The sequence below is a fragment of the Psychrobacter sp. Ps4 genome, from assembly GCF_022129285.1.
Classification (GTDB): domain Bacteria; phylum Pseudomonadota; class Gammaproteobacteria; order Pseudomonadales; family Moraxellaceae; genus Psychrobacter; species Psychrobacter immobilis_A.
On record NZ_JADQAK010000003.1, the window covers coordinates 115,343 to 173,013 of the forward strand.

49 protein-coding genes (2 of these 49 running past the window's edge) are annotated in these 57,671 nt (G+C 43.6%); 23 read left to right on the top strand and 26 right to left on the bottom strand.

The window, feature by feature from the left end; all coding sequences use genetic code 11:
• The 3 genes from I3252_RS03125 to I3252_RS03135 all read right to left on the bottom strand — a co-directional run.
• Positions 1 to 323, bottom strand: partial view of a GtrA family protein gene (locus tag I3252_RS03125; RefSeq protein WP_238034181.1) — the 5' portion only. Its footprint begins 313 nt before the window's first position; only the first 323 of its 636 coding nucleotides appear in the window; it begins with the start codon at positions 321 to 323; the stop codon falls past the left edge of the window.
• Positions 316 to 1,392, bottom strand: coding sequence for a glycosyltransferase family 2 protein (locus tag I3252_RS03130; protein ID WP_238034182.1), 1,077 nt, complete (start codon positions 1,390 to 1,392; stop codon positions 316 to 318). The genes I3252_RS03125 and I3252_RS03130 overlap by 8 nt, the downstream gene beginning before the upstream one ends.
• Before the next feature lie 100 nt (positions 1,393 to 1,492).
• Positions 1,493 to 3,067 carry a glycosyltransferase family 39 protein gene (locus I3252_RS03135; protein WP_238034183.1) on the bottom strand — a complete coding sequence of 525 codons (1,575 nt, stop codon included), beginning with the start codon at positions 3,065 to 3,067 and terminating at the stop codon, positions 1,493 to 1,495.
• A gap of 197 nt (positions 3,068 to 3,264) precedes the next feature.
• On the opposite strand from I3252_RS03135, the gene I3252_RS03140 reads away from it, so the two are divergent.
• The 3 genes from I3252_RS03140 (at position 3,265) to I3252_RS03150 (ending at position 6,146) form a co-directional block, all read left to right on the top strand.
• Positions 3,265 to 4,128 carry a glycosyltransferase gene (locus I3252_RS03140; protein ID WP_238034184.1) on the top strand — a complete coding sequence of 288 codons (864 nt, stop codon included), beginning with the start codon at positions 3,265 to 3,267 and terminating at the stop codon, positions 4,126 to 4,128.
• 38 nt (positions 4,129 to 4,166) lie between these two features.
• A complete protein-coding gene (locus I3252_RS03145; RefSeq protein WP_238034185.1) occupies positions 4,167 to 5,267 on the top strand; it encodes a glycosyltransferase in 1,101 nt (366 codons plus the stop codon).
• Between the two features lie 69 nt (positions 5,268 to 5,336).
• Entirely contained in the window at positions 5,337 to 6,146 is an 810-nt protein-coding gene (locus I3252_RS03150) for a glycosyltransferase family 25 protein (protein ID WP_238034186.1), read from the top strand.
• Between the two features lies 1 nt (position 6,147).
• Here the strand turns inward: I3252_RS03150 and I3252_RS03155 are convergent, their stop codons facing one another.
• The 5 genes from I3252_RS03155 to aspS all read right to left on the bottom strand — a co-directional run bounded on the left by I3252_RS03155 (position 6,148) and on the right by aspS (position 12,094).
• Positions 6,148 to 7,245, bottom strand: coding sequence for a glycosyltransferase (locus I3252_RS03155; RefSeq protein WP_238034187.1), 1,098 nt, complete (start codon positions 7,243 to 7,245; stop codon positions 6,148 to 6,150).
• A 201-nt stretch (positions 7,246 to 7,446) separates the two neighbouring features.
• Entirely contained in the window at positions 7,447 to 8,355 is a 909-nt protein-coding gene (locus tag I3252_RS03160) for a hypothetical protein (protein WP_238034188.1), read from the bottom strand.
• Between the two features lie 44 nt (positions 8,356 to 8,399).
• Positions 8,400 to 9,185: a glycosyltransferase gene (locus I3252_RS03165; protein WP_238034189.1), complete on the bottom strand. Its 786-nt coding sequence runs from the start codon at positions 9,183 to 9,185 to the stop codon at positions 8,400 to 8,402.
• Between the two features lie 70 nt (positions 9,186 to 9,255).
• Positions 9,256 to 10,200: a lysophospholipid acyltransferase family protein gene (locus I3252_RS03170; RefSeq protein WP_238034190.1), complete on the bottom strand. Its 945-nt coding sequence runs from the start codon at positions 10,198 to 10,200 to the stop codon at positions 9,256 to 9,258.
• 67 nt (positions 10,201 to 10,267) lie between these two features.
• On the bottom strand, positions 10,268 to 12,094 hold the full coding sequence (aspS, locus tag I3252_RS03175) for an aspartate--tRNA ligase (protein WP_198332046.1): 1,827 nt from the start codon (positions 12,092 to 12,094) through the stop codon (positions 10,268 to 10,270).
• A gap of 368 nt (positions 12,095 to 12,462) precedes the next feature.
• Between aspS and sohB the strand changes: the two genes are divergently transcribed.
• The 5 genes from sohB (at position 12,463) to I3252_RS03200 (ending at position 18,325) form a co-directional block, all read left to right on the top strand.
• The gene (gene sohB, locus I3252_RS03180) at positions 12,463 to 13,443 is read left to right on the top strand and encodes a protease SohB (protein ID WP_198331921.1); all 981 of its coding nucleotides are present in this window, start codon (positions 12,463 to 12,465) and stop codon (positions 13,441 to 13,443) included.
• A gap of 283 nt (positions 13,444 to 13,726) precedes the next feature.
• Complete coding sequence (locus tag I3252_RS03185; protein ID WP_238034235.1) at positions 13,727 to 14,977, top strand: acyl-CoA dehydrogenase family protein; 1,251 nt, start codon at positions 13,727 to 13,729, stop codon at positions 14,975 to 14,977.
• Between the two features lie 152 nt (positions 14,978 to 15,129).
• Entirely contained in the window at positions 15,130 to 16,407 is a 1,278-nt protein-coding gene (locus I3252_RS03190; protein ID WP_238034191.1) for a phosphotransferase family protein, read from the top strand.
• 68 nt (positions 16,408 to 16,475) lie between these two features.
• A complete protein-coding gene (locus I3252_RS03195) occupies positions 16,476 to 17,228 on the top strand; it encodes a histidine phosphatase family protein (RefSeq protein WP_238034192.1) in 753 nt (250 codons plus the stop codon).
• Positions 17,229 to 17,455: 227 nt separating this feature from the next.
• Positions 17,456 to 18,325, top strand: coding sequence for an SDR family oxidoreductase (locus I3252_RS03200; RefSeq protein WP_269129599.1), 870 nt, complete (start codon positions 17,456 to 17,458; stop codon positions 18,323 to 18,325).
• 126 nt (positions 18,326 to 18,451) lie between these two features.
• Here the strand turns inward: I3252_RS03200 and I3252_RS03205 are convergent, their stop codons facing one another.
• The 5 genes from I3252_RS03205 to I3252_RS03225 form a co-directional block, all read right to left on the bottom strand.
• Positions 18,452 to 20,152, bottom strand: coding sequence for an AMP-binding protein (locus tag I3252_RS03205; protein WP_238034193.1), 1,701 nt, complete (start codon positions 20,150 to 20,152; stop codon positions 18,452 to 18,454).
• A gap of 637 nt (positions 20,153 to 20,789) precedes the next feature.
• Positions 20,790 to 22,487: an AMP-binding protein gene (locus I3252_RS03210; RefSeq protein ID WP_238034194.1), complete on the bottom strand. Its 1,698-nt coding sequence runs from the start codon at positions 22,485 to 22,487 to the stop codon at positions 20,790 to 20,792.
• Positions 22,488 to 23,027: 540 nt separating this feature from the next.
• On the bottom strand, positions 23,028 to 23,822 hold the full coding sequence (gene fetB, locus I3252_RS03215) for an iron export ABC transporter permease subunit FetB (protein WP_238034195.1): 795 nt from the start codon (positions 23,820 to 23,822) through the stop codon (positions 23,028 to 23,030).
• Between the two features lie 100 nt (positions 23,823 to 23,922).
• Positions 23,923 to 24,801: an ATP-binding cassette domain-containing protein gene (locus I3252_RS03220; protein WP_193008984.1), complete on the bottom strand. Its 879-nt coding sequence runs from the start codon at positions 24,799 to 24,801 to the stop codon at positions 23,923 to 23,925.
• Positions 24,802 to 24,918: 117 nt separating this feature from the next.
• The gene (locus tag I3252_RS03225; RefSeq protein WP_193008985.1) at positions 24,919 to 25,506 is read right to left on the bottom strand and encodes an acyl-CoA thioesterase; all 588 of its coding nucleotides are present in this window, start codon (positions 25,504 to 25,506) and stop codon (positions 24,919 to 24,921) included.
• Positions 25,507 to 25,727: 221 nt separating this feature from the next.
• Here I3252_RS03225 and xthA point away from each other — a divergent pair, with 221 nt between their 5' ends.
• The 3 genes from xthA to I3252_RS03240 all read left to right on the top strand — a co-directional run bounded on the left by xthA (position 25,728) and on the right by I3252_RS03240 (position 28,729).
• Positions 25,728 to 26,552 carry an exodeoxyribonuclease III gene (gene xthA / locus I3252_RS03230; RefSeq protein ID WP_238034196.1) on the top strand — a complete coding sequence of 275 codons (825 nt, stop codon included), beginning with the start codon at positions 25,728 to 25,730 and terminating at the stop codon, positions 26,550 to 26,552.
• A gap of 126 nt (positions 26,553 to 26,678) precedes the next feature.
• Entirely contained in the window at positions 26,679 to 27,902 is a 1,224-nt protein-coding gene (gene argJ, locus I3252_RS03235; protein WP_238034197.1) for a bifunctional glutamate N-acetyltransferase/amino-acid acetyltransferase ArgJ, read from the top strand.
• 428 nt (positions 27,903 to 28,330) lie between these two features.
• A complete protein-coding gene (locus tag I3252_RS03240; protein ID WP_055124114.1) occupies positions 28,331 to 28,729 on the top strand; it encodes a DUF4377 domain-containing protein in 399 nt (132 codons plus the stop codon).
• 147 nt (positions 28,730 to 28,876) lie between these two features.
• Here the strand turns inward: I3252_RS03240 and I3252_RS03245 are convergent, their stop codons facing one another.
• The gene (locus tag I3252_RS03245) at positions 28,877 to 30,310 is read right to left on the bottom strand and encodes an L-serine ammonia-lyase (RefSeq protein ID WP_060490972.1); all 1,434 of its coding nucleotides are present in this window, start codon (positions 30,308 to 30,310) and stop codon (positions 28,877 to 28,879) included.
• Between the two features lie 539 nt (positions 30,311 to 30,849).
• Here I3252_RS03245 and I3252_RS03250 point away from each other — a divergent pair.
• Positions 30,850 to 32,283 carry a solute carrier family 23 protein gene (locus I3252_RS03250; protein ID WP_238034198.1) on the top strand — a complete coding sequence of 478 codons (1,434 nt, stop codon included), beginning with the start codon at positions 30,850 to 30,852 and terminating at the stop codon, positions 32,281 to 32,283.
• 133 nt (positions 32,284 to 32,416) lie between these two features.
• Here the strand turns inward: I3252_RS03250 and I3252_RS03255 are convergent, their stop codons facing one another.
• The gene (locus I3252_RS03255; protein WP_238034199.1) at positions 32,417 to 33,349 is read right to left on the bottom strand and encodes a DMT family transporter; all 933 of its coding nucleotides are present in this window, start codon (positions 33,347 to 33,349) and stop codon (positions 32,417 to 32,419) included.
• Between the two features lie 404 nt (positions 33,350 to 33,753).
• Here I3252_RS03255 and I3252_RS03260 point away from each other — a divergent pair, with 404 nt between their 5' ends.
• Positions 33,754 to 34,755 carry a WG repeat-containing protein gene (locus I3252_RS03260; protein WP_238034200.1) on the top strand — a complete coding sequence of 334 codons (1,002 nt, stop codon included), beginning with the start codon at positions 33,754 to 33,756 and terminating at the stop codon, positions 34,753 to 34,755.
• Between the two features lie 124 nt (positions 34,756 to 34,879).
• Here I3252_RS03260 and I3252_RS03265 read toward each other — a convergent pair whose 3' ends face one another.
• Both I3252_RS03265 and I3252_RS03270 read right to left on the bottom strand, forming a co-directional pair.
• A complete protein-coding gene (locus I3252_RS03265) occupies positions 34,880 to 35,908 on the bottom strand; it encodes an alpha/beta hydrolase (RefSeq protein ID WP_238034201.1) in 1,029 nt (342 codons plus the stop codon).
• A gap of 27 nt (positions 35,909 to 35,935) precedes the next feature.
• Positions 35,936 to 36,100, bottom strand: coding sequence for a rubredoxin (locus I3252_RS03270; protein WP_011280463.1), 165 nt, complete (start codon positions 36,098 to 36,100; stop codon positions 35,936 to 35,938).
• Positions 36,101 to 36,455: 355 nt separating this feature from the next.
• Between I3252_RS03270 and I3252_RS03275 the strand changes: the two genes are divergently transcribed.
• Positions 36,456 to 37,025, top strand: coding sequence for an adenine phosphoribosyltransferase (locus I3252_RS03275; protein WP_238034202.1), 570 nt, complete (start codon positions 36,456 to 36,458; stop codon positions 37,023 to 37,025).
• 98 nt (positions 37,026 to 37,123) lie between these two features.
• Here the strand turns inward: I3252_RS03275 and I3252_RS03280 are convergent, their stop codons facing one another.
• A complete protein-coding gene (locus I3252_RS03280) occupies positions 37,124 to 37,600 on the bottom strand; it encodes a hypothetical protein (RefSeq protein ID WP_238034203.1) in 477 nt (158 codons plus the stop codon).
• 142 nt (positions 37,601 to 37,742) lie between these two features.
• On the bottom strand, positions 37,743 to 38,684 hold the full coding sequence (locus I3252_RS03285) for a transaldolase (protein WP_055124105.1): 942 nt from the start codon (positions 38,682 to 38,684) through the stop codon (positions 37,743 to 37,745).
• A gap of 519 nt (positions 38,685 to 39,203) precedes the next feature.
• On the opposite strand from I3252_RS03285, the gene pheA reads away from it, so the two are divergent.
• The 6 genes from pheA to I3252_RS03315 all read left to right on the top strand — a co-directional run bounded on the left by pheA (position 39,204) and on the right by I3252_RS03315 (position 46,471).
• Complete coding sequence (pheA, locus tag I3252_RS03290) at positions 39,204 to 40,385, top strand: prephenate dehydratase (protein ID WP_045455471.1); 1,182 nt, start codon at positions 39,204 to 39,206, stop codon at positions 40,383 to 40,385.
• A gap of 163 nt (positions 40,386 to 40,548) precedes the next feature.
• Positions 40,549 to 41,691 (top strand): histidinol-phosphate transaminase, encoded by a 1,143-nt coding sequence (hisC, locus tag I3252_RS03295; RefSeq protein WP_238034204.1) that lies wholly within the window; start codon positions 40,549 to 40,551, stop codon positions 41,689 to 41,691.
• Positions 41,692 to 41,871: 180 nt separating this feature from the next.
• Complete coding sequence (locus I3252_RS03300; RefSeq protein WP_238034237.1) at positions 41,872 to 44,184, top strand: bifunctional prephenate dehydrogenase/3-phosphoshikimate 1-carboxyvinyltransferase; 2,313 nt, start codon at positions 41,872 to 41,874, stop codon at positions 44,182 to 44,184.
• 307 nt (positions 44,185 to 44,491) lie between these two features.
• Positions 44,492 to 45,454, top strand: a complete 963-nt coding sequence (rarD, locus tag I3252_RS03305) for an EamA family transporter RarD (protein WP_055124102.1) — start codon at positions 44,492 to 44,494, stop codon at positions 45,452 to 45,454.
• 50 nt (positions 45,455 to 45,504) lie between these two features.
• A complete protein-coding gene (folB, locus tag I3252_RS03310; RefSeq protein WP_238034205.1) occupies positions 45,505 to 45,915 on the top strand; it encodes a dihydroneopterin aldolase in 411 nt (136 codons plus the stop codon).
• 1 nt (position 45,916) lies between these two features.
• The gene (locus tag I3252_RS03315) at positions 45,917 to 46,471 is read left to right on the top strand and encodes a 2-amino-4-hydroxy-6-hydroxymethyldihydropteridine diphosphokinase (protein WP_238034206.1); all 555 of its coding nucleotides are present in this window, start codon (positions 45,917 to 45,919) and stop codon (positions 46,469 to 46,471) included.
• A 138-nt stretch (positions 46,472 to 46,609) separates the two neighbouring features.
• On the opposite strand, the gene I3252_RS03320 is transcribed toward I3252_RS03315, so the two are convergent.
• A complete protein-coding gene (locus tag I3252_RS03320) occupies positions 46,610 to 47,344 on the bottom strand; it encodes a glucose 1-dehydrogenase (protein ID WP_238034207.1) in 735 nt (244 codons plus the stop codon).
• A gap of 173 nt (positions 47,345 to 47,517) precedes the next feature.
• Here I3252_RS03320 and I3252_RS03325 point away from each other — a divergent pair, with 173 nt between their 5' ends.
• Positions 47,518 to 48,063: a DUF924 family protein gene (locus I3252_RS03325; RefSeq protein ID WP_238034208.1), complete on the top strand. Its 546-nt coding sequence runs from the start codon at positions 47,518 to 47,520 to the stop codon at positions 48,061 to 48,063.
• A gap of 110 nt (positions 48,064 to 48,173) precedes the next feature.
• Here the strand turns inward: I3252_RS03325 and cysE are convergent, their stop codons facing one another.
• From cysE to dnaE, 5 genes are all read right to left on the bottom strand, one after another.
• The gene (gene cysE, locus I3252_RS03330; protein ID WP_238034209.1) at positions 48,174 to 49,115 is read right to left on the bottom strand and encodes a serine O-acetyltransferase; all 942 of its coding nucleotides are present in this window, start codon (positions 49,113 to 49,115) and stop codon (positions 48,174 to 48,176) included.
• A 149-nt stretch (positions 49,116 to 49,264) separates the two neighbouring features.
• Positions 49,265 to 49,708 carry a YtoQ family protein gene (locus I3252_RS03335; protein WP_109592688.1) on the bottom strand — a complete coding sequence of 148 codons (444 nt, stop codon included), beginning with the start codon at positions 49,706 to 49,708 and terminating at the stop codon, positions 49,265 to 49,267.
• A 115-nt stretch (positions 49,709 to 49,823) separates the two neighbouring features.
• Positions 49,824 to 50,717, bottom strand: coding sequence for an RNA methyltransferase (locus tag I3252_RS03340; RefSeq protein ID WP_238034210.1), 894 nt, complete (start codon positions 50,715 to 50,717; stop codon positions 49,824 to 49,826).
• Positions 50,717 to 51,094 carry an Hpt domain-containing protein gene (locus I3252_RS03345; RefSeq protein ID WP_045455494.1) on the bottom strand — a complete coding sequence of 126 codons (378 nt, stop codon included), beginning with the start codon at positions 51,092 to 51,094 and terminating at the stop codon, positions 50,717 to 50,719. The genes I3252_RS03340 and I3252_RS03345 overlap by 1 nt, the downstream gene beginning before the upstream one ends.
• A 243-nt stretch (positions 51,095 to 51,337) precedes the next feature.
• On the bottom strand, positions 51,338 to 55,048 hold the full coding sequence (dnaE, locus tag I3252_RS03350; protein WP_238034211.1) for a DNA polymerase III subunit alpha: 3,711 nt from the start codon (positions 55,046 to 55,048) through the stop codon (positions 51,338 to 51,340).
• A 457-nt stretch (positions 55,049 to 55,505) separates the two neighbouring features.
• On the opposite strand from dnaE, the gene I3252_RS03355 reads away from it, so the two are divergent.
• Both I3252_RS03355 and I3252_RS03360 read left to right on the top strand, forming a co-directional pair.
• Positions 55,506 to 56,366 (top strand): hypothetical protein, encoded by an 861-nt coding sequence (locus I3252_RS03355; RefSeq protein WP_238034212.1) that lies wholly within the window; start codon positions 55,506 to 55,508, stop codon positions 56,364 to 56,366.
• A 161-nt stretch (positions 56,367 to 56,527) separates the two neighbouring features.
• Entirely contained in the window at positions 56,528 to 57,049 is a 522-nt protein-coding gene (locus tag I3252_RS03360) for a deaminase (protein ID WP_238034213.1), read from the top strand.
• Positions 57,050 to 57,178: 129 nt separating this feature from the next.
• Here the strand turns inward: I3252_RS03360 and ggt are convergent, their stop codons facing one another.
• Positions 57,179 to 57,671: the end of a gamma-glutamyltransferase gene (gene ggt, locus I3252_RS03365; RefSeq protein WP_238034214.1), read on the bottom strand. 1,454 nt of this gene lie beyond the right edge of the window; 493 of the gene's 1,947 nt are visible here — the last part of the coding sequence; its start codon lies off the right edge, out of view; it ends in the stop codon at positions 57,179 to 57,181.

The following is a 57,671-nucleotide window of genomic DNA, read 5'->3' on the forward strand; positions in this document are numbered from 1 at the left end:
GCCTTCATGTCTTCTGTACAGACAGCCGTCTTGAGTGTGTCTTTGGTGTTCGCGTCACTTGCACTCGTATTGTTATTATTATTGACGGCGCTGTCAATAGCCTGAGCGTTTTGCTTAAAGGTTAAATGATAGTGACCCAAAAAACTGACTACAAAAGCAACCAAAAACGCCAGCACATTGGCCCACACTGGCGTGACCGTCGTCGTGCTGACGATCGCAACCAATACGACAAAGTGTACGCCTGCGGCCAGCGCGCCCACGACCAAAAACCATAGCGCTTGCCGAGAGGCGGCAGCTGATGACACTGTATTGGTATCAGTCATGCGAGAGGCTTTTTGGGCTGCTGCTGTGGCTCGTTTGATCCAAGCCATGATGGTCTGTGTCATTACTGCGATCTAAGTCACTACTACGATCTAAGTCACTACTGATGGTCTCATCGATCAGATAGAGTGGGCGCTGCTTGACCTCCTCATAGAGCCGGCCGACATACTCTCCAATGACCCCAATACATACCAGCTGAATACCCGTTGAAAACATAATACCCGCCGCAACCGTCGCCCAGCCTGCCACATCACTACCGAATAGCAGCGTCTCAATGACGATATACAACCCATATAAAAAGGCAAGTAGGGAGACGATAAAGCCCATGCGAGAGATGAGGCGCAGCGGTTTTTGTGAAAAAGAGGTGATGCCAACCAGCGCCAACTCAAACAGACTGCCGTAGTTAAACTTGCTCTCACCACTCCCTCGATTGTCCGCCGTAAACGGCAAATACACGGTATTAAAACCCACCCATGCATACAGACCTTTCATAAAGCGTTGACGCTCAGGCAAGGCGCGTAGAGCTTGCAGTACCTTTTGATTCATCACCCGAAAGTCGCCAGCATTGGGGCGGATCTCATAGCGCTGACGGTCTTGGATAAAGTGATAAAAACTGCTTTTTAAGGTCTTGGCAAGGCGGCTCTCTGATGGACGGTTGGCCTGAATCCCTGCCACCATATCGATGTTAGAACCCGCTATCATCTGAACCATTTGTGCCAGCACGGGAATGGGATGCTGACCATCAGCATCAATCATCGCCACCATATCGCCTTGTGCATGAGTAAGTCCGGCACTAAGCGCAGGCTCTTTACCAAAATTACGCGACAAGCGTATCAGATGTAGCGCCGTATTGGAGGGGCGCGTGCCCATCGCCGCATCAATGACATCTGTGAGATGATCGCGGCTGCCATCATCAACGATGATGATCTCACAATCTGCCTGTAATGAGGGATCATCGCTTCGCGTGAGCGCCTCAGTAAACGCAAAAACGTGCGGCAAAAATGACTGTAGTGCCACAGCATCGTTATAAGCGGGCATGATAATGGACAGATAAGGTGTGGATTGCGTCATAACTCACTTATTATAAAAATGGGAGTAGTACTCACTAAAAAACCATCAAAAACTCAACACTAGCCACAAGGGAGGGCATCCGCTCATAAAACCCTAGCCGCTATTTAGAAGTAGGGACACAAGATTTTGGCACATACGTCATCCAATTGACGGTCAGTGGCTCAATACTATCATCACGCCAGTTCAGTTGCCATTGTCCTTGATGAATGGCGAATGACTCATGCGCCTGTCCGGTTTGATTCAGCTCATCAAGCAGCGGTAGCATCAGTGGATCTTCCTCTTGCCAAAGAACCAGCGTACCATGCGCTTTTAAGCGTGCTATGTTCATCCACGATGAATGGCTGGCAGGGCCTGAGATCATTTGTGAGGGGTGATCATTATTTATCGCCACCAACGCTGTAAGCCAACGATCACTTGATACGCTATCGATGGGGCACGCGCTTAATGAGCGCCACGTATCATGTGCTTGCATCGCAAGGGCTTGCTCAGGCCACTGCATGCGTGAAGGCTTGTGTCTGATTTTATCGCCAAGTCCCACATAGACCAGTGACAAAACAGTCGCCAATATCAGCCAAATTATCACCGCTTTTTTTACTTTGCAGGCAGCCATTGCCTGCAGTGAGGGGACAATAAAAGAGGCAGCCAATAGGCCTGACAACGCCCACATCGGCATCCCCCACATATCGCGCAGCCCAATGCCAAACACTAAGCTGAGCACCACCAAAAGCGCGATAGGTGCGGCCCATAAATACCATAATAAAGCGTGATGAGCAGATAGGTTTTGCTGATAAGTGCGAACGCCTAGCAATCGCTTACGATTGAGCGCCAGTATGAAAATGAGCGGAATATGAGCGATGAGCTGCGCGATGATAAAGCCCACCCACGTAAAGTGACGCGCCACCGTATTCGCTGTCTCCTCTACATCATGCGCGCGCCCGCTAGCATAAGTCAGTGGCAGCCACTCATGTGTGATCAGCCAATACAGGTGTGGCGCAAATATCGCCAGCATCACCGCCGCTGCAACCCATGGTTTTGGGGTCTTTAACAGTGGCCATTGCCTTGGTAATAAAAGATAAATAGCCATTGGTAACAGTAAAAATATCACCGTATATTTGGTAAGCATACCTATGCCGCCGACCACCCCAACGAGCAACCAAGCACGCAGCTGATTGCGTGTAATGGCGTGATAAAACGCCAAATATAGCCCAGCCCAAATCGGGAATTGTGCCACATTGTGGTTAAACTCCAAACTCGGATAGCTGTAATACACCACCGCAAGCGTCAAGACGCTCCCTAGTAGTGCCGTTTGAGTGTCCCACACTTGCCTGCCAAGCTTATAAACCAAAACCAGCGTCAGCAGCACACACAATTGACTGAGCAAATAAGGGCCAATATGCCCAAAACCTTCATAAAAGCTATATAATACCCATGATGATAGTGGGGGGTGTTTATAATACCCCCATTGCCACTCGCTACCCCAACTGATACCCTCACTCACATCGAGTGGTACACTTGTCGCCAAAAACGCAGGCGCGATCGACCAGATGATGAAGTAGGCGGCTAAAAATAAAAACAAGCCTTGCCATGTTTTTTTATCATACTCATGACTGTCCGCGTTCTCATGAGTGTTTTTAGCAGAGTTGGCAAAAACAGGTTTCTGGTTCAGTTGGTTCATTGTTGGCTTCTTTTGATCACGTGATGGGTATCATAATCAGGATTGAGCGCCGCTGCGCTGGTTGAAAATGGTCGACATTATAAGGGTTATTGACACGCGAGCATAGTTAAAAGTCTGGGAGTGTTTATATCACCTAACGTATTAAGATATAATGTCAGCGCGCGATCTTCTGTATTATCAATGTAGGAACATGCTTTATGAGTAATGACGTTATCAAAGTTTTTGTTGGCTGCGATCCTAACAACTGTGATCTAGAGCAGATGATGGTGCTCGATTATAGCATCCATAAGCACACAAGCTTGCCTGTTGAGATCGTTTGGATGCAGTTGTCACATGATCCTGAGAGTTTTTGGTATTCAGACCCCAAGTTAGGTAAAGGCTGGGATACGGCTAAATGGGCAACGCCATTTTCTGGGTTTCGCTGGGCGATTCCTGAGTATTGTGATTACTCTGGGCGTGCCATTTATATGGATGCTGATATGGTCGTATTAGATGACTTAGCGGCATTATGGCAGCATCCCATTGAAGGTCAAACCATCGTCGCTGCGAAGTCTCATACCGACATGACGCGACTGTGCACCTGTGTTTGGGACTGCCAAAAAGCAAAATCTGTCATTCCTGATATTCAAAAGCTCAGAAAAGATGCCAACGCTCATCGCAAAATGATGAAATTCATCAGAAAAAATCCCCAGCTGATTGAGCCTTATCAAGACAGTTATAACTGCGTTGATGGCGAGGATTTGGACATCAAAGACATCAAAATCTTGCACTATTCAGATATGGGTAGTCAGTTTAGTCATCAATACTCCCTGCCGCGTTTAAAACAAGAGGGCGCAAGCCACTGGTTTGATGGCGACATCATGCAGCACCCCAGAACCGACTTGGTACAGTTATTTGATACCTACTATCATGAAGCCTTAGACAATGGCTATCAGTTAGAGGATTATCGCGTCACGCCCTTTGGTGATTTTGGTCAAAAAACTCATCGCCGCTATACCGGCAATAAAATCACGCGCCCAAATGAAACCAAGTCATTTTTTGCCAAAATGTTTAAACGCTAAAAAGCACGTGTTTTATATCCATTAACAGGCCGTTATCTATGAGTCAGCAACCCAAAATCGCCGTACTGGTCATTAATTGTCTACAAGGTGGCGGCGCTGAGCGCTCAGTGCTCACATTAGGTCAAGGGTTTCACAAGCTTGGCTACACAGTACATGTGCTTAGGTTCAAGCCACTCGTTGAGTATGAGCTAAGCCCTGATCTGAACTATCACCTGCTTAGGTTTAAGCCCTATAAGCTCATTTTAGGAGAGACGCGCCGCCATAAAATTTTTGCGCGCGCGCTTGATCGGTATATTGTCAATAACATAGGGCAACCGGATATTATTTTATCCAACCTAGAGCGTCCCAATAATGTCATGGCGTACAGTCAGTTGCCAAACATCGTCAATGTGATTCACAGCACCTTATCGCTGTACTATAAGTTTGACCAAGTCCACGACTTGAATCAGCTCAAACAAAAGCTGACAACCATGTATGCCGCTCATCCCTGCGTGTGCGTGAGCGATGGGGTCAAAGCCGATTTTGTGCATCACCTTGGGGACATCACACCTGTGAGCACCATCCATAACCCCATAGACCAAGAGGCCATCCAGCGCTTAGCGACCGCTTTTGTTCCTGATATCCCAACCATCCCTCAGCATCAAGACTATATCGTCCATGTCGGCAGTTTTAAAGCCGCCAAGCGCCACGACATTTTGTTAAAGGCTTATGCAAAAACAGATCAGTCGCTGCCTTTGTTGCTATTAGGACAAGGCAAGCTCAAAGACGAGATAGAGCAGTTGATCGCAAAGCTTGAGTTGACGGATAAAGTGACGTTGTTGGGGTTTCAAGAAAACGCCTATCCTTATGTCAAGCACGCCGCGTTTGAGGTGTTGACCTCGAACCGAGAAGGGTTTCCTATGGTGTTGGCAGAAGCCTTAGCGATGGGCACGCCTGTTATCAGCACCGACTGTCAGTCAGGCCCTAAAGAGATGCTACCAGAGCATAACTTGATGCCAGTGGATGACATCGATGCCATCTCGAAAAAGATGTCACAAGCGATGCAAAACCCAAAACAATTTGTCGCGCCATTTGATGAGAATTTGCTACCTGAACGCATTGCTCAGCAATATATTGATTTTATGCAAGCAATCGCTTAAGTCATATTGATGCTTGTATATCCTCAACCCAACTTATAAGTTTATATCAAATAAAAGGATGTATTTACTATGAAGCCCATAGCCGTGGTCAGTTTGGTTGAGGAATATACGCGCCGAGAGCATATTGACCATCTGTTTGCGCAGCAGGTACTCGATTTTGACTATTTTAATGCGATCAATAAACAACAAATCGACGCGACGCTACAAAAACATGAGTTAAACGTAAACACAGATAAGGTGTCATTGGGAGAGACGGCTTGCTACTTGAGCCACTACTGTCTATGGCAACAAGTGATTGACAACGACATGCCCTATCTAATGGTTTTTGAAGATGACATCTACTTTTCTAAACATGCCAAAGTGTTATTGAGTGATTTTGATTGGTTGCCGCCTAACTTTGATGTGGTTAAACTTGAAACCATGTATGGTCGGGTGATGATTGATAAAGGTGTGCCTTTGTTGGCTGAGCATAAATTATGCCGAATGAAAAGCCGACACATGGGAATGGCAGGCTACATCATCAGTCAAGTGGGTGCCAAAAAGCTAGTGGCGCTCACAAAGTCGCTCGGCATAGATAGGCCTGTCGATCATATTATGTTTGACGATCTGATCGATCAGAAAAAAAGTGCGATGTATCAGGTTGTCCCCGCCATCTGTATTCAAGATAAAATACTAGACATGCAGTCTGAACGCTTTGCCAGCTGTCTTGAGCATGAAAGACAGTCTCGACCTGTCAAAAAAATCAAGTTGACCCAAGCGCAAAAAGTGAATAGAGAACTTGCAAGGCTATGGAAACAGCTTGGGGTGGTTGCGCTGTCGCACTCACTACGCCTCACCATAAAAGGCTATAAAAAACAAAAAATCACCTACCCTGAATAATTCAGTCAGCAGTACAAGCGGTGTGCTCCAACAATTCTAAATAACGCATGGCGGCATAATCAGGATAAAACTTATCCTCTAATACCATTGTGAAGGCCGCTGGGTCATTTGTTGCCTGTTGCATTTTTTGTGCGAGAGCGTCTGTATCGCCCACCGGCACCAGGTGGTGATCGGGCAGCACTTCAGGCGGTCCTGATGGACAAGCGGTACTGATAACAGGGGTATTGAGCGCGAGGGCTTCTAGCATCGCGATGTTTAAGCCCTCAAAGTCTGATGAGATGACCATGGCCGTTGCATGTTTAATATAAGGGTAGGGGTTGTCCGTCATGCCGATAAAGTGTACCCGATCAGCGATGCCTAGCTTGTCAACCATCTGCTCGCATACTGTGCGCTCAGTGCCATCACCTACCAAGACAAGTGGGCAGTCAAGTTTACTTTTGACATACGCTTCAATCAAGATGTCATGCCGTTTTGCCATTTTAAAGGTACTGACGTTGACCAAGTAGTTCTGGTAAGGAGGTACAAACTCATCAGCCAAACGTTGCGCTTTTTCAATATCAACAGGGTCATAGATCGTGGTGATATCTAAGGAATGCTCAAGTAAAATCGGCAAATCTAGAGTGACGCCATGACTGACACCAATGCAAGGTTTGGCCAAATAAATCTCTTTTAGCTGCTTTAAGGAGCGTGACGAGAGGCTATGCAGCTTAGATAGGGTGTTATGAACCACCAAGTAAACGGCGGCGAGCTGGCTGTATGCCAAAAACTGATCTATAGATTTTAAATTAGAAAGCACCAAATCTGGCGTGCCCATGTGCTTTAACATAAAGTTATCGAGTGCTTTTGCAATGAGCCTTTTGCGCATGAATCTTGGGATTTTTCGATAAGTGTCGTAGGGGAATACATGAACTGGTATATCCGCAGGTATGGGCAGTTCGATCTCTGGATGTAGTAGCAAAATGTGTACATTATGGCCTAAGTGCTTGAAGCTTTTTGCAAGTGTAATGACAAACTGCTCAGCGCCGCCAATGCGTAGGGAAGAAATCGCCAACACAATGGTCTTGCTGGAGGGGTTAGAGGAATTTGAAACTAAAGTCATAGGGTGAGTCTATTAAGAGTATTGATCATCGTCCGATTTTAGCATAATTGAGATATTCTGATTCGAATTTTATTATTCGGTAGTATCAAGTGTTTAGAGGTGATGGGCAGCGTGGTTGATTGTAAATACCTTGGCAAATGTGTGGCCGTGCGCGGCGATCATTGTTGGGTCGCAACAGGATGTGGCTTTGCCAGTCGCTACTTAGATTTGATCGGTCGCTTGGTATACTAAGTTGTGAAAAAGATCCTTCGACACCTCTGAGTGGTTATAAACCATCACGCCGCGCGCTTTATATACCTGCGCCAACAAATCAAATGAGGGCACGATCCGATCAGTGATAGCTTTGTCGAGTTTACAAGGCGCGCTGTTGTTTAAATTTTCATAAAATCTCGGCTGATTAGTATTTAACAAATCAATGCCATATAAATGAATCTCGGACGTCTGCCGCGAAAAAGCCAACTGCGCGGCCACATAAGCGACTGTGCCTGCCTCCACAAACCCATCCGTGACATCCAGTGATACACCAATGGCGGGTCTATGGTTACTGTCGATCACAAGGTTTGGGTGGTCTGAAAAGTCGGATAGGGGTCTTTTTTTATTAAGCCTGCGCCGTTTAAAGGTCAGTTTGCTCAACCACGATCGGTTTGACTGCACGCCCCAATGACGATCGACAGGACAGATGACCCGCATCGCTTTATGGTGCGTGAGCAGGATATCAGAATGAGCGATCGCCAGCGCCTCAAATACTGCCAATGTGGCATAAAGCGGCTGACCGTTATAATGGTCTTTAAAAATCTCAGGTCGATGGCGAATAAAGCGTGCATCGCTAATCACATAACCTGCGACTTTGTCAAAGGCATGCTCAGCCAGCAAGCTGATACTACCGTTGACAAAAATAGTCGCCCTATCTTGAATCGCCGCAAACGCCAAATCAGCAATAGAAGGCCCTGAGGCGATGACTTGTATCGTCTGATGTGCAAGGCTCTCTCTTGATTCACTGGCATCAAATGCACATATGGTAACGGTCTGCTGATCGATCTCAATGTGGTTTGCGCGTGGTAATATCTCTGTGGTTTTCACTATGGTCGCGTCCAATAAGTTGGTCTTCATCACTGATTACTAAATATAACAGTGATGAGGTGAGACAGCCATCATTACTGCCAATGCGCTTCAAGCCAAGGACTGGGCTTCACATAACGATACCATTTACCACTGCCGCCTTTAATGGCATCTGGTGGGTTGATCTCGCCATGAAAGATGACGATTTTGGCACCATCAGGCAGTTTTGGGGCGCGAATCATATTAAAAGGAATGGGCGTGATACACTGGTACTTAAAGCTTACGCACCACGTTTTATCCCAATACTCTAGGTGATGATGCTCGCGCAGATAGTTGGATAAATAGGCCTGCTCATGGCGCACTTGGGTGCGAATGGTGGCAAAGTTTTGTTCAAAGTTGGACAAAAGGTTGGGGTAGGTATTCATACCCACCTTAAAGCGATAAACGGAGCTGTTACCAATCATACGCCACGGTTTTTTCCAGTCGCGGATGATGACCACGCTGTCGTCATGCTGGGCGTCATAAGTAAAAAAGCCATCAATATTATCGACGATCACAATATCGATGTCTAAAAATAATGCCATGCCTTTTAAGTCATAAAGCTCAGGCTTAAAGGAGGTGAGTTTTTTCCAGCCGCGTTCAGGGCCTGCGGGCAGATCCATCTCTGGTATTGGATAGCAGTTGATGGCCGGATCAATACCGCTGCTGTCATCAGTCAGACAGACCATCTGAAAGTCTAAGGTTAAGTGCCGGCTGACCATACTATAGAGGCGATTGACGTACTCGCTACCGTATTTATCGCCCCATTTCATACAGATGATGTAGCGCTGCTCGTGCGCTTGATGATCGGCATGGGTAGCGTTTGGTTTGTCTGTCGTCATGATGCACTCGTATGGATATATGAATAAAAATAAAAAAACTAACTATCAATACTAGCATATTTGGTATAGTTTATTGTGGCTTTACTTTTACGTTCGTATCGCGCTTTGCTTGGTTGTGCTGGACAAAGTCGGCCAGTACTGCAGGGTCTGCTCGATAAGGGTTGCCAAGATTGGGGATGTGCTTAAAGCGCCGATAGCCCCACATATAGTGGGCGCAGTGCGGTGTGATCATTTGCGCCAGCACAGTATTTAGCGCCGTTGTGGAAATACTGGCATCACGACTATATAAGTTAGGGTCATCAAGCTTGTAGCAGTAGATATCAAACCCGCGCCCATCATCACGGCGAATGCAAGACAGCCCAACCAGCGCACACTTGGTTTTGCTTGCAAGCTTAGAAGCTAAGGTGCTGGTTAAGGTTTCGATACCAAAAAATGGTACGATCACACCGCCTGATGGCTCAGGGACGTGGTCTGGCAACACGATACTAAAGCCGCCTTGTTTGAGTGTCTTAAACACTGCTTTCACACCGCTACCATCGGTAGGCACCAAAGTTGCATTGAGACGCGCACGCCCTTGAAGAATAAACTCGTTAGTAAAGTTACCATCAACTGGTTTGTACATAATGGTTGGGGAACCAAATTGATTGAGCCAGGCATTCATCATCTCCCACGTACCGAGATGCGGAACGATAGCTAGCATGCCGTTGGAATTAGCAAGTCCTTCTAATAAAATGTCTTTATTATGGACGTCGCGAATCTGAGCGATACTCCACTCAGGTGGCATGGCCCAGCTTTTGATAGATTCAATACTGGTCAAACACTGGTGATAAATAATCTCTTTGGTTAAGACTTGTTTTTGTACATCGGTCAGCTTAGGAGCAATTAACGCCATATTGATACTGACCGTACGCATGATACTTAAACTGGGTATCTTGATAATCACCCACGCAACAAAACGTGCCAGTATCTGCAAGACAGACAATGGCACGATTTTAAAAATATGATACGGATTCATAACCATTCACACAGTGATGAATCACGTAATAAGCGTTGAAAAAAATATCCGGACATCGTTAGACCATTTATTGAGCAGGTTTGTTGGTGTCAGCCTGTGCTTTTTCGCGCACACGGATACCAAGATCACGTAGCTGCTTGCTATCGACTTCAGCAGGTGCTTGAGTTAGTGGGCATTCAGCAGTTTTGGTTTTTGGGAAGGCGATGACATCACGGATAGAATCCGCGCCTACCATAAGCATAATCAGACGATCCAAACCAAAGGCCAAGCCACCATGCGGAGGTGCACCGAATTTTAGGGCGTCAAGTAAGAAGCCAAACTTGTCTTGAGCCTCTTGCTCGCCAATACCTAAAGCATCAAGTACGGCTTGCTGCATATCAAAGGTATTGATACGTAAGCTACCACCGCCAACTTCTGTACCATTTAACACCATGTCATAAGCAATAGAAAGTGCAGCTTCAGGATTGGTTTTTAGTTCTTCAACAGAACCTTTAGGCTTAGTGAACGGATGGTGCATTGAGGTCCAGCGACCATCGTCAGTTTCTTCAAACATTGGGAAGTCAGTCACCCAAAGTGGCGCCCACTCACACGTTGTCATCTCAAGGTCTAGACCAATCTTTTGACGTAGTGCACCGATTGCATCGTTTACTACACTGGCTTTATCCGCACCAAAGAAGATAATATCATTGCTTTCTGCACCAGTACGCTCAATCAAGCTTACCAATACATCGTCGGTCATATTTTTGATGATAGGAGACTGTAAACCAGATTCTTGGTCAACGCCGTTGTTGATATTGCTCGCATCATTGACTTTGATATAAGCCAAACCACGTGCACCATAAATACCGACAAATTTAGTATAGGCATCGATTTGCTTACGGCTTAATGAAGCACCACCAGGGATACGTAGGGCAGCAACGCGACCTTTAGGATCGTTAGCAGGACCTGCAAATACTTTAAAATCAACGTCTTTCATTAAATCGGCAACGTCGATAAGTTTTAATGGAATACGTAAGTCAGGCTTGTCTGAGGCATAGTCACGCATCGCTTCAGCGTAAGTCATGCGTGGGAATTGCTCAAACTCAACATCCATCATGGTTTTGAATAAATGCTTAATCAGACCTTCGTTGATATTCATGATTTCTTCTTCGTTTAAGAAAGAAGTTTCAATATCCACCTGTGTAAATTCAGGCTGACGGTCAGCACGTAAGTCTTCGTCACGGAAACATTTTGCGATTTGATAATAACGATCAAAACCTGACACCATCAACAACTGTTTGAATAACTGTGGTGATTGCGGCAATGCGAAAAAGTTGCCTGGGCGTGTGCGTGAAGGCACGAGATAATCACGTGCGCCCTCTGGTGTTGCACGAGTCAAGATAGGAGTCTCAACGTCTAAGAAACCATGGTCATCTAGATAGCGACGAATCGCTGATGTGGCTTTAGCACGGAAAACCATACGCTCTTGCATTTGCGGGCGACGCATATCAAGGTAGCGGTATTTTAAACGCAAGTCTTCTGAGACCGTGGTTTTCTCATCATTCAATGGAAAAGGCGGTGTTTCAGATTTCGCCAATACTTCGATTTCTTTGCCCAGAAGCTCAATCTGACCACTGGTCATATTATTGTTTTCAGTACCTTCATAACGGCGACGTACGCGACCAGTGATTTTTAGCACATATTCAGGACGTACCGCATCAGCAGTAGCAAAGGCTTCTGGGGTATCAGGATCAACGACTACCTGCAAGATACCAGCGCGGTCACGCATGTCTAAAAAAATCACGCCACCGTGATCGCGACGACGATGTACCCAGCCCACGATACTAATGGTTTGATCAATGAAGCTTTCGGTTACGGCTCCGCAATATTCGTCTCGATATTCGCTATGCGTCATAGTGCTTTGCGTCATAATATAATTATCCAGTTGTCAGCCCAATTCGAAATACAATAATGCAGCCATTGCTGTGCGATTCAAGCTATCTGCTAAAAACGCACAAATAACGCGATTAAGACAAATGGTCATCACGTTGGCTACAGAAAATTTGGTGTAAACGCATATTATGCCTAATCTGCCCTTGTTATACAACCAGTGGCGTCCAATCAAAGCGTAGGAAAGTATCAGTAATGGGCGTATTTATTCAGTAACATTTGCATTGGGTTAAATATTGTCATTTTGCTTGAAAATATCAGCCACTGCGCACATATCAGGATCACTTATAAAATCCTATTAAAATTATCTTAATCATGTAAGGAATGCTACTCATGCTTTTTCACCCTGCTAAAAACCCTGTTGAGTTACGAGTTGTCCATCTAAATAAAAACCAAGAACAACGCCGTGAAGACTTAATGGAGGCCACTCAAGGTAAAGCCGCGCTTAAGCAATTCAAAAAAGTAATGGCTAAAAAAGCCAAGCAAGCATTGAAGGCAAAAAGCAAAAATAAGAAAAAAAACAGTGACAATAAATCCCAAATTTTCGTTCTCGACTTTGACGGTGATATCAAAGCCACGGCAGTTAAACATTTACGCGAAGAAATCAGCACATTAATCAGTACGGCAAATAAAGGCGATGAAGTCGTGGTGCGTCTTGAATCAGGCGGTGGTTTGGTGCATGGTTATGGATTGGCAGCAGCGCAATTGGCACGTCTAAAAGATGCTGGTTTAAAACTGACTGTCTGTGTTGATAAAGTCGCCGCTAGTGGCGGTTATATGATGGCGTGTGTGGCGGATAATATCGTGGCAGCGCCATTTGCTATTATTGGCTCGATTGGTGTGGTCTCACAGTTGCCAAACTTTCATAAATGGCTGAAAAATCATGACGTCGATTATGAGATGTTTACCGCTGGTGATTATAAACGTACCGTAACCGTATTTGGTGAGAATGACGACGAAGATCGTGCTAAATACCAAGAAGAGCTAGAGCAAACGCATGAGTTGTTTAAGCACTTCGTCAATCGCTATCGTGGTATGCTTGATGTAGATAAAGTCGCGACAGGCGAGCATTGGTACGGTGAAGATGCATTGCATTTAAATTTGGTAGATAAATTACAGACATCAGACAGTTATCTATTAGAGCGTATGGAAAACAATGAAGTGTATGCATTGCATTCACGCCAAAAGCCAACATTGGCAGAAAAATTAGGGCTGTCACAAGCCGCAGAAGCGACCATCAGCATGGCCGTTGATAAGCTGCCAGATGCATTGGCACGTTTTGATTTAAACAGTCGTTTGAATATCCTAAAATAAGTTTAAATATCATTGTATTATTTGGTTGCTAGTATCTTAGTCTTGCAACACTGAACTGAATCGTGCATTGTTTGTATTTTGTAAAAGGCGTGTCCTAACGGGTCGCGCCTTTTTGCTGTTTATTCATAAATGCTGTGTTATAAATGTGGCATACAGAACAGAGTATACGCACGTACACTATAAAATTAATATTGGGCTTTTTATAAAAGCTTTATGTGAACGTGATGAAAATAATTAACCATCAGCAAGGAAAAGGATGCCAGCTATGTCTGAAAATACATTGATGTTTACCGCCACCGAACATGGTCAAACCATGTACGCCAAAGTCAAAGCATTTATCGAAACTCATATTGAACCAATAGAAGCACAGTTTTGGGCGGATTGTCATGCGCAAAACCCAGACGGCAATTGGAAAAATTGGCAATGGCCAGAAAAATACGAGAGTTTGCGTAAACAAGCACGCGAAGCCGGTCTATGGAATTTGTTTTTGCCAGATGACACGCTAGGGGCAGGGCTGTCGGTGACCGATTATGCACCGATTGCCGAGCTCACTGGACGCAGTTTATTAGCGCCTTATGTCTTTAACTGTAATGCCCCTGATAGCGGCAATATGGAGCTTTTATGGCGCTATGGTTCAGAGGAGCAGCAAGACAAATGGCTAACGCCTATTTTGGAAGGTAAAACGCGTTCGGTATTTTGTATGACTGAGCCTGATGTCGCCTCCAGTGATGCGACCAATATGCAAGCGACGGCTGTCGTCGATGGCGATGAGATTATTATCAATGGCAGTAAATGGTGGTCATCGGGTCTTGGCGACCCTGCGGTCGATATTTTGATAGTCATGGCGTACACGCCTGATGAGAATAAAGACCGTCATCATCAGCATTCGATGGTATTGGTCCCAGCAAAGACAGCGGGTGTTAACATCGAGCGCATGCTCAAAGTCTTTGGCGATTATGATGCGCCGCATGGCCATGGTGAAGTCAGCTTTGATAATGTACGTGTGCCCGTCAGTCACTTTATCGGTGGTGCAGGTATGGGGTTTGAGATTGCACAAGGTCGCCTAGGACCAGGTCGTATTCACCATTGCATGCGCTGTATTGGCGCTGCCGAAAAGTCGCTAGAGCTGGCGGTTAAGCGCGGCATGGAGCGTACCGCTTTTGGTAAGCCATTATTACAACTGGGTGGTAACTTTGAGCGTATCGCTGAGGCGCGTATTAAGATTGACCAAGCGCGTTTATTGACACTATATGCAGCGCAAAAAATGGATGCGCAAGGCACAAAGGCAGCATTGACTGAAATCTCTGCTATTAAAGTGGTTGCGCCAACTGTGCTACAAGAAGTGGTCGATATGGCGATTCAGATTCATGGTGGCATGGGCGTTTGCCAAGATACGATGCTACCTGCATTCTTTGCCCAAGCACGAGCGCTGCGCTTAGCCGATGGTCCTGATGAAGTGCATAAAACGATGATTGCTAAGTTAGAATTAAAGCGTCAAGGTTTTATTCGCCCTTCTAAATCTGGTAAATCCTAAGTTTAGTTATTCATAAATTTATAGAAATTGATTTAAATGAGCATTTGCTTGAATTAATTTCTCATTGAAATTCACTATTACACCGTTAATAGTGAATTTTAAGCCCTATATTCATTTATAAATATAATTGACCACACGATAAGGAATGTCTTATGGCAACTGCTAATCAAAGCAACACTACCGTCAAAGAAGTAGCTAATAAAATCTTAGATAAAGGCGGCGAGGTTCGTGATGGCGAAGAGCTTGATGCCAAAGCGGTCAGCTCATGGCTACGTGCTCAAGGCGTCGATATAGAAGGCGAGCCTACCGTTACTCAATTTTCAGGTGGCGCATCAAACTGGACCTATCGTTTGCAATATGAAGGCGAAGGTAAAAGCCAAGATTTAATTTTACGCCGTCCACCAAAAGGCACCAAAGCAAAATCAGCACACGACATGGTGCGTGAATATACGGTGCAAAAATCCTTAAAAGATGCTTATCCTTATGTGCCTAAAATGGTCGCGCTATGTACGGATGAGTCCGTCATCGGTGCAGACTTTTATGTCATGGAGCGTATGGAAGGTATCGTTCCTCGTGCCAATTTGCCAAAAGGCATCGATTTAAATGAAGAGCAAACGCGTGCATTATGTACCAATGTTATTGATGCTTTGATTGAATTGCATCAAGTCGATTATAAAGCGCATCCTGATTTGGTCAGTCTTGGACGCGGTGAAGGTTATTGCGAGCGTCAAGTAACTGGCTGGGACAAGCGTTATGTCAAAGCCAAAACACCTAACGTCCCAAGTTTTGCCTTAGTACGTCAATGGCTCGGTAAGCATACGCCTGCTGACAGTAAGACTTGCCTCATTCATAACGATTGGCGCTTTGATAATGTGATTTTGGATGCGGCAGATCCGACCAAGGTGATCGGCGTACTCGACTGGGAAATGGCGACCTTAGGCGATTCTTTAATGGATTTGGGCAGCGCATTGGCGTATTGGATTGAAGAAGATGACAACATCATTATGCAGCAGTCACGCCGTCAGCCCACCCATTTAAAAGGCATGATGACTCGCGATGAGGTGGTTGCTTATTATCTTGAGCAGACAGGTCTAGAGATAGATAACTGGACGTTTTATGAAGTGTTTGGTCTGTTCCGTCTAGCGGGTATCGTTCAGCAAATTTATTATCGCTACTATCATAAACAAACGACCAATCCAGCCTTTAAAAACTTCTGGATTATTGTGCACGTATTACATGCCAAATGTCTGAAGTTGATTGCTCAATATGAAGGTGAGATTTTGTTTACTAACCGAGTACAGCCGCATTTGCAAGATATAGGTATTGATGCTGCGATGATTGAGCAGTTGCCAAGTCCTATACAGGCTGTGATTAAAGGTATTTTGCCAAAGAGCTATTTTGGACAAAGCGCACCTAAAGCTGAAGAGTAAGCAAATTAAAAATTGAAAATCTAGGGCTTTTAAAAATTATAAGAGTGCGATTAATAAGGCAGTATTTTATGACAACCATACTTTTGGCCCGTCATGGTCAAGCGTCATTTGGACAAGAGAATTACGATCAACTCTCAGAGCTGGGTGGCAAGCAAGCGCAGATGCTAGGTCAGCATTACGCGACGACTCAGCGTCGAATCGATGCGATTTTTACTGGTAGTTTGGTTAGGCAGCAAGACTCTGCACATCATTTTTGGCAGCGTTATCAGTCATTTGTTGATAGCGATATCTCTAGTAAGCCTGCGATCGATATAAGTGCGCCGGATAGCTATGTACTGCCACAATTTGATGAATTTAATCATAAAGACGTGTTTATAAAGTCTAATCCTGCTTTCATGAGTAAAGGTGCTATTGCGGCTGAGATTGCGCAAGCAGAAGTGCCGTCTATGCGTTTAGCGGAGTTGTTTGATGCTGCGATGCAGCGCTGGCATGCAGGTGGGGATGACGGTGATTATATTGAGAGCTGGTCACAATTTAATGAGCGGGCAAAACAAGCGCTTGAGCAAGTGCGTTTGCAAGTGGCCAATCTGAATTTAGAGCGTGATAGTACGGTGCTGGTGTTTACTTCGGGCGGCATTATTTCGGCTATTACCGCGCAGTTATTACAACAAGGTAGTCAGACTGCGTGTCAAATTAATAAAAGCTTGGTTAATACGGGCGTAACGTCTATTACTTTAAAAGCGCAGAGTACACGGCTATTGTCTTTAAATGAATACAGTCACTTATTTGCTGATGGCAAACGCTTCGTGACGTGGCGATAACATAGCATGTGATGGCTGGTGAGACATCAAGGTCATAATTAAGCCGTGATTAACATCAGGATAAAATGTCTACTCTAAATACGTAGCAGATTTTTATGTTATTAAAATCGGCTATGATAATTGTTGAGTATTTTTTGTGTATTTTTATGACAGACAAGCCGCACTTATCAATTTGCGATATTATAGACTGTCAACTTCATATAATATGGATGTAAACAGGACGTTCTATGCAAAATAAATTGATCAATTTAGTCACTAAAAGCGCCAAAAAAAGTAAAAATCAGCTATTTAGCGCGATTCAGCCCGCACGATACCTAAAAGGTTTAAATAAGCAGCAGATTGGTCGTGGTAAAACAGTATTAATCACGGGTGCCAGCTCAGGACTGGGCGAAGGCATGGCAAGATTGTTTGCTAAGCTTGGCTATAATTTGGCGATTTGCGCGCGTCGTACCGATCGTCTAGAAAGTCTACAAGCAGAGCTGATGGCAGAATATCCTGATATTCGTGTTGAATATCGAGCATTAGATGTCAGTGACTATGATGCCATATTCGATGTATTTGATGCGTTCGCAACTGACTTTGGTCATATCGATCGTGTGGTGGTCAATGCGGGCGTCGGGGATAGTCGCCGTATTGGTAAAGGGCGCTTCGATACCAACCGCCGCACCGTTGAGATTAACTTTGTCTCTGCGCTCGCGCAATGTGAGGCGGCGATGAATATATTCCGCGCACAAAACAGCGGTCATCTGGTGGTGATATCAAGCATGTCAGCAATGCGTGGACTGCCTAAGCATTTGACCGCTTATGGCGCAAGTAAGGCAGGTCTGGCTCATCTGGCAGAAGGCATTCGTGCTGATATGTTATTAACCAAATTGCCTATTAAAGTCTCGACCATTTATCCGGGTTATATCCGTACTGAAATTAATGAAAATGCCAAACCACTACCGTTTGAAGTGGATGCAGATACGGGCACCAAATCCATCGTTGCAGCGATTGAGGCTGGAGTCGATGAAGCTTGTGTACCAAGTCTACCGTGGTCTATTGTCGGTCAAGCAATGAAGCATCTGCCATTACAGGTGGTCAATAAAGTCAATTAGTAACTATTTGACTTCATTGCTTTGGTATCAGCAGCAATGAAGTCAAAAAGAAGACAATAAAAAACCCTCAGCTTTGATGCTGAGGGTTTTTTATTGTCTTCTTTTTAAAAATCTAAAATCTATGCACTACAGGGTTTGAGGATTGTCGGACATATGCTTTTCACGTAACTTTTGACGCAATATTTTACCCACATTACTCTTTGGCAACTCGCTTACGAATTCGATATGACGTGGGCATTTATAACCAGTCAAATTGTCCAAAGCAAACTCTTTAATATCACTCTTGGTAACATTATTATCAGCAGGGACGATATAAATTTTGACTGCTTCGCCTTGGTGGTCATCAGGAATACCGATCACTGCGCAATCAATGATGCCTTTATAATCTAGCATGACTGACTCGATTTCATTTGGGAAGACGTTAAAGCCTGAAACCAAAATCATATCTTTTTTGCGATCCAGTAAAGTGATATAGCCCTGTTCATCCATACTGATGATATCGCCAGTACGGAAGTAACCATCACTGGTAAAGTCATTGCTATTGTCTTTATTAAAATAGCCTGAAGTGATGTTTGGGCCTTTAATGCACATCTCGCCAGCTTGATGTAAGCCGACACGATTACCTTCATCATCAACGACAATGATATCTACGCTAGGGACTGGTATACCAATCGTACCGTTAAACTTGCGATCAGTGATGACGTTAGCCGTACCAGCTGCAACCCCTTCAGTCATCCCCCAACCTTTGACCATCGGGCAGCCAGTGACTTCTAACCAGCGAGCAGCTGTTTGTTCAGTTGCTGCCATACCACCTGCTTGTGAGATGCGCAGTGAGCTAAAGTCCAAATCTTTAAAGGTTGGTTGGTCAAGTAAGCCTTTAAACAAAGTATTCACTGCTGGCAATATATGGAACGGCTGTTTTGACAGCGTTTTAACAAAGCCTGGCATATCGCGTGGGTTAGGAATCAAGATAAAGGTGTAACCCGAGCGCATGCCTAACAGGGTCAGCATAAAGGCAAAAATATGATACAGCGGTAACGCCATGACCATATTGATATAGACCTCATTAATATCTGAGGTGATAGGGCGGTACCAAGCTTCTGACTGCATCGCAGCGGCGACAACGTTACGCTGAGTCAAAACAGCGCCTTTCGACAAACCAGTCGTTCCACCAGTATATTGCAAAATTGCTTTTTGTTGCAGTGTGGTTTTTGGTGCTTGGATAGGCAAATTTTTGCCTTTCTTCAGCACATCAGGAAACTTGGTCACATCGTATTTAGGGTCATTCAGGTTATATTTAGGCACTAAGCGTTTGACCTGACGGATAACCGTATTGACCAAAATACCCTTTAGCCCCATCATATCGCCCATTTTCGAGAGGACAATACGCTTGATGTCGGTTTCTTCAATGACTTGTTCGAGCGCTTGAGCAAAGTTATCAACCACAAAAATAACCTGAGCACCCGAGTCGTTCAACTGATGGCGCAGCTCACGACCGGTATACAGTGGGTTAACAGGGGTACACACGTAGCCCGCTCGCAAAATACCAATCATCGTTGGCAGATATTGCGGCACGTTTGGCATCATGAGTGCGACCACACTGCCTTTAGGAATGCCTTGCGCTTGTAACCATGCGGCAACGGCCAGTGAGGCTTTATCCACATCACCATAAGTATGAGTGACACCCATACAAATAGTCATAGGATGCATACGAAAACGATTGAAACATTCCTCATACAGCTCTATGAGGCTCTCATATTGATCAGGATTAATGGTCTTGGGTACGTTTTCTGGATATTGCGCCAACCAAGGCTTATCTACTGTCATACTTAGCGTCCTTAAATGTTGTGATACGTTAAGGTTCTATAAAAGAGTAGTCACATCCTTGTCAACAATATAAATCATCGCCTTGAGAGCAATGGATTGTCGCGTGCTATCCTATTGATTCACAGACTGCTAAAATACGGTGACCTTTATATAAATTATTTAACTACAAGCTCATTTCACTATAAAAAGCAGTGGTCTAAATACAGTAAACAGCTGGTTACTATTGTCCTTACTAAGAAAAGCACCACTTGCTCATAAACTGATCTGAATTGAACGACTATCGACTCACACTAATAAAAAATAGCGTGACTTATTTTGGCAACACATTAACATAACTACAATTGATATTGTTATTTTTATACAAGAACTTGATAGTTTATAATTAAGTTTGATAAAGCAAAAAATATATGTTGTAACAGCATAGAGGATAAGCGGTTAGCAACAAGGTGCGAACGGCATTTTATTTGGAAATTTGTGAATCATTATACGAATCATCTATTTTATAAAAAATTTTATTACTTAAAAGCATTAACATTATAGTTACAAAGCAATGATTTTCTGTATAAGAATCGTGGGTTCACATAAAAAAAGCGCTCTACATATGATGTAAAACGCTTTTTGATAATGATTTCTTTATTTACAATTGTGGGTTGTCAGACATATGCTTTTCACGCAGTTTTTGACGTAATACTTTACCCACATTACTCTTTGGCAACTCACTGACAAATTCGATATGACGCGGGCATTTATAGCCAGTCATATTGTCCAATGCAAATTCTTTAATGACGTCCTTGGTGACATTGTTATCGGCAGGGACGATATAAATTTTGACTGCTTCACCTTGATGTTCATCGGGAATACCGATCACCGCACAATCAATAATACCATCACAATCTAGCATCACTGATTCAACCTCATTTGGAAAGACATTGAAGCCTGAAACCAAAATCATGTCTTTTTTGCGGTCTAATAATCTAAAGTATCCTTTTTCATCCATGCTGACGATATCGCCAGTGCGAAAGTAGCCATCTGCCGTAAAGTCATCACTACTGTCTCTGTTAAGATAACCTGAGGTTACGTTAGGACCTTTTACACACATCTCACCAGCTTCGTTTACACCAACGCGATTGCCTTCATCATCGATGACAATGACATCGACACTAGAGACAGGCACACCAATCGTACCGTTAAACTTGCGATCAGTGATAACGTTAGCGGTACCTACAGCGACACCTTCTGTCATACCCCAACCTTCAATCATGGCGCAACCAGTGACTTCTAACCAGCGTGCCGCTGTCTGCTCAGTTGCTGCCATGCCACCTGCTTGTGAGATGCGTAGTGAGCTAAAGTCCAAATCTTTAAAGTTTGGATGATCAAGTAAGCCTTTAAACAAGGTATTTACCGCTGGCAATATATGGAACGGCTGTTTTGATAAGGTTTTAATGAATCCTGGTATATCACGTGGATTAGGTATCAAGATAAAGGTGTAGCCTGAGCGCATGCCGAGTAGACTGAGCATAAAGGCAAAAATATGATATAGCGGTAACGCCATCACCATATTGATATAGACCTCATTAATCTCTGACGTAATCGGTTTGGTCCATGCTTCTGATTGCATCGCCGCGGCGACGATATTACGCTGCGTTAAGATAGCCCCTTTAGATAGTCCTGTTGTGCCACCTGTATACTGTAAAAATGCTTTTTGATCTAACTGCATTTTTGGTTTGTGGAACGGCAGGCTTTTGCCTTTCTTCAGCACATCAGGAAACTTGGTCACTTCGTGTTTAGGGTCATTTAACTTGTACTTAGGCACTAAGCGTTTGACCTGACGAATGATGGTATTTACTAAGATGCCTTTTAAGCCCATCATATCGCCCATTTTTGATAGGACAATACGCTTAATATTGGTCTCATCAATGACTTGTTCGAGCGCTTGAGCAAAGTTATCAACCACAAAAATAACCTGAGCACCCGAGTCGTTCAACTGATGGCGCAGCTCACGACCGGTATACAGTGGGTTAACAGGGGTACACACGTAGCCCGCTCGCAAAATACCAATCATCGTTGGCAGATATTGCGGCACGTTTGGCATCATGAGTGCAACCACACTGCCTTGAGGCAGCCCCTGCGCCTGCAACCATGCAGCAACGGTAATCGAAGCTTTATCAACATCATCGTAGGTATGGGTCACGCCCATACAGATACTCATAGGGTGCAGACGAAAGCGCTCAAAGCATTCTTCGTACAGCTCCATGATGCTGCTATATCTATCGGGGTTGATAGTTTTTGGTACACCATTAGGATAATGGGCAAGCCAAGGTTTATTCGGCGTCATAGTCAGCGTCCTTGAAGTTTCAAATAGGGTGAATTCTGTCGTAAAGCAGTCATATCCGTGTCAATAAAACACATCAGCGCTGACGTAAACCGTTTGCCGCTGAGCGTGATAATATCCTTATCTATTGACTGGCTGCTAGATTTTATTGCTATCGTACAAAACGACTTAATCATTAAAGGATAATGAAGTCAATTGAACGAACAGATCGCTTAATCATAGGAGCATTTTTGCTCTTAAATAAGCTCTACCTGTTATCTAACACTAAGGTATCAGAAAATAATGATACATTTAAGCAATACAGTAGCATGAATATCATCAAATACTATACTAGTATGAAATACTGAGCAGTGCATAAATAAAGCTGAAAAATATGATTTTTATGGAATTTCAAGTGATTAGATAGATGCGCTGTTTGTCACTTAATAAGTATAGAAATGAATGAGTATAGAGGGGTGAGTGAAGCAAAAAATTTATCATAGCCAACATCAATATATCAACTAGAGATTTGTCAGCACTCCAACTGAATGCAGTTATGCTCAATTATTCAGGTAATATCAGTTGCTTGTTTTGATTAAAAAAGCGTCGATAAATGAGTAAAGCGCTGATCGTACAGCCGAGCGTACTGCTCACACATATCAAAAACATAGTGATTATCTGATAGCGAATCGCTTGAGTGGGGTCAGCGCCAGCCAATATTTGACCCGTCATCATTCCGGGCAAGCTAACGATACCGACGACTAGCATAGAGTTCAGCGTCGGAGTCATGCCATTGACAATGGCGGCGCGTATTAGTTCATGCACTGCTTCAAATGGGCGAGCAGATAGGCTGAGCATCATCTCTATACGTCCTTGCTGCTCATGAAAGGATTCAATCAACTGGTTGCTGGTCAATGAGATAGCGGTGAGCGAATTGCCCAATATTAGCCCCAATATAGGAATAACGAATTGCGGTGTGTACCAAGGCTGTACCTTTAAAATAATCATGATGGCTATCGCAGTGACTAATATAGCCGAAGCGCTTACTGCCAGCAAAGTGTCAGTTAACAAACCTTTATAGCTACGTTTGACACGATTTTTGGCAGCAGCGCCTGCAATCAAGGTCATGATGGTCAAAATTAACAGGACTTCATACCACTGTTCACGAGCGAAAATCCATGCCAATATTAAACCGATAAAACTAAGCTGGAGCACCGTGCGGATAGCCGCGATTAACAGCGTTTTGGTCAGCTGTAAGCGTAGCCGCCAAGAGATAATAAGAACGATGATAATTAAGCTGCTGGCAAGGGCAATATCACCGTAAGTTAAAAATACTTGTATGTCATCTGTACCGCTCATAGTGGCTCATTATATAAACTGACGAATATAAGATAGACGTTAATGCGAATTTGTTAAGAAAAGTCATTTTAAAGAGTGACATGACAGGCTTAGCTCAACGTTAGAATATCTCAGTTAATACCCCTGCTTGCATCTGCCAATGCTGATCAGCTAACGGCATGATGTCTTGTGTATCGTGAGTTACCCACAGTAATGTACGCTGCTCATCTGCCTCTAACCAGTTCATGAGTAGATTGACGAGCTGGGCTGATGTGTCACTATCTAGGGCCGCGGTAGGCTCATCTAGTAATAACACCCGAGGGTTCAATTGTAAGAGGCGTAACGTGTTGACCAGTTGCCGCTCACCGCCCGATAGATGATAGATTTCTTGCTGCAAAAAGTCAGCGCTGCGTTGCAATTGCTCAAGCTGTGCGATATGCCAGTCGATATCAAACCTGCGATGCTGATGCGCTTGTAGCTGATAAGGCATTTGCAAGTTCTCAAGCACACTGCCTTCTAATAATTGTGGGTGCTGGGCGAGTAGGGCAACGTGCGTGCGCCACTGTATCGGTGCAGTATCATGGATACTACAATAAGCACTACTGGTTGATTGGTCATCAGAGCGCAAACGCACATTGCCGCCGCTCATTGGCAGTAGTCCAGCCAATACCCGTAATAATACCGATTTACCACTGCCAGAAGCGCCTGTTAACACGGTTACTTGACCTGCTAACAGCTTGCCTGTGGCGCCATCGATTAATAATCGTTGATGTGCAGGTATGATTGGCTGAGAGACAGAGTTTGGTCTTAGTTTGCCGATCCATCTTTGACAAATGGTAGATAGCGCAGATGTTGTGGCTTCTGTGGCCTCCATATTTTTGTCATTAATATTTTTATCGCCAACCTTATTCTCATTATAGGCAGGTATGCTGGCTGTATGTTTACTATGTACCTGAATATTCTCGAATATCAGTATCGGTTTATTATTATGAAGATGCATAAGTCGTTATCGCCAATTATTCAGCCACTAATTATTCAACCATTCAGTATCTAACTACTAAGTATCCAACCACTAATTATCCAACCACTAATTATCCAACCACTAATTATCCAACCACTAAGCATTCAACTGCTCGTGGATCGCTTGCTCAATGGCATCGCGTAAATGCTTTGGAACACGAATAGGGCGCATGGGCATGGCACTAGCAACCGCAGTATCTACCTTACTATTGGATAGCGGTTTGGTTTTGACTTGGTTTTGCACACAAGCAATGACGATTTTGCCACTACTTAATAAACTGCTAGCATTATTGGCATTGCTATTAGCATGATCAGGAGAAAGGCTGTCTGGGCTGTGACGATGAATGCTCTGGTAAAAGATAATGCTGGCAGGTTTTAACTCGACTTTATCGATGCGCACACTGATGACTTCATCTAACAAAATAGCTCTTTTATATTGCAAGTCTGCTTGACTGACGACAAAATGCTGGATTTCTCCATCGTCAGTCTGCAAAAAATACCCGTTTAAATTCAGTTCCCCAAACCAATCACGGCGGCAGTTTTCAAAAAACACCAAATGATTGGCATGGTAGACTATACCGCCTGCATCAGTATGGTTAATATAGACATTATAATTTTTGGTAAACAATGGCGTATATTCGCCGTCTACACTTGCCACTGTGTTTTTGCTGTTATTTTTTATCATAAAGATGCTCGGTCATTGTTTTAATAAATATTGTTCGATGTTCATGATTCGATGGCCAAAATTTGATAGCAGCCATATTAACCACAACTACTCTAGCTTAAGATATCAGGGCGCGCAACAGTTAGGTCGGTCGACGTCTGTTATGATAGTGGATTATGCATTTTCATAGCCCATTTCTTTATATTAGCACCGTATTTTCATCAATTAGTATAGGATAATTTATGACCCGTTTTGTCAGTTTTAATATCAATGGTATTCGCGCTCGTCAACATCAGCTTGAGGCCGTGCGAGAAGTGATCGATCCTGATGTGATGGGTCTACAGGAAACCAAAGTACATGATGAACAGTTTCCCTTGGAAAACATAGAGAGTCTGGGCTATCACGTAGAGTACTTTGGTCAAAAAGCCCATTATGGCGTGGCATTACTATCCAAGGTTGCACCTATATTTGTGCAAAAGGGTTTTCCTGGTGAAGATGACGAGGCACAGAAGCGTTTTATTCATGCACGATATGAATTTGACGGTCGTGAAATTGATGTGCTCAATGGTTATTTTCCACAAGGAGAGAGCCAAGACCATCCGACCAAATTCCCGATGAAGCGGGCTTATTATGCAGATTTAATGGCGTATATCGATACCCTAAAAGCAGAAGGTCGCTCGCTCATAATCATGGGTGATATGAATATTGCTCCAGAAGATACTGATATTGGCATTGGCGACGTCAATGCTAAGCGCTGGTTGAAAAATAGAAAGACCTCGTTTTTACCAGAAGAACGCGAGTGGTATGCGGCGCTGATGTCACGCGAGCTGACAGATACCTATCGCTTACATTATCCAGAGAGCACAGAGCTATATAGCTGGTTTGATTATCGAAGCCGTGGGTTCAATGATGAGCCGAAACGTGGCTTGCGTATCGATCATATTTTGTGCAGCTTGGATCTTGTTGAGGCCTGTGTTGATGCTGGGATTAGTTATGAGCTACGGGCGATGGAAAAACCGTCTGATCATGCGCCAATTTGGTCGGCATTTGATTTAAAAAAACGGTAATATTTATATAGGTCGCGTTTGATACTTCACCAGCAGTAGCGTCATGGTGAACGCTCAACGCACCTAAGTGTTTATCGCATCATCTGTTATAAATAATGATAAAAATTTTACAATAAGGATTGAACCATGGCAGTCGGAAATGTTGCAGTACCTGATATTATTTATCCTATCGAAGGAATCAAGCTAAGCGCCACTGCCGCAGGCGTACGCTATAAAGACCGAGATGATTTAGTGGTGATGGAGATCGCTGATACCGCGACCACTGCGGTTGTGACCACCAAAAACACCTTTTGTGCTGCGCCTGTACGGGTGTTGCGTGAGCATTTTGCCAAGATGAGTCCGCGTTATTTGGTCACTAACACAGGTAATGCTAATGCTGGGACGGGTGCTGATGGCAAACGTCGCGCCGTTGATATTTGTGCAGCCCTAGCGAGTAAGGCTGGCGTGGATAGTAATGCAATATTGCCATTCTCGACGGGTGTCATTGGTGAGCCATTAAATAGCGATGCGATCATCGCAGGCTTAGATAATGCACTTGCCAATTTGGGGGCTGATAATTGGCTTGCCGCGGCGAATGGTATTCGCACCACAGATACGATTCCGAAGCTCGCTAGCCAAAAAATCGACGTGGCGGGTGTTAGCTATCATGTGACAGGTATGTCGAAAGGCTCAGGTATGATACGCCCTAATATGGCAACTATGCTGGGTTATGTGGCGACCGATGCTAATATCGCTGCTGACCTATTACAGGAGATGCTAAGTGCCATCAACGAACAATCTTTTAACCGCATCACTGTTGATGGCGACACTTCAACCAATGATTGCTGTGTGTTGATCGCCACAGGTGCTGCCAGCTCAGATATCATTGACAGCCAAGAGCATCCGCATTATCAGGCTATATTTGCGGCTTTGACCGAGGTATTTGTCCGTCTGGCGCAATTAATCGTACGTGATGGCGAGGGTGCTACCAAGTTTATGACTGTCAACGTCACTGGTGGTAAGACGACGCAAGAGTGCTGCGATGTGGCATATGCGGTCGCGCATTCACCGTTGGTCAAAACCGCGTTCTTCGCTAGCGATGCCAATTGGGGTCGTATCTTAGCAGCAGTGGGTTATGCGGGTATCGAAGACTTGGATACGGAACAGGTGGATGTCTATCTAGACGAAGTCATGATTTGCCAGAATGGTGGCGTCGCGCCTAGCTATACAGAAGAAGCGGGCAAAGCAGTCATGAGTCGCCCCGAGATTACCATTCATATTGACCTTGCTCGCGGCGATGCTAGCGATACGGTTTATACTTGTGATTTGTCCTATGACTACGTCAAGATTAATGCCGATTACCGTAGCTAAGGGTTATCACTGTCAGCTAAGTAAAATACTGTTTAACGAATAACTGAGCCAGAGTGACTATCACTCTGGCTTTTTGATGTGTAAATTTTGCTCAGTATCAATTTACTCTACTATTCAATACGCGTGATTAACATCAGTTGCAAAAGCTGACGTTACTTTACAAAGCAGTTATAGAGCAGAAGACGAGTTGCGCTCTATACTGACCTCAGTAAACAAACAATAGACGACATTATTGAGACGTAATAGGTTTATTCGGTAAAGCTAAATGAAGTGAATACTCTTGCTCGGCTCAATATTGACAGTAGTATTACACCCATCGCAAAAATTGACTGATATTTTTAAATATATATTTACCAGCATGATGTATCCAAAACAATAATCTCAAACCATCAATAATGTATTTATAACAATTAACTGAGGATTTAATAATGAAAAAATTAGTACTTGCAGCAGTAATGACCGCCTTTGCCCTGTCAGGTTGCTCTACTATGGGTATGGATAACGAACGTACGATGGTTGTCGATGGGCAACCTATGAATGTTAAAGTGGTTAACATTCCAAGTTTTGAAATAGAAGTAGCACCACTGAAAGCCGTCTGTGAGCTGTCAACAGCTGAGGGTACTAAAGTTGAAGCAGAATGCCTACAGTATCGCCAGACTTATCAGAAAAACTACACACCTTTAAACGGCAATATTCAGGGTTTCACTTATGAGCCAAACTATCGTTATGTTCTAGACGTTCGCCAAGAAGTCATGATGGATGAAAATACTAACATGGCTAAGCCAGTTTGGATTCTAAACGAAGTGGTTTCAAAAACAGCTGAGTAATGAATCATTGAGCATGTCTAGTTAGTAACCACATCTAACTAAAATAAAAAAGACCTCTAATTTTTCATTAGAGGTCTTTTTTTATTTCAGCAAATACTTGGGAATGTAATGTGATGTCAGGATAAGCTATATTAAACAATCGTTATGTTAGCACTGACTATATTTTACACTGACGCCATGAGTGGCAGTAGGGATGCGATTGTCTGCATAAACGGCAAGACCGCCTCGTGAGGTTTCTTTGTATTTATCCAGCATATCCGCACCAGTGACTTTCATGGTTTCAATCACTTTATCTAAAGAGACAAAGTGCTGTCCATTACCACGGCAAGCAAGTCGCGCCGCATTGACAGCTTTGACGGCGCCCATGGCATTGCGCTCGATACAAGGCACTTGCACTAGACCGCCTACAGGGTCGCATGTCAGACCTAAGTTATGTTCGATACCAATCTCAGCCGCATTCAGGCATTTAGCTGGATCACCGCCCAAGATTTCTGCCAATGCAGAAGCTGCCATGGCACAAGCAGAACCAACTTCACCTTGGCAACCAACTTCAGCGCCAGAGATGGAGGCATTTTGTTTGATTAAACTGCCAATAGCAGTAGCATTTAACAAAAACTTGCGTGCACCATCTTGGCTATAGCTTGATAAAAAGTCACGATAATAATGCATCACCGCAGGAATAATACCTGCTGCACCGTTGGTGGGGGCAGTGACGACATTTCCGCCATTGGCATTTTCTTCATTGACCGCTAAGGCATATAAATCAATCCAGTCCATGGCAGCGAGTTTGTCATTTTTGGTAATGGGTTGGTTTTTCTCGGCGCACAGCTGTAGATGTAATGCTTGGGCACGGCGTTTTACATCCAAGCCACCAGGCAATATGCCACTGTTTTGACAGCCTCGTGTCACGCAGTCCTGCATTGACTCCCAAATAGAGTCTAAGTAAGCAAAAACTTCTGATTGATTACGGTAATGACATTCATTCGCTAGCACCAATTCACTCACGTTTAAGTGGTGTTGACGACATTGCTCCAGCAATTCTGCGGCGCTGTTAAAGGGGTACGGAATGGCGTCAATGGTCGGCGTGGCGTTATCTTCATCCGGATTGGTGGCATCTTCTTCATTGATAACAAAGCCGCCACCTACCGAATAATAGGTTTGTTGATAATGACTGCCGTCGGTCAATAATGCACGGATAGTCAAGGCATTAGGATGGTAGGGCAAAACAGTTTCGTCATACCAATGAATATCGCGCTCTGTCTCAAAGGCAATAACATGCGTGCCTGCTATATTGAGCTGTTTGTCCGAAAAAATCGGTGACAAATATTGACTGGTCAAACGGGTATCGATCGTACTAGGAGCATGCCCAAGCAGCCCTAACAATATAGCAGTATCGGTTGCATGCCCTTTGCCTGTGGCTGCCAAAGAGCCATAAAGCTCAATTTCAACGCCTGTAATAGCCGTCAGCTCTGTTTGCTTGGTTAATGAGCCCAAAAAAAGATTGGCGGCGACCATGGGTCCTACCGTGTGTGAGCTTGATGGGCCAATACCAATTTTAAATAAATCAAAAACACTAATCATAATAACTTACCAAGTTTTTTAAGTGCACTAACATGTTGTATAGCTGCTTTAGGCACTTTCATTGAGAATATAACAGGAAGCTCTCGCTTATAGCACCGACAAAGGTGTAGAGGAAGCACCGCCCATGGAAGTATTAACGCAAAAGAGGAAAAATGGTGATTGAATAATAACTTTTATTTGTTTTGAAACTCCGCTATCATGCTCGGAGCTAATGGCTATGTAACATCCTGTAAGTTGATTGTCGCTGCAGAGTACACTGAGTCATAAGCGACCATAACCATTTTTTAGTTAAACATATCCGACCACATACATCTACCAAAACATGGTCATCATACCAAATAATACTTTTGGTTTGCCATATTGCAACATAAATGAATGAATCAGGGCGACATATTATAAATGAAAAGATGCGGATTTTACTCGTTATCGTAATTTCTAGCCACATATTCTTGCCGATTGATGCTCTGATTTAACTCAATTTTTATTTTTCATTTACTGTTGTCTATTATTTTAGCCCAGTTTACATAGGACAAGCGTGTATGCCCTCTCAAAAAGACCCTTCCTCGCCTTTAGAAAACAGCACTCAAGCACCATCTGCTGAACCTGGATTAGAGGCTGAGGCGATCAGTCCTCCGTACAATCCAGACTTTGAAAATGGACGCTGGTTTCCGACATGGCGTCCGTATCAAGGCGATTTAGATCGTGATCCAGTCGGTATCAATGAATACTTGCCACCGTCAAAAAGCGTGCTATTAGGTGTACAGCATACTTTTGCGATGTTTGGTGCGACCGTGCTTGCGCCGCTGTTAATGGGCTTTGATCCCAACTTAGCCATTTTGATGTCAGGTATCTGTACGGTGATGTTCTTTCTGATCACTGGTGGGCGCATGCCGAGCTATTTGGGCTCAAGTTTTGCTTTCATTGGTCCCGTTATCGCTGTGACAGCTTATGCAGGCACAGGGTTCAATGGTAATTTGAATGTCGCTTTGGGCGGCATCATGGCTTGCGGTATCATTTATGCGTTAATTGGGCTGCTGGTGATGAAAACGGGTACTGGCTGGATTGAGCGTTTGATGCCGCCTATCGTTACTGGTGCTATCGTGATGATTATTGGTCTTAATTTAGCGCCAGTGACCATTCAAGGGGTGTCTGCCAATCAGTTTGATGCTTGGATGGCTACCTTGACCGTATTACTCATCAGTGGTGTGGCTGTCTTTACACGTGGTATGCTGCGTCGTCTGTTATTACTGGTTGGTTTAATATTATCCTATTTTGCCTATTTCATCATGACCAACGTCATGGGTTTTGGCGCGGCGATTGACTTTAGTAATGTGGCAGCTGCTTCGTGGTTTGGTTTACCTAGTATCCATACGCCTCGCTTTGAAATGAGTGCTATTATTCTGATTGCGCCTGTGGCCTTTATTTTAGTGGCTGAAAACTTAGGGCATTTTAAGGCTGTCGAAGGTATGACCAAAGCTCGTGTAACGCCTTATATGGGTCGAGCATTTTTTGCTGATGGTTTGGCAACCACTTTTTCGGCAGGATTTGGCGGTACTGGTGTGACGACTTATGCTGAAAACATCGGTGTGATGGCGGTGACTAAGGTATATAGCACAACAATATTTGTCGTGGCAGGCGTGGTAGCTATTTTATTGGGGCTATCACCAAAATTTGGTGCCATCATTCAGACGATACCAGCCGCTTTATTGGGCGGTGCGTCCATTGTGGTGTTCGGTTTGATTGCTATTGCAGGCGTCAAAATTTGGATAGACAGTCGTATCGACTTTAGCAAAAACAGTAACCTAATTATCGCGGCTGTGACCGTTATTATGGGTACCGGTAACTTTAGTTTGCATTTAGGCGGCTTTGATTTGGGCGGTATCGGTACGGCGACTTTAGCAGCGATTGTCTTAAATGCGTTATTTAACCAAGGATCTGAAGCAAAGGCCGCTCATCAATCATTGGCTAAATAATCAGCTTGTATGATGCTGAGGTTTTAAACCTATCAGTTAATGATGGTAACAGCATATTCATTCCATAAAAAGCACCCATGCTACCGATAGCATGGGTGCTTTTTATGGAGTGGCAACAAATGCAGAATAAAAGCTACTTGTAGTCTCGCTTGTAAAATTTTGAGAAAAACCGATAACGTCGTAGGGCGCGCGGCTTAGGTTTCAGTGAACCCAAATAGATTGCAAACATAGTCAGCAGAGCACCGCTCCACTGTAAGCTATTAATCGGTTTGTCCAGCCAGCTATAATCAATGACCAGTGCGGCAATCGGTTCGGTCAATAATAATAACCCAGTTAACGCCAAAGACAGCTTAGGAATGGAATAGGCAATTAGCCCCCACGCCAAGCACTGCATCACTGTGCCGTAGATGAGCACCCAGCCAATCTCAGACCAAGTATTTGGCAAAATATGACCCATATCAAACACAAACATAGGAATAATCATCGCCAATACACCACCGATACTAATCAGCTGCATCAGCATAAATATGGGCGTGGGTTCAGTATCATGGGTCTTACGGATAAAGGTCATCGATGCCGCTAGCATTGCCCCTGAGACGATACCAGTGATGAACCCCCAAGTGGCAGCGCTGTTATGCGCAAACTCAGGACTGCCTATCATGGCCACACCAAACATGGCTAAAAACAAACTGATAAGCTGCAATATAGATTGGCGTTCGTTAAAATATAAGAACCCAATGGCAGCTAAAAAGAAAATCTGTAGGCTATTCAGTAAAGTCGAGATACCAGGGCCGACCGCATAAATACTCTCGTGCCAGAGCGCCAGATCTAAGCCTAAAAAGACACCTGATAATAAACCATAAAAAATAGCGCGCCTTGAGCGGGGTAGACGCTGTCCCATGATTTTGGCTAATACAGCGAATACGACACCTGAAATAGCCAAGCGCCAAAATGCCATTGCCCAACCGCCAATATCAACGTGAGCGACAATCAAACTACCTAAACCAAAGATAATACAACCAATGACCAACCCAGTAGAGGCAGAGCGTGAAGAAGCAATCGCCATACAATATCCTTATATCCGTATTATTATTTTATCTTACTGTATCAACGATGACGCCAATGAATACTGACGCTAATACAAGCCGTATTGTCTAGGTTTTGACGCTAAAATGAAATGGTCAAACCATCATTTATGCTTATTGTTTGATTTATTATCACGATATCAGGTTTTATCTCTGTATATGCTAGGTATGAAATCAATGATGACCTTAAGCTTCACTCATATAAGAAAATCTCTATAACAATACGAATATATGGTGGAGACATCCTTACAGGAACGATGTTGGCGTGGTTATCACTATTTGTTAATCTAGTGGTTTATAATCTCTGTAGTGGCACAATAAAACAGGATAGTTTCTTATTAGTCTTTACCTCAAGTACTTCAATATCATTAGCCTAGGTTCATCTATGTTGCGACGTTCATTATCCCTACAACAACGACCATTGATATCTGGTTTTGCTATCATCATCTTTGCCATTACGCTATTTATGGCGCCAAGCGCACAAGCGGCCAGTTGCAAAATTCCAAAAAGTTATTATAAAAACGTGGCTTGTACGGCAAATAGCGGCTATTTTTTGGCGACAAAAGATTTCGGCGCGCCAGTTGCTCTGATTAATAGTAAGGGCAAAAGCGTCGTTGATTTATCACGTTATCAAAAAGTCGATGCCAGTAAGATATCGGCAGGTTTACTTCCTGTACTGCGCAATGGTCATGTCGGTTATCTTAATATGCAAGGTCGTGAAGTAGTGCCTGCGATGTACGATGTACTCAAAGAAGGACAGGGTTGGGCGCGTCCCGTCTCTAACGGGCGTATCGTGGTAAAGCAGGATGGTAAATATGGGGTCATTACTACTAGTAATAAAACCATCGTCCCGTTTTCATCCGCGATTAGTGACATTGATGATTACCAAAATGGTGTCGCCCGTGTACGTAAAAATCAAGCGATCAGTTGGATTGATGAAAACGGCAAAACGACCAGTGACCCAAATGGTAGTAACAACGAGCAATCCACGACGCCACGAGCACCTGCCAGCGCTAATGGCAATGCATCCTCATCCAACCAGACACTTGCCAAGCGCTTTACGATGCTACAACCGCGTCAGCAAGATGGCAAATGGGGGTTTATCGATGATAATAATGTGACCATGATTACTTATTCTTTTGATGAAGCACGTCCCTTTGCCGAAGGCTTGGCTGGCGTGCGCATCGATGAAAACTGGGGCTTTGTTAATCTTGGTGGCGAGTTGGTGATTCCTTTTCGCTTTGCCAATAGCGGTGTGTCGGCTGGTGATCTTTATCAAGGCAAACCCGCCTTTACCTTTACTGGTGGTAAAGCATGGATTGGTAATCTAAAAAACGGCAATAAAATGTGTATCGATAAAGAGGGCACAGGGGTGGGTTGTGATTAAGCTGCGTGTTCAAACCTAAAGACCTACATGACCTAGGTAAAATACCAGCATAAAAAAGAGCGTAAAACCTATGAGTCAGTAGTAGGGTTTACGCTCTTTTTTATGGATTGTGTGACAACTAAAACTATTCGTCTAATAAATGATTACTGATTAAATCAACCATATAAGGTTGATAGTATTCAGGAATATCATGCGCCATGCCTTCGATTAAATGAAACTTGGCATTTGGAATGGTCTTGGCAACCACACGACCTTGTGAGGCGGGCAGTAGTCCATCTGCGCTACCATGCAGTACGATAGTCGGTGCTTTGACTTGCTTGCTAAACCGGCTGATAGAGCCTGACGCTAAGATAGCATTGAGCTGTTGTACCGTGCCGAGCGGATGAAAGTTGCGCTGATAACGCAATTTGGCAATTTCACGCACCATACGTACGTTGACATGCCCAGGCGTACCAACTGTCTTCATAAACCACACGCTATGGCGCACGATATCGCGCTCAGAATGACTTTCAGGGCGGTTGATCAGGGTATATAGCTGCTTAGGTTTCGGTGGTTTTAAAAATGCACGGTTGGTCGTGGTAAACATCAACGCCATACGCTGCACTAAACTTGGATAACGTGCCGCTACGATTTGCGCAATCATGCCGCCCATCGAAGCGCCAATCAGATGGGTTTTGCCCAACTGCAACGCCTTAATCAAACGAGCGGTATCTTCTGCCATATCCGTTAAATTATAAGCAACTTGCGTACCTTTATTGGACAACCCTGTTTGCAGGCGCATCATCATTTTTAGTTGACTGATACGCGGTAGTCCATCAATCTGCACTTTAGAAGACAGACCAATATCACGATTATCAAAACGAATGACAAAAAACCCGGCATCAATAAGGCGCTTGATAAAATTATCTGGCCAAAATATCATCTGTGAGCCAAGTCCCATAATCATGAGCAGTGGTGGATTATTAGGATTGCCACCTGCCTCAACACACAGCTCAATGCCATCGCCGATATCAATCATTGATTGATACAGATGCTTGCTAAGGTCAGAGTCTCGCCATTGGTGCGCGCCAAACTTTTGCCACTCAGGAGTAGGGTAGCCACCTAAGTCTTCTTGTAGGGTTGCCGATGGTTTGATGTCATTCGATGTTGTCATGAAGTGTCCTAATTAGAGGGTCATCTATTACAGCTCAAGCATCTCAAAATCAAGCTTGCCCACACCGCACTCTGGGCAGGTCCAATCATCAGGGATGTCATCCCATTTAGTGCCTGGGGCAATCCCTTCTTCGGGACAGCCGAGTGCTTCATCATATATCCAGCCGCAGACGATACATTCATAACGTTTCATAAATAGTCCTATCGAGCATTATCAGTGTTTATAATCCGTGTTACAGGGTGTTTTTGATGTTCATATTTACAATCACAGCCGTTAGATGAGACTGTAAAAGCGCACATAGTTTAGCATATAACCGTGATTTTCGTCGTTAAGTTTACACTTGTATATTGAGATTGATTGGTTTTTATCAAGGGGTTTAGGTCTTCTGTCTGTCAGTAAGCACCTGTACGCTTACGTGCTCAACTGCGATATTTCTATCAATTATGTTATAATAAGCGCCGCTAAATTCACAGTATTAGCCATCATTTATCGTTGATATATTATTATCTAAATTACATTATCTAAGTCATATAAGCTAAGGGTTACCATGAGCATTAATGCTGCCGCTACATCTAAAAATGTCGAAAATGAGTCGTCTAATGAGCTCAATACGGATCATCCCTTTTGGCAAGTGATTCGCACAGTACCAGACTTCCCGAAAGTCGGCATTGATTTTTATGATATTACGCCGTTACTGCGCAGTCATATTAATGAGGTGATAGATGCATTGCTCGCCGCACTGCCTGAAGGTGTGATGGACGAGGTAGATTGTCTAGGGGCAGTTGAAGCGCGTGGTTTTGTCTTTGCAAGTTTGCTTGCAGGTCGATTGGGCAAAGGGATGATTTTGCTACGTAAACCCGGTAAGCTGCCACCGCCCGTTGCCAATAAAGCGTATGCTCTAGAATATGGTAAAGACACGCTTGAGATGCAAAACAATCTACCGCCTGAGCGCGTGCTATTGGTCGATGATATTTTAGCCACAGGCGGTACTTTAACCACCGCTTATGAGCTGTGTAAATCGGCAGACCATACCGTGGTGGGGGCGTTAGTATTGCTAGATTTGGTCGATTTGCATGGCGAATTTCCAGTGCCTGTCCATATGGTCTTAAAGGCTTAAAACTGGCAACGCTTAGTGAATGGTGTGAAATGAGGCAATCAAAAAAGCGCGCTGAATGAATTTAGCGCGCTTTTTTGATTGCCTGTATTTGCTTTGTCTTAACGTACGTTACTTGTCTTGCTGGTAAGGTAAGTTTTACACGCCTGTTCTATTAGCATACGACTAATCGTTTTTGGTTTGGTTATCTTAAAATCTTTGGTGGTTAATATGGGTTTTTCTGATTGCCAAGATTCTAATACCTTGTTATTGGCATCATAGTTAACGTAAGCGCGTCTATAGTAACTGGCGTCTTTACAAGAGATGAGCAATTGCTGATCGCTATGATGAATCGCTTTTTCTTTACCTTCCGTATCTACTTTTGTTTCCTCTTTTTGTGCAGGGTATGTTCTGCGGATAGATACGGTGATGTTTTCGACACTTTTTTCGTCTATGATATTGATGTCGGAGCTTTCAATAGAGTCTAAGTCTAAGCTAAAAATTGATCCAGTAGGACTTTCTGATATTTTTGACCAGTTCACTGCATGCGTGCTGACTGCTAGAACACCACCCACTAATAACACTGATAGCCGTTTCATAATCAAGCCTTGCTTCTTGTTGTGAGAAGTGAGCCATGATAGCCAACTTACTATTAGCAGGCAAATTTCTTTTATAACCTGCGACTGAGGTTTGTAAAGTGCTGATCATACTCATCACCGTTTATAACACTCGACGCTCATATCAATGACGCATCGCTGCTAACATCTGAGCAAGCTCATCACGAGCACCAATAAAGCCGTCGATACCTTTTGGTAATAAATCTTGTGTAACCGTGTCTTGCTGATAGGCGCTACTATATTCCTCTCGCGTTAGACTCACGCGTTTCATGTCGGCTACATCTAATGACATGCTAGGTGACAGTTGCTGTATCACCTCAGTATCCATCGCTGCCAGCGCGTCGATAAGGTCAGGCGCGATGGTCAATAGATCACACCCTGCTAGCGCCAATATCTGTTCAGTCGAGCGGAAGCTTGCGCCCATCACTTGCGTATTATAGTTATGCTGCTTGTAGTATTGATAAATGCGCTTCACAGACTGCACGCCCATATCATCAGAAGCGGGCACGTTTTGACGATTTTGTTGGCGTTTTTGCCAGTCTAAAATACGACCAACGAAAGGCGATATCAATGTCACGCCTGCATCCGCACAGGCAATTGCCTGATGCTGTCCGAATAACAACGTTAAATTGCAGTGAATATTTTGAGTTTCAAGATAGCGTGCTGCCTCAATACCTTGCCATGTCGCGGCCATCTTAATTAATACGCGCTCTGAGTTAACCCCTGCTTTTTGGTAAGCTTCCATAAATGCTAAGGCTTTATCAATCGTCGCCTGAGTGTCATAAGACAAACGAGCATCCACTTCGGTAGAGACGCGGCCTTGGATAAGCTCTAAAATATCACAGCCAACCTGAATGGTCAGCGCGTCAATCACTGCATCTATATTGCCATTATGACGACTCATGGTTTCTGACAGCATGCCTTGGTTGTCAGGATGGAGGAGTGCTTTAGTAATGAGGCTTGGATTGGTGGTCGCATCAATAGGTTTTAAGCGCGCAATGGCGGCAAGGTCACCAGTATCAGCGACAATGGTGGTCATGGTACGAAGCTGTTGTAATGCGCTCATCATATATCCTTTTTGATCAAAAACAGATTGTGTTCAGTTACGTGGCGATTTTCTACTTTATAGTGCTATTTGCTATCAGTTTTAGACTGTAACATAGTTTTGAGTGGATGTTTCTTCATAGTTTTGCCGTACATCGCTGCCATATTGTCTCTGTTTGCCAATATTGACGAATTTACGCGCATTTACACATGGGCACTGTCGATAGTTTTTGTTATAGTAGAGCGGGTCAGCGATCTGGCTGCTACATTTGCATGCTGGTGTGTGTGACTAACATACGGCAATAGTAGACGATAGCGCTCGCCGTGCAGGGTATTTTGAGAAACTATCTGCTATTTAGTGTGATTTCTATCGAATATCATTGCTAGTATGCTTGACACCTTTGACCGTCATTGAGTGCTGATTCAATAATGAAATGATTGGTTGTCGATAATTAGAAATATTTAAAGCCTTCAAAGTTAAAAAAGCAGTGCCTAATAGTAAAAAAACTCAGTAATAATTTTAGAAAAAGGATAGGCGGTAATGAGTGAGCAGTCATCAGAGCAAAATATGGATAAGCTAAATCAAGCCATCGCAGGGGCTAACGATACTGCAACTGAAAAAGCTTTTTTGGACGATATTCGCCAAAGTATTGATACAGTAGACTGCGAAATCCAGACATTGATTAATAACCGTGCCAAGTTGGCTCAGCAAGTGGCCGCAGTAAAGAAACAGCACATTGTCAATAACCCAACTGCCGACAATAGCAATCCTATTTTTTATCGCCCTGAGCGTGAAGCGCAAGTGCTAAAAGCGGTGATGGAACGCAACACAGGTCCGATCGCTGATGACAAAATGGCGCGGTTGTTCCGTGAAATAATGTCGGTCTGTCTCGACTTAGAAGCACCGCAGCGCATTGCTTTCTTGGGACCAGTAGGCACTTTTACTCATGCTGCTGCGCTCAAGCATTTCGGTAAAGCCGCTGATACCGTACCAATGACCACCATCACTGATGTATTTCGTGAAGTTGAAGCAGGCACAGCGATGTATGGTGTGGTGCCAGTCGAAAACTCGTCTGAGGGTGTGGTCAACCATACATTAGATGGTTTTCTTTCTTCTACCTTAAAGATAATCGGAGAAGTTGAGCTGCCGATTCATCAGAATTTCTTGGTCGCTGAGCATACCAAACTTGATGGTTTAAGCCGTATTTACTCGCATCAGCAGTCACTAGCGCAGTGTCGTCATTGGCTCGATGTCAATTACCCGAATGTCGAGCGCGTGGCGGTATCGAGCAACGGCGAAGCTGCCCGCCGCTTGAAAAATGAATGGCATTCAGCGGCAATCGCCGGTGATGTGGCTGCTGCTGAATATGGCTTGCATAAGCTATATTCAAATATCGAAGACAACCCGAGCAATACCACGCGATTCCTTATCATCGGTCACGAAGCGATTGCGCCATCAGGTCAGGATAAAACGTCTATCGTCGTATCAGCACATGACAAAGCGGGCGCATTGATCGAGATTTTGAAGCCTTTGTCTTATCATGGCGTGTCGATGACCAGTATCGAAACCCGTCCTGAGCGTCCGAATAAGTGGGCTTACGTGTTTTTCATCGACATGAATGGTCATATTGACGAGCCAAACGTCAGCGCTGCTATCGCTGATATCCGTCCATTGGTAAAAGATGTGCGTGTTCTAGGTTCTTATCCAAAAGCAGTGCTATAGTCCCTCTACTGTAAAAGAGTCATGGCGTTTACCTCGTGTGAAGTATCACATAATCAACTGCACTCGGTTGCCTTGGTTACCCTTAACTCGTTTTGAAATTGAACCAACGATATAACTCCGAATGGTTCACATCACTTGCCAAAATCATATCTAAGGATAAATCATGCCGTCATCTCATTCAGTAGAGTCAAATTTATCACCGCTTGTACCTGCCTACGATAGTATTTTAGAGCTGGTGCCTTATCAAACGGGCAAGCCGATTGAAGAGTTGACGCGTGAGTATGGCGTCTCAGATGTGGTAAAACTTGCCAGTAATGAAAACCCAAGAGGCTGCTCACCGCACGTCACGCTAGCGATTACTGAGCAATTGGGTCAGTTGGCACGTTATCCTGATGGCAACGGTTACTATCTAAAACAAGCGCTGGCTGACTTCAATGATGTCAGTGTGGAGCAGATTACTTTGGGTAATGGCTCTGACGATTTGCTTGATATTTTAGCGCGTAGTTTTGCTGGTGCTAACGATGCTATCGTTTACAGTCAATATGCCTTTATCGTTTATCCGATGTTGGCTAAAATACAAGGGGCGACAGGTATAGAAGTGCCTGCACATCGCTTTGGTCATGATTTAAAAGAGATGAGTCAAGCGGTTCAAGACAACCCCAATACTAAAATAGTCTTTATCGCCAATCCTAATAATCCAACTGGCACGCAGCTTGAACCTCAAGAGTTACGAGCATTTATGGCTAGTATACCAAGCTCGGTATTGGTGGTATTAGATGAGGCGTATATTGAATATAGCCCTGAGAGTAATAATCGGGCGTTGTTAGATGAATTTGATAATGTCGTCATCGTGCGCACCTTTTCCAAAGCTTATGGACTGGCGGGTTTACGTGTCGGTTATGCGCTTAGCTCAGTGGCTGTCGCGGACTTACTCAACCGAATCCGTCAACCATTTAACGTGAGTAGAGTGGCTTTAGCTGCTGCTGCTGCTGCACTTGCTGACTCAGACTTTATTGAAAAAACTCGTCTGATGAATGATGAGCAAATGCGCTGGTTAGAAAAGCAGTTTGATGCGTTAGGGTTGGGTTTCATTAAGTCGCATGCCAACTTTATTATGGTAGAAATAGCCGTTGAGATGGAAGACATCACCGCTGCTTCTATTCATCAAGCATTGCTAGAGCAGGGTGTTATCGTCCGTCCATTAGAGAGCTATGGCTTACCTCATTGGCTGCGTATCACAGTAGGGGTAGCAGAAGAAAATATGCGCCTGATTGATACACTGCGCTCAATCTTGACTGATAATTGATCAGAAGTATGTTAGGTAGTTTTGGATAAGTAAATAATTTATTAATCATTTTCATGACACTAGCGTCGGCTTGTTTTAGTCATTCTGACGCTAGTTTGTTTAACGAGAAAAGCCGTGAGTCGCCAGCAAAACAATATAAGCAATCAAAACATAAGCAATCAAAATAATAATATGCAGTCTATGAATACTCAGCCGCCGTTATTTAAACAGATTTGTGTGATTGGTCTAGGGCTTATCGGTGCGAGCCTTGCCCAAGCCATTAAAGACAATGGTTTAAGTGAGCGTTTGGTGGCGGTTGATAGACATACACCAAGCATCGACGAAGCCATTCAGCACGGCTTATTAGACATTGGTAGTGCTGTCTTAAGTGAAGTAGTGTTTGGTAGTGATTTGATTGTTATCGCCGTACCAGTACAAGCGGTGCAAGCCGTATTTATTGATATCAAAGCAGCGATGGATAATGGACAACTTGCCACTGATTGCATCATTACTGATGTTTGTAGCACCAAGGTCAATATAATTGACGCTGCCAAAGCCGTCTTTGGCTCATTGCCTATAGGTCTTGTTCCAGCGCATCCGATTGCGGGTGCTGAGAATTCAGGATATCATGCCAGACGCGCGACATTGTTTGTTAATCATAGTGTCATTATTTGTGAGCTACCTACTACAAGCAATGTAGCGATTACCAAGCTGCGGCAGTTATGGGAAGCGGTGGGTGCAAACGTTATGTCAATGGATGCGGAACACCACGATCGCATATTGGCACACACCAGTCATCTGCCACATCTGCTAGCCTTCAATTTGGTTGAGCAATTGGCGAGCCATGATGACAATTTAGATATGTTTCGTTATGCAGCTGGCGGCTTCCGCGACTTTAGCCGTATCGCTGCCAGTGATCCTAAAATGTGGCACGATATATTTTTTGCCAACGAAAGCGCGATTGTTAGCGCCCTTGATGAGTATGGCGTTTACCTACAGACCATGCGTCAGCTTATCATCGATAAAGATTCAACCGCCCTGATGGGACTTTTGGGCCGCGCGCAAGCCGCACGGCGACATTTTGGCCATATGTTAGCCAGCACTCCTTATACGGATACTTCTGCCATGTCAGCTTCTTATAATATTACTCCTAGCAATACGGTATTGGGCACTATTGCCATTCCTGGTGACAAGTCTATCTCCCACCGCAGCATTATGCTGGGCAGCCTTGCGACAGGCGTGACCAAGGTCACTGGGTTTTTGGAAGGGGAGGATGCGCTTGCCACCTTGCAAGCATTCCGTGATATGGGCGTGACCATTGAAGGGCCTGATAACGGCAAATTGACCATTCATGGCGTGGGTATGAACGGTCTGAAACCGAGTAAAACACCATTGTATATGGGCAACTCAGGTACTAGCATGCGCCTGCTGGCTGGTATCTTAGCGGCGCAATCATTTGACAGCGTGTTGACAGGTGATACCAGCCTAAACAAGCGCCCAATGGAGCGTGTGGCCGCACCTTTACGCGAGATGGGTGCAGTCATTCAAAGTACGGGTCATAGTGGTACGGCACCACTTAGTATCACTGGTCGAGCGACTATCGGTAAGCCATTACAAGGCATCGATTATGAGATGCCTGTGGCTTCTGCGCAGATTAAATCCTGCTTGTTGCTGGCTGGTCTTTGGGCAGAAGGCACCACAACCGTTACCCAACCAGAAGTCAGTCGTGACCATACCGAGCGTATGCTTTCAGCTTTTGGTTATCCAGTAACAGTCGATGGCAACAGTATCAGTGTAACCGGTGGCGGGCAACTAACAGGTGGTGATATCGCTGTCCCTGCTGACATCTCGTCTGCGGCATTTTTTATGGTCGCTGCTGCGATCAGCCAAAATAGTGAGCTGACTTTGACGCAAGTAGGTATTAATCCGACACGCACGGGCATTATCGATATCTTAAAATTAATGCAAGCAAATATTAGCCTAAGCAATGAGACACATGTGGGCGGCGAACCAGTCGCAGATATCACTATTCGTAGCTCAAGCCTAAAAGGTATTGAAATCCCAGAGCATTTAGTGCCATTAGCGATTGATGAATTCCCAGTATTGTTCATTGCTGCCAGCTGTGCGCAAGGTCGTACGGTGTTGACTGGTGCCAAAGAGCTGCGCGTAAAAGAGTCTGATCGTATTGCAGTCATGGCAGAAGGATTACAAACACTGGGTATTGATTGTACAGTGACGGAAGATGGGCTAATTATTGAAGGTAAGGGCATTGAAAGCGAAGGTATTGAGGGTCAAAAGAGCAACGTCAATAATAGCCAGACTGTCTTTGGTGGCGGTCATATTACCTCGCACCATGATCATCGCATTGCCATGAGTTTTGCCATTGCCAGCTTACGTGCATCTAAGAAAATTACTATTGAAGGTGTTGAAACCGTTAATACCAGTTTCCCAGGATTTGCAGAGCTTGCCAATCACATTGGAATGTCTATTAAAGTTGATAATGCTGCGGTTTAATACCACAAACTCTATTGACTTGCTGAATAGTATTATTGGCTTTTGCAAGGTTGAGCTTTAAAGTACTGACTTGTAAAATGCTGGCTACAGCATTCCATAAAGTCTAAAAAGTTGCTCATTAGCCTTGATGTAAATGTTGTTTTTAAAGTTGTTATCGTTAGCAATGTGTTGATGCCTATATTGGCATGAGCGCATTGCTTTTTAACTTGTATCCTATCTGTAGTAACCCTGCGCTTTTGCCATTGAATTGATATAAAAATTAATATGGGGCAAGAGTGCGCTTTGCTCTAAAAAGTTGTACTGTACTATGACCACCCAAAACGTCATCAAAAAACCAGTTACGCCCATTAAAACAACCAGACGTGGCATCATCACCGCCCTCATTGCCTTTTTTATCTGGGGTGGGTTTCCATTATATTTTAAACAATTGGCCGCCTACGATGCGACCGAAATTATCGGTCACCGTATTATTTGGACGTTTGCTTGCTTGCTTATCGTGTTGGTAGTCACCAAGCGCTGGCAGTGGATTGATACCTTAAAGAAAAATCCGAGATGGATCGCGTTCTCATTTATATCGGGTTTGATTATTGCCACCAACTGGCTCACTTATGTATGGGCCGTCAATCACGACCGCATTCTCGAAGCCAGTTTGGGGTATTTTATCGGACCATTGGTGGGCGTTGCGCTATCGATGATTTTATTCAAAGAGCGCTTACGTACGCTGCAATGGGTTGCCATCGGTTTCGCCTTATTATCCGTGGTCATTCAAGTAGTTATGATTGGTAGCTTGCCATGGATATCACTGATTTTAGCCTTTAGTTTTAGTACTTATGGCACCATTCAACGGCAGACGCCTTTGACGGCTGTCGATGCTATGTTTGTCGAAACAACGATGTTGGTGCCGATTTGCTTATGGTGGTTCTGGCAAGCAGATGTGGTCAGCAGTCAATTGAGTTTTTGGTTTAGTCCAAATATTTGGTTATTAATGATCGCAGGGCCGATTACCTTGATACCGCTGTTATTGTTTAATAAATCTACCAAGCTCGTTGCTTATAGTATTTTAAGTTTTATGAATTATCTGACGCCGACCTTTATTTTCTTTTTAGCTGTGTTCTATTATAACGAGCCATTTGATTTACAGCGTCTTGCAGTATTTGGTCTGATTTGGTTTGGTCTGTTATTATTCAGCATTGACTTATGGCGTCATCGCCCTAGTAAAGCGCTAAAAGCCGCGCGTTTGCGTGAAGAGGCGTTGCAGAAAACCAATTAAAAAACCTGAGTTCAAAATCTAATTAAAATTTAGCAAACAAGGATGAGAGCATGTTTCATACCGAATCTGATGTAGTATTCGTTAAAGGCTTGACAGTAGAAGCAGTCATCGGTGTTTACGCGTGGGAGCGCGCAATCACGCAACCGCTGCTGATTGATATAGCACTTGAAACAGATATCAACCGTGCGGCTATCTCAGATGATGTCAACGATGCGCTGAATTATAAAGCGGTTTGCGATGATGTGAGCGCGTGGTGCCAAGCGATTAAAGCTCAGTTGCTAGAGCATTTAGCGGGGCAAATCGCTGATAAGTTGCTTGCCAAATATAGCTGTCATAAAATCACTTTAAGCATTGCTAAGCCCACTGCTATCAAGCAGGCCGATGCGGTTGGGGTACAGATCACGCGTTATTCAACGGCCATTGAAGATAAGCCAGTTGTAAGCAAGGACGATGATGCATAATATGCATAAAAATTTGGCTGATTTGAGTCTTGAAACGCTAAAAAAGCAGACGCCTGAACTGTTGCAAACACAATCTGTGACGGCAGTATTATTGGCTTTAGGCAGTAATTATCAAGCTGAACATTATCTGCCGCTTGTCCGAAAGGATCTAGCGGCGCTAGGGGGAATACAGTTATCTACTGCATTTGAAAATCCTGACTTTACATCGACCGAAGCGCAACCAAAGCCCGATTATACCAATCAGTGCGTTTATTTGCGTTTGGGAGAGCCAATGACACTGCAACAGTTACAGCAGGTTTTTAAAGATCTTGAGGGTGACTGTCATAGGCAGCGTCTAACAGAAGCTCAGACGCCAATAAAAAAAGTTACGATGGATATCGATATTCTATTGATAGAAACGCTATTAATAGAAGTTGTTTCTGATAAAAATAGCCTAAGCAGCAATAAAGAATTTGAAGAGTCTAATTGGATTGTAATGGCAGATCGTTACCCATTCAAAGCGCATGAAAGAGCAGGGATAGAGGAGTTGATTAAAGGTCATTTTTTAAAAGGTTAAATGAAGCAGCCCAGATGCTATTCTAAATAAGTAAAAGTTATTGAGGACACGCCTTAGTGTTTTTCTTAAAACCTCTCAAAATAAAAGCTGAGCAAAATGCCCAGCCTATATCACATTTAAAAAGTTTAACTATTACGCCTACTGTGCCGTCAAACCACCATCAACGACAAACTCTGAACCCGTCGAGTAACTTGAGTCATCTGACGCTAAGAATAGCACCATGCCGCTGACTTCTTCGGGCTGAGCAACACGTCTCATCGGAATAGTTTTGGCAAATGCTTCAACCGCATCTTTGGTATCGCCTTGCATAATCATCGGTGTGGCGATGACGCCTGGATGAATGGAGTTCACGCGAATGCCATGAGGGGCGCACTCTAATGCTGCCGCTTTGGTCATACCGCGTACCGCAAACTTAGAATCGGTATAACCGATAGCGCCGCCAACCAAACCGTTAATCGATGAGATATTGATGATAGAACCTTGTTTGGCGGCTTTCATCGTTGGAATGACTGCTTTCATGCCTAAAAAGACCGATACCTGATTAATCTCTAGAATTTTGCGGTAATCGTCTACCGAGGTATCTAAAATAGATTTGTGAGTGGTGATACCTGCATTATTTACCAAGACATCAATTTTGCCAAATTTATCTTGGGTGGCTGCAACAACTTGCGTCCAATCTTCTTCACTAGTAACGTCATGCTTAATAAATAGAGCGCTCTCGCCAAGCTCTTTTGCTAATGCGTCGCCTTTATCAGCATTGATATCGGTCAAGACTACCTTAGCGCCTTCTGCCATACACAAACGCGCATGAGTCTCGCCCATGCCTTGAGCGGCACCAGTAATAATGATAACTTTATCTTGTAAACGCGCCATGAGTTTTCCTATTTTTTTAGTTATGAATAATGAAAGAGTATAGGACAGAATCGCTAAATACTCCTTAGTGATTATGAAACCAAAAGTGAATACTTTATGTTTTTAAATGATAGCTTTAAACATAGCTTTGAATAATGCTTTTGGCTGACTTTTTTAAATAATGTAGTGAGGAAATGATGTACAACGACATATTAAATTTCTGTTTTGAAGAGGTGGGTAGTGAGAAGTTTTTTGAGAAAGACATGGCGTTTGATCAATTATTAATAGAGCGATACAGCGGTATACTTGAGCAAGCCGCCGCCGTAGAATTTTATACATGGCGAAGCAGCATAAAAGGGCGTTTAGCAGAAATTATTATATTGGATCAATTTTCACGCAATATTTACCGTGATACGCCAGCGGCTTTTGCCCAAGATGCGATGAGTCTCGCGCTCGCGCAAGAAGCGGTTGCTGCCGGTGCATTAGAGGCGCTTGAAACGATGGATGAACGTAAGTTTTTATTGATGCCTTATATGCACAGCGAATCAAAACTGATTCATCAGCAAGTAGAGAAGCTATTCAAGCAATATACCAATGCAGACACCGTGGATGCTGAGCTTAAACATAAAGTGATTATCGATCGTTTTGGTCGTTATTCGCATCGTAATGATATTTTAGGACGGGTTTCGAGTAGCGAAGAAATAGCGTTTTTGACGCAGCCTGACTCGTCTTTTTTATAAATATTGTCTGTTAAATAGCTAGTCAGTAAAGCGCTATTTATCAATTGGTTAAAATGTAAAAAGAAGCCATTTGGCCTCTTTTGTATTCATCATCGATTATAGCTAGCAGATCATTTCTGTTCAGTACCTGCTACATTCATATCAGCACGACCAATCACATCGATATCCTCTAAGCATAATTTATCATACTCTTTTTTACAAAAGTCAGGATCGATTTTGCACATGGCCGCTTGTAGTTGATCGAGGCGATTTTCTGATTGTTGAATATGCTCTAGCATTTTAGCAAAAGCTTCAGCCACAGGATCTTGTGAGGATGGGTCGATACCATAGGCTTGAAAAGCAGTTTCGCGTGCTGAGCGGTTGGTGGCTTTTTCATCTATTGATTTTTTATCTACTGCCTTTTTATCTATGCCATTATCTGTAGAAGCAGCTTGCGCTACTTTTTCTTGCTGGTTGGCATCATCGACTTTTTTGACAATTGGATTGCCTTTTTCGTCGTGATGGTCTGATATCATCCGAGCGGCGCTGCCGACCATGGTCGCACCTGCTGGTACTGCCTTTACTACGACGGCATTTGAGCCAATTTTAGCGCCTTTACCGACAGTAAATGGCCCCAATACTTTAGCACCAGCACCAACGATAACCCCATCTTCCAAAGTAGGGTGGCGCTTGCCATTATTCCAAGAGACGCCGCCAAGCGTTACCCCGTGATAAAGGGTCACATCATTGCCAATCTCTGCCGTTTCGCCAATGACAATGCCCATACCATGGTCAATAAAAAACCGTCGACCGATTTTGGCAGCAGGGTGTATCTCAATACCTGTGATGATGCGTGAGCCATAAGAAATTACTCGCGCCGCCAGCTTTTGGTCGTTTTGCCACAGACAATGTGCACCGCGATGCAAAATAAGTGCATGAATACCAGGATAGGTCAGGATAACTTCTAAGCTATTACGTGCAGCAGGGTCACGGTTAAATACCGCATCGATATCTTCTTTTAGGTCTTTTTTGATGCGTGAAAGTGATTTGAATAAGGCAGTTGGCAATGACATAAATTGTCCTATCGTATTTTTGATTACAATCAATTTAGTTATAGCAGCTTTGCAGCACAAAATATAGCGATGAGCGATAAATAAAAATAGACGACTGACAGATAAAATGCCAATCATTGACAATTTATCTATAGGCAATTATTTATGATTTAGCTATCACTGACAACATATTTTAGCAGCTCAACAACTTGCTCTGGCGTTTGTGCCCATGCCATTGCCGCCGCATCGACTTCTTTTAGCGGATGGATAATATCTTCAGCATGTAGGGTAATGTACGGCTTGCCTAAAGCCGCGCAGTAGCCAGCATCGAATGCAGCGTTCCACTGCTTATATTTATCACCAAAACGAATAATAGCAATGTCGCACTTTTGAATCATGTTTTTGGTGCGAATCGCATTAACTTTTGATGACTGATGGTCGCGCCAGAACCCATTGTCATTTTTACCGAGTACGTCACCGGCGGCATCGCTGGCTTCATGTTCAGTCACTGCTGAGGTAAAGGTAATATCTAAACCTTGGTCTTTCGCGCCTTGCATGATTTTTTGTCGCCAGTCGGTGTGTATTTCTCCAGACAAATAAACGTTCCAATTCATCATCAATTCCTTTTTATTATTGAATCCTATCATTTTTAAAATCATAGCATTTGTAAATGCTACTGCTGTTATTGCAATAGCAACTCAACGCCAGAAACCTGGCATATTAAAATCTTTAGTCTTTTGCAAGTTTGGCAATTAATGCGCTTAATAGCTGATACTCTTTTTGATCAAGCTGTAGGCGTGAGCCCAGTCGTGACAGTCGCGATGGTAAAGACTTCAAGTTTTCGCTATCGGCTAAACCTCGTTGAACCATCAGTTCAGTGGTGCGATGAGTCAGCTGTTGCAATTGCTGCTGGGTAATGGCGGGTTCATCCCATTGCTGACGTAAATGTACATTGAGTATTGGCTGAGTAGTGGTGCTCAAAGCAGTATCTAAACTATCCGCTGTCTGAGTGTGTGATTGCGCGTAAGCAAAAATAAAGCTAGCGATTACTTGCACGGCTGACGCGACATTGAGTACAGGATAAGCAGGGCTGGCATCGATTTGGATATGATAATCGGCATAAGCCAACTCTTCATTGGTTAATCCACGATCTTCACGCCCAAATAGGATAGCGATATTTGGTTTACTAGCAGTAACAGCCGATAGGGTATCAGCATTGCTATCGTCTTTGCTCGACACCGACTGTTTATCGATAAAATCAAACATAATCTTAGCAGCTTGCGTGGGTGTCACGACAGGGCGGGGCAAATGACGACTGCGACTGCTGGCAGCAAATACCAGCTGGCAATCCGCAATAGCAGATTCTAAAGTAGGTGCAATCAAAGCTGATGATAGCAGCTCGCTGCCACCTGCTGCATGAGACATACTGGTTTCATCAATTGGTAGCTTGGGATCGACAACTGTCAAACGAGACAAACCCATTGTGTGCATCGCGCGCGCTGCTGAGCCAATATTGGCAGGCAAAGTGGTATTAACCATGACAACTTGCACACAAGCCAAATAGTCGCTCACTGTATGATGGACAGTAGATGCTGCTAATATAGGGGTAGAATCATTACTCATTATAATCCCAATCTTAGATTGATTTCTTGTTCTGCGCGTTGCAATGCGACGGCGATATTTTCAATCAGTGCCGCTTGCTCGCTGATAAGACGCTCGCGGCAGCGCTCTTGTAACTGGCTGCTCAAGTTCATTAATTGGGTCGTGCCCAAGTTGGCGCTGGCCCCTTTTAACGCATGAGCAACCTCAAAACCATTGGCATTGTCATTCTCTTGCTGAGCGACTCGCAGCGCACTTACTCGCTGCTGACTATCAGTGATATACACTTGTATCAAATCAGCAAAGTCTTCTTCTAACAAATCACGCATGTCTTCAAATTGCTCATGATTAATGATTTCTTCAGCTTGGTGAGCCATATTTTTATTTGGGGTTTCATCCATGGTTTTATGTCCAATTCTAAAAGTTAAAACGGTAAAAGGTTTGTAATAAATACGTCAATGTTCTTCAGGTATTAGGGCGTGTCCTCAATTCAATCAATTACTCTCTAAATGGGCTAAAAATGGCTAAATTTTGTTAAACATCGTCAGATAGCTTATCAATATCTCGATATTAACGTCGCTATCTTCTTTGTTTGACGGCAATTTATCTCATTTTTATCACCATTTTTAAAATGAGGATACGCCCTAGCTATAATGGAAATGTAAATTGTCTTCACTAACCATATTCTTTAAGTGCTGTAAGTTATCATCGTTGGGGTAGATGCGCCAGTGCTCAGATAGCCCTACGTTAGCGATGCCAAATTCCTCATAAATGCTCAGTCCCAATGGCAGACAATTATCATTAATGGAGGTGTCGGTATTGCTCAAAGCATTATTGGCATAACTTTGATTAGCACTATTTGGATTCATATCATTTTCTAGCGCCAATAAATCATTGCCATTTTCATCATATAAACTTCCGCCCATCGCAGCATCGTAGCCACCATTACCATTAAAGTTGCCACTTTGCTCGTCTTGCTCGTTGTCATGAGACAGTTTTGGTGCCGGAATAATGCTGGCTTGTGCAGACTTGAGTAACGGTTGCAGTCGCGTCAGCAGATTGATGTCGCTGCCATGAATTTTAATACTGATTTTTTTCATCCATCTTAGGCGCGCATCGACCATGCTCATGGCACTATCAAGACGGGCAAATAAACGCCCATCACGCTCACGAATGCTGCCTTTGATGATGACGACTTCATCAATTTTCAACTGTTCTTTGACACGATTGAAACGCTCTGCATAACAGCTTACCTCTAGTCTTGACGTCCCATCATCTAAAGTAATGACGTTGCGATTACCAAAGTTGGCAATATCAATGATTAAACCTGCAAAATAGCAGCTACCGTTATAGCCAGTATCAGTCAGTTTATCGAGACGTGCGCCTGAGGTATAGCGTTTGATCTCATCCAAGTATTCATTGATAGGGTGACCCGTCAAGTACAATCCCAACGTGTTCTTTTCTGCTTTTAAACGATGTTTATCACCCCAAATCAGTTCAGCGGTCATGACTAGTGGCGGTGCCGCGACCACACCATCCATTTCACCAAACAAATCCATCATACCGATTTCACGATTTTGACGGTCTTGCTCAGCTGCTTGTACGGCACTCGGCAGCTGACTCATTAATGCGCCACGAATTTCGTAAGCTTCATCGGCTGGCAAGTCAGGACGTAGGGTCGCTGCAAAGTCATCAAAACAGCCTGCACTGACTAACGCTTCAAGCGTGCGTTTATTGACCTTTTTAATATCAACGCGGCGGCAAAAATCATATAGATCTTTAAACGGTCCTTCACGGCGACGCGCTTCTACAATAGATTCAACTGCACCTTCACCAACGCCTTTAATCGCACCCAAGCCATAAATGATATTGGTTGGTGTATCGGCGACAAAATGCCATTCACTGCGATTGACGGATGGATTTACCACAGTTAGCTCGAAGTTTTCACGGCAGTCATTGATAAAGAATACGACGTTGTCAGTATTGTTCATATCGGAAGTTAATACCGCTGCCATAAACTCAGCAGGGTAGTATTGTTTTAGATATGCGGTCTGATAGGCGAGTACGCCATATGCGGCAGAATGCGAGCGGTTAAAGCCATAACCGGCGAACTTCTCCATCAAGTCAAACACACCACCTGACGTTGCCTCATCAATACCTTGTGAAGTTGCACCAGTAATGAAGATATCGCGCTGTTTAGCCATTTCTTCAGGTTTCTTTTTACCCATCGCCCGGCGAAGCATATCCGCGCCGCCCAAGCTATAGCCCGCCATGACCTGCGAGATTTGCATGACCTGTTCTTGATAGACAATAACGCCATTGGTATTTTCTAAAATCGGCTCAAGATTGGGATGGTCATAGATGACTTCCTCACGACCATGTTTGCGGTCGATATACATCTCTACCATACCCGCATCGAGCGGGCCCGGACGATAAAGCGCACACATGGCGATCACATCTTCGATGTTGGTCGGTTGCAATTTCGCCAGATACTTTTTCATGCCCATACTTTCTAGCTGAAAAACGGCAGTGGTTTTGGCATCTTGTAAGAGCTTGTAGGCTTTTTTATCATCTAACGGTAGGTCTTCTAACACCAACGCATCTTTGCCTTCTTTTGCACGACGCAGGTTGATATTTCTGACAGCAGCATCAATCACGGTCAAGTTACGCAGACCCAAAAAGTCAAATTTTACTAGCCCAACGGCTTCAACGTCATCTTTATCAAACTGGCTGACACGGTGACCTTCATCATCACAATAAATCGCGCTAAAATCTGTGATCCTGTGCGGCGCAATCAATACGCCACCAGCATGTTTACCCACGTTCCGGCAAATGCCTTCAAGCTTAATCGCCATCTCCCACACTTCAGTGGCATCTTCATAATCCATATTGTCAGGATTGGAGATTAAGTCTTTGAGCTGCGGCTCTTGCTCGAGTGCTTGACTGAGGGTGATACCCGGTGTTTTGGGAATAAGTTTCGACATTTTGCTGGCAAGGAAATAGGATTTACTTTGTGCTCGCGCGACATCTCGAACTACCGCTTTTGCTGCCATCGTACCAAAGGTAATGATTTGCGAGACCGCTTCACGACCATAGGTTTGCGCCACATAATCAATAACGCGGTCGCGACCTTCAATACAAAAGTCAATATCGAAATCGGGCATTGAAACACGTTCAGGGTTTAAGAAGCGCTCAAATAATAAGTCATAATGAATAGGATCGAGGTCGGTAATATTGAGCGAATAAGCGACGAGCGAGCCTGCACCAGAACCACGACCGGGACCGACTGGTACGCCATTGGCTTTTGCCCAGCGGATAAAGTCCATAACAATTAAGAAGTAACCAGGAAAGCCCATTGAAAGAATAACTTTTAGCTCATACTCTAAGCGCTCGTCATATCTTTGGCGAAAGTCGCTCCAGTTATCGCTACGTTTCTCGATGGGGAATAGTTTATCTAGTCGATTATTCAGACCCCGTATTGATTCTGCACGGAAAAACGATTCAATCGTCTCACCTTCAGGCACAGGAAAGTCAGGCAGGACATTGATACCAAGCGTCAACGTGACATTACAGCGGCTTGCTAAGCGCAAAGTATTGTCGATAACCTTCGGAATATCAGCAAATAACTGCTGCATTTGGGCTTGGGTTTTAAGATACTGCGCATCGGAATAAGTTTGCGGGCGATTTTGGTCGGCAAGTACATACGAGCCAGCGATACAAACCCGCGCTTCGTGAGCATCGAAATCATCCTGCTCTAAGAAGCGCACGTCATTGTGAGCAATGATAGGAATATGATGCTTAGCACCAGAGTGAATAGCTGCTTTAATAAAGGCATCTTCACCTGAACGATTGGTGCGCTTGATAGCAAAGTATAGGCGATCATCGAACTGTGCCTGCCATTCAGTCAGTAGCTCGTCGGCTTTTTCTGGCATAGATCCAACCAATGCCTGACCGACATCTGATTTTTCAGTAAATAAGACAATCACGCCTGCCGCATGCGCTAAAATATGACTGCGCTTGACGACTGGTACACCATGATTGGCATCGTCGGCGCGCCCTTCGGTAAAGCCAAGCGATACGATACGAGTGATGTTTTGATAGCCCTCGTTGTCCATCGCGAGTAGGGTGAGCCGTGTGTCTTCATTTTCCATGATGACTTCACTGCCGATAATGGGCTTGATACCCGCACCTAGGCAGGCACGATAAAACTTCACCGTGGCATACAGATTGGACAAATCGGTCAATGCCAGCGCGCGCTGATGGTCAGCCGCCGCAGCTTTCACTAGCGGCTTGATACGCACGATAGAATCAGTGATTGAATATTCGCTGTGGATGCCAAGGTGTACAAATGCCATAAAAGACTCTTACTAGTACGATCAAAAGCAATAAGCTATCGATAAAATAAAGGATGTGTATCTGTTATTTATATGGATGTTCAAAGGTAAATAAGACCTCGATAGCCATGTTGATACGTTTTAAATGGGGTCGTCAATAATAGCATTATTTGCCGTAGACAGCCACTGATTAAAAGGGTTTAATCTGAGTGAGAGGATTTGTTTTTCTTATTTATAAAGGTGAAATTTTGCTGTGTTTTGTCTCAATATTCGATATAATAAACATTTGTTTTTAGATGGTGTGATGCATTGCTAGTTTTACTATAGCCAGTTCAGTATGAAATCAATACGGCCAATATAATAAAAAATCCTATGCAAGTTTTTACAGCAAGGGTGGAGATTATGTCTAAATATGTGTTGTCTCTCTTTTATTATGAGCTGATTACAATAACTATAGAATAAAATAACGAGTAAAACTATGAGTATGCTAGATAAGCTGATTTTAGAACAAAATGCTGATGGCTTAGAGGAGGTTGTTATTGGTCTTGTAGGAGCGATAGGCAGTAATCTAGCTGTTTTTCAAAATATTTTAAAAACTGAACTAGAAGATACGTTTGATTTTGATGTCTTTATAATTAAGGTATCTGAGGATATATTATTAAACCACCCAAATGTTAAGAATGTTTCAGAATTTGATTTGACAACTAAGTATAATAGAATTGATTCTTTAATGAATGTGGGGAATAAGCTCAGAGAATTACATGATATTGATTATATAGCTTTGGAGGTTGCAGCAAAAATAAGAGATTTAAGAAAATCTTATAACGGAACAAAAAAGAGAGTTGCATATATTATAAACTCATTAAAACATGATGCTGAAGTAAGTTCCTTGAAGAAGTTATATGGGAATATTTTCTTTCAAATCTCTATATTTGAGTCAGAAGAAAAACGTAAAGAGACTTTGAATAATACTGTAGGTATGACATTAGAAGAGGCTGACAAGCTCATAAAAAGAGATGAAAAAGAAGATGATAAGTGGGGACAGCGAACCAGTGTAGCATTTCCATTAGCAGATTATTTTGTGAAGTTTGATGATAAATCTGGCATTCATATTAACAATGCTATAAACCGTTTTATTAAACTAATTCTGGGAAATGCATATATTACGCCTACCTTTCCAGAGTTTGCGACTTATATGGCATTTATGAGTAGCTTAAGATCATCCGATTTATCTCGACAAGTAGGGGCTGTGATTGCTAAGGATGACAATATATTATCTATAGGTTCGAATGATGTTCCTAAATTTGGTGGTGGCATTTATATCCCGACGTATAATTAAGATGATGGAGTGATTTCTGATGATGAATGTGGTAGAGATTATAAAAAGGGTTACGACTGTAATCATTTTCAAAAAAATGCCTTAGTAGATAGTATTTATGATTCTATCAAGATAGAACTTAATGACATCCTTTCCGAAGATATACCTAGTCAAAAAAATTATTGTTAAAAATAAAATATTTAATAGAAAATAGTGAAATTAAGGATATAACAGAGTATGGACGAATGGTTCATGCTGAAATGGATGCTATATTGAATTGTGCAAGATCTAATAACTCTACACAAGGTGCAACTCTATATGTCACAACATTTCCATGTCATAACTGTGCTAAACATATAGTAGCTGCCGGAATTACTGAGGTAATGTTCGTAGAACCTTACCCCAAAAGTAAAGCATTAAATTTTCATGATGATTCTATCACTTTAGAAAAAGGTGAGGCTAACAAACTAAGATTCAAACCCTTCGTTGGCATTGGACCAAGAAATTTTGCCAACTTATTTTCTTTATCTTTGGGTATAGGAACAGAACTAACAAGAAAAAACTTTAAAGGTGAAAGTATTGAAAATGACTGGAACCCTAAAACTGCTAAATTAAGAATTAAAGGAAACCCTTCGTCTTATAAACTTTATGAAGTACAAGCGGCTGATAAAATTCATCAGATTAAAGATGAGATAGGAAGATGATCAACTACAAAATTAGATTTATCCCCAACATTCTTTTATTTAAAACGAATTAATAAAAATCACTATAAAGAGGCTCTATGCGTTATATCAACACATAAAGCCTCTTTATAATCATAAAATATTAATAAATCAATAACCAACGACTGCCGCATCGACGATACGCGGATCAGACGAGCCGTAGACACCATTTGGCGTGATCATAATCGACTGGGTTGAGCCCATGGCTGATTTTGGACTGACCGTATGACCCATTGACTCAAGCTTTTTGACGGTGTCAATATTCAGTGCTTTTTCGACCCGAATCTCATCAGGCAGCCATTGGTCATGGATACGCGGTGCGTGAGTGGCCTCAGCAATATTCATATCATGATCGATGACATTCGAGATTATTTGGGTGACAGTGGTAATGATGCGGCTACCACCAGGGCTACCCGTGACGATATATGGTTTACTGTCTTTAAAGACAAGGGTCGGACTCATAGAAGATAATGGGCGTTTATTGGCTTCAACGGCATTTGCTTCACCGCCCAATAATCCATAACCATTAGGCACACCCGGTTTGGCAGAAAAATCATCCATCTCATTATTGAGCAATATCCCTGTACCTTCAGCGACAAGACCT

Excerpts from the sequence above, each read along its gene's own strand:
- rarD (WP_055124102.1), top strand. The coding sequence starts at position 44,492 with ATGACCACCCAAAACGTCATCAAAAAACCAGTTACGCCCATTAAAACA.
- hisC (WP_238034204.1), top strand. The coding sequence starts at position 40,549 with ATGCCGTCATCTCATTCAGTAGAGTCAAATTTATCACCGCTTGTACCT.
- I3252_RS03245 (WP_060490972.1), bottom strand. The coding sequence starts at position 30,310 with ATGATTAGTGTTTTTGATTTATTTAAAATTGGTATTGGCCCATCAAGC.
- I3252_RS03205 (WP_238034193.1), bottom strand. The coding sequence starts at position 20,152 with ATGACAGTAGATAAGCCTTGGTTGGCGCAATATCCAGAAAACGTACCC.
- folB (WP_238034205.1), top strand. The coding sequence starts at position 45,505 with ATGTTTCATACCGAATCTGATGTAGTATTCGTTAAAGGCTTGACAGTA.
- fetB (WP_238034195.1), bottom strand. The coding sequence starts at position 23,822 with ATGAGCGGTACAGATGACATACAAGTATTTTTAACTTACGGTGATATT.
- cysE (WP_238034209.1), bottom strand. The coding sequence starts at position 49,115 with ATGTCATTGCCAACTGCCTTATTCAAATCACTTTCACGCATCAAAAAA.
- I3252_RS03250 (WP_238034198.1), top strand. The coding sequence starts at position 30,850 with ATGCCCTCTCAAAAAGACCCTTCCTCGCCTTTAGAAAACAGCACTCAA.
- I3252_RS03200 (WP_269129599.1), top strand. The coding sequence starts at position 17,456 with ATGCAAAATAAATTGATCAATTTAGTCACTAAAAGCGCCAAAAAAAGT.
- xthA (WP_238034196.1), top strand. The coding sequence starts at position 25,728 with ATGACCCGTTTTGTCAGTTTTAATATCAATGGTATTCGCGCTCGTCAA.
- I3252_RS03240 (WP_055124114.1), top strand. The coding sequence starts at position 28,331 with ATGAAAAAATTAGTACTTGCAGCAGTAATGACCGCCTTTGCCCTGTCA.
- I3252_RS03355 (WP_238034212.1), top strand. The coding sequence starts at position 55,506 with ATGAGTATGCTAGATAAGCTGATTTTAGAACAAAATGCTGATGGCTTA.
- pheA (WP_045455471.1), top strand. The coding sequence starts at position 39,204 with ATGAGTGAGCAGTCATCAGAGCAAAATATGGATAAGCTAAATCAAGCC.
- I3252_RS03130 (WP_238034182.1), bottom strand. The coding sequence starts at position 1,392 with ATGACGCAATCCACACCTTATCTGTCCATTATCATGCCCGCTTATAAC.
- I3252_RS03320 (WP_238034207.1), bottom strand. The coding sequence starts at position 47,344 with ATGGCGCGTTTACAAGATAAAGTTATCATTATTACTGGTGCCGCTCAA.
- I3252_RS03220 (WP_193008984.1), bottom strand. The coding sequence starts at position 24,801 with ATGCATCTTCATAATAATAAACCGATACTGATATTCGAGAATATTCAG.
- I3252_RS03165 (WP_238034189.1), bottom strand. The coding sequence starts at position 9,185 with ATGACGACAGACAAACCAAACGCTACCCATGCCGATCATCAAGCGCAC.
- I3252_RS03280 (WP_238034203.1), bottom strand. The coding sequence starts at position 37,600 with ATGAAACGGCTATCAGTGTTATTAGTGGGTGGTGTTCTAGCAGTCAGC.
- argJ (WP_238034197.1), top strand. The coding sequence starts at position 26,679 with ATGGCAGTCGGAAATGTTGCAGTACCTGATATTATTTATCCTATCGAA.
- I3252_RS03150 (WP_238034186.1), top strand. The coding sequence starts at position 5,337 with ATGAAGCCCATAGCCGTGGTCAGTTTGGTTGAGGAATATACGCGCCGA.
- I3252_RS03195 (WP_238034192.1), top strand. The coding sequence starts at position 16,476 with ATGACAACCATACTTTTGGCCCGTCATGGTCAAGCGTCATTTGGACAA.
- aspS (WP_198332046.1), bottom strand. The coding sequence starts at position 12,094 with ATGACGCATAGCGAATATCGAGACGAATATTGCGGAGCCGTAACCGAA.
- I3252_RS03170 (WP_238034190.1), bottom strand. The coding sequence starts at position 10,200 with ATGAATCCGTATCATATTTTTAAAATCGTGCCATTGTCTGTCTTGCAG.
- I3252_RS03335 (WP_109592688.1), bottom strand. The coding sequence starts at position 49,708 with ATGAATTGGAACGTTTATTTGTCTGGAGAAATACACACCGACTGGCGA.
- I3252_RS03345 (WP_045455494.1), bottom strand. The coding sequence starts at position 51,094 with ATGGATGAAACCCCAAATAAAAATATGGCTCACCAAGCTGAAGAAATC.
- I3252_RS03300 (WP_238034237.1), top strand. The coding sequence starts at position 41,872 with ATGAATACTCAGCCGCCGTTATTTAAACAGATTTGTGTGATTGGTCTA.
- I3252_RS03340 (WP_238034210.1), bottom strand. The coding sequence starts at position 50,717 with ATGAGTAATGATTCTACCCCTATATTAGCAGCATCTACTGTCCATCAT.
- I3252_RS03140 (WP_238034184.1), top strand. The coding sequence starts at position 3,265 with ATGAGTAATGACGTTATCAAAGTTTTTGTTGGCTGCGATCCTAACAAC.
- dnaE (WP_238034211.1), bottom strand. The coding sequence starts at position 55,048 with ATGGCATTTGTACACCTTGGCATCCACAGCGAATATTCAATCACTGAT.
- I3252_RS03255 (WP_238034199.1), bottom strand. The coding sequence starts at position 33,349 with ATGGCGATTGCTTCTTCACGCTCTGCCTCTACTGGGTTGGTCATTGGT.
- I3252_RS03265 (WP_238034201.1), bottom strand. The coding sequence starts at position 35,908 with ATGACAACATCGAATGACATCAAACCATCGGCAACCCTACAAGAAGAC.
- I3252_RS03315 (WP_238034206.1), top strand. The coding sequence starts at position 45,917 with ATGCATAAAAATTTGGCTGATTTGAGTCTTGAAACGCTAAAAAAGCAG.
- I3252_RS03275 (WP_238034202.1), top strand. The coding sequence starts at position 36,456 with ATGAGCATTAATGCTGCCGCTACATCTAAAAATGTCGAAAATGAGTCG.
- I3252_RS03145 (WP_238034185.1), top strand. The coding sequence starts at position 4,167 with ATGAGTCAGCAACCCAAAATCGCCGTACTGGTCATTAATTGTCTACAA.
- sohB (WP_198331921.1), top strand. The coding sequence starts at position 12,463 with ATGCTTTTTCACCCTGCTAAAAACCCTGTTGAGTTACGAGTTGTCCAT.
- I3252_RS03325 (WP_238034208.1), top strand. The coding sequence starts at position 47,518 with ATGATGTACAACGACATATTAAATTTCTGTTTTGAAGAGGTGGGTAGT.
- I3252_RS03190 (WP_238034191.1), top strand. The coding sequence starts at position 15,130 with ATGGCAACTGCTAATCAAAGCAACACTACCGTCAAAGAAGTAGCTAAT.
- I3252_RS03210 (WP_238034194.1), bottom strand. The coding sequence starts at position 22,487 with ATGACGCCGAATAAACCTTGGCTTGCCCATTATCCTAATGGTGTACCA.
- I3252_RS03270 (WP_011280463.1), bottom strand. The coding sequence starts at position 36,100 with ATGAAACGTTATGAATGTATCGTCTGCGGCTGGATATATGATGAAGCA.
- I3252_RS03155 (WP_238034187.1), bottom strand. The coding sequence starts at position 7,245 with ATGACTTTAGTTTCAAATTCCTCTAACCCCTCCAGCAAGACCATTGTG.
- I3252_RS03135 (WP_238034183.1), bottom strand. The coding sequence starts at position 3,067 with ATGAACCAACTGAACCAGAAACCTGTTTTTGCCAACTCTGCTAAAAAC.
- I3252_RS03260 (WP_238034200.1), top strand. The coding sequence starts at position 33,754 with ATGTTGCGACGTTCATTATCCCTACAACAACGACCATTGATATCTGGT.
- I3252_RS03160 (WP_238034188.1), bottom strand. The coding sequence starts at position 8,355 with ATGAAGACCAACTTATTGGACGCGACCATAGTGAAAACCACAGAGATA.
- I3252_RS03225 (WP_193008985.1), bottom strand. The coding sequence starts at position 25,506 with ATGATAAAAAATAACAGCAAAAACACAGTGGCAAGTGTAGACGGCGAA.
- I3252_RS03185 (WP_238034235.1), top strand. The coding sequence starts at position 13,727 with ATGTTTACCGCCACCGAACATGGTCAAACCATGTACGCCAAAGTCAAA.
- I3252_RS03285 (WP_055124105.1), bottom strand. The coding sequence starts at position 38,684 with ATGAGCGCATTACAACAGCTTCGTACCATGACCACCATTGTCGCTGAT.